General features: G+C 43.2%; 52 protein-coding genes, 1 tRNA gene and 2 pseudogenes. 25 read left to right on the top strand and 30 right to left on the bottom strand.

The window, feature by feature from the left end:
* Nucleotides 1-163 precede the first annotated feature (163 nt).
* A complete protein-coding gene (locus tag R7E29_RS03005; protein ID WP_213906546.1) occupies nucleotides 164-1,843 on the top strand; it encodes a mechanosensitive ion channel family protein in 1,680 nt (559 codons plus the stop codon).
* Between the two features lie 69 nt (nucleotides 1,844-1,912).
* On the opposite strand, the gene R7E29_RS03000 is transcribed toward R7E29_RS03005, so the two are convergent.
* From R7E29_RS03000 to gap, 10 genes are all read right to left on the bottom strand, one after another.
* A complete protein-coding gene (locus R7E29_RS03000; RefSeq protein WP_005384942.1) occupies nucleotides 1,913-2,197 on the bottom strand; it encodes a putative quinol monooxygenase in 285 nt (94 codons plus the stop codon).
* A gap of 17 nt (nucleotides 2,198-2,214) precedes the next feature.
* The gene (locus tag R7E29_RS02995; RefSeq protein ID WP_005380685.1) at nucleotides 2,215-2,610 is read right to left on the bottom strand and encodes a VOC family protein; all 396 of its coding nucleotides are present in this window, start codon (nucleotides 2,608-2,610) and stop codon (nucleotides 2,215-2,217) included.
* A gap of 140 nt (nucleotides 2,611-2,750) precedes the next feature.
* A complete protein-coding gene (locus tag R7E29_RS02990; RefSeq protein ID WP_005384938.1) occupies nucleotides 2,751-3,050 on the bottom strand; it encodes a ribbon-helix-helix domain-containing protein in 300 nt (99 codons plus the stop codon).
* Nucleotides 3,051-3,186: 136 nt separating this feature from the next.
* Nucleotides 3,187-4,764, bottom strand: coding sequence for an alkaline phosphatase (locus tag R7E29_RS02985; protein ID WP_054576264.1), 1,578 nt, complete (start codon nucleotides 4,762-4,764; stop codon nucleotides 3,187-3,189).
* Nucleotides 4,765-5,162: 398 nt separating this feature from the next.
* Entirely contained in the window at nucleotides 5,163-5,522 is a 360-nt protein-coding gene (locus R7E29_RS02980) for a hypothetical protein (protein ID WP_053349598.1), read from the bottom strand.
* Nucleotides 5,523-5,773: 251 nt separating this feature from the next.
* Nucleotides 5,774-6,721 (bottom strand): ChaN family lipoprotein, encoded by a 948-nt coding sequence (locus R7E29_RS02975; RefSeq protein ID WP_054576263.1) that lies wholly within the window; start codon nucleotides 6,719-6,721, stop codon nucleotides 5,774-5,776.
* A gap of 98 nt (nucleotides 6,722-6,819) precedes the next feature.
* Nucleotides 6,820-7,647, bottom strand: coding sequence for a 23S rRNA (guanine(745)-N(1))-methyltransferase (rlmA, locus tag R7E29_RS02970; RefSeq protein ID WP_005380691.1), 828 nt, complete (start codon nucleotides 7,645-7,647; stop codon nucleotides 6,820-6,822).
* A gap of 96 nt (nucleotides 7,648-7,743) precedes the next feature.
* A complete protein-coding gene (locus R7E29_RS02965) occupies nucleotides 7,744-9,780 on the bottom strand; it encodes a methyl-accepting chemotaxis protein (RefSeq protein WP_054576262.1) in 2,037 nt (678 codons plus the stop codon).
* Nucleotides 9,781-9,978: 198 nt separating this feature from the next.
* A complete protein-coding gene (locus R7E29_RS02960; RefSeq protein ID WP_054576261.1) occupies nucleotides 9,979-10,863 on the bottom strand; it encodes a D-hexose-6-phosphate mutarotase in 885 nt (294 codons plus the stop codon).
* A 156-nt stretch (nucleotides 10,864-11,019) separates the two neighbouring features.
* A complete protein-coding gene (gap, locus tag R7E29_RS02955) occupies nucleotides 11,020-12,015 on the bottom strand; it encodes a type I glyceraldehyde-3-phosphate dehydrogenase (protein ID WP_005380697.1) in 996 nt (331 codons plus the stop codon).
* 337 nt (nucleotides 12,016-12,352) lie between these two features.
* Between gap and msrB the strand changes: the two genes are divergently transcribed.
* Complete coding sequence (gene msrB / locus R7E29_RS02950; protein ID WP_005380698.1) at nucleotides 12,353-12,760, top strand: peptide-methionine (R)-S-oxide reductase MsrB; 408 nt, start codon at nucleotides 12,353-12,355, stop codon at nucleotides 12,758-12,760.
* 117 nt (nucleotides 12,761-12,877) lie between these two features.
* On the opposite strand, the gene R7E29_RS02945 is transcribed toward msrB, so the two are convergent.
* Nucleotides 12,878-13,699: a DUF2989 domain-containing protein gene (locus R7E29_RS02945; RefSeq protein WP_005384926.1), complete on the bottom strand. Its 822-nt coding sequence runs from the start codon at nucleotides 13,697-13,699 to the stop codon at nucleotides 12,878-12,880.
* Nucleotides 13,700-13,800: 101 nt separating this feature from the next.
* Between R7E29_RS02945 and R7E29_RS02940 the strand changes: the two genes are divergently transcribed.
* On the top strand, nucleotides 13,801-14,085 hold the full coding sequence (locus R7E29_RS02940) for a YeaC family protein (protein ID WP_005380700.1): 285 nt from the start codon (nucleotides 13,801-13,803) through the stop codon (nucleotides 14,083-14,085).
* 95 nt (nucleotides 14,086-14,180) lie between these two features.
* On the opposite strand, the gene ansA is transcribed toward R7E29_RS02940, so the two are convergent.
* Both ansA and sppA read right to left on the bottom strand, forming a co-directional pair.
* Nucleotides 14,181-15,194 (bottom strand): asparaginase, encoded by a 1,014-nt coding sequence (gene ansA, locus R7E29_RS02935; RefSeq protein ID WP_017635822.1) that lies wholly within the window; start codon nucleotides 15,192-15,194, stop codon nucleotides 14,181-14,183.
* A 164-nt stretch (nucleotides 15,195-15,358) separates the two neighbouring features.
* A complete protein-coding gene (gene sppA / locus R7E29_RS02930; protein ID WP_005380705.1) occupies nucleotides 15,359-17,209 on the bottom strand; it encodes a signal peptide peptidase SppA in 1,851 nt (616 codons plus the stop codon).
* Nucleotides 17,210-17,433: 224 nt separating this feature from the next.
* Here sppA and R7E29_RS02925 point away from each other — a divergent pair, with 224 nt between their 5' ends.
* Nucleotides 17,434-19,446, top strand: coding sequence for an NADPH-dependent 2,4-dienoyl-CoA reductase (locus R7E29_RS02925; protein WP_054576260.1), 2,013 nt, complete (start codon nucleotides 17,434-17,436; stop codon nucleotides 19,444-19,446).
* Nucleotides 19,447-19,505: 59 nt separating this feature from the next.
* On the opposite strand, the gene R7E29_RS02920 is transcribed toward R7E29_RS02925, so the two are convergent.
* Nucleotides 19,506-20,822: an MFS transporter gene (locus R7E29_RS02920; protein WP_054576259.1), complete on the bottom strand. Its 1,317-nt coding sequence runs from the start codon at nucleotides 20,820-20,822 to the stop codon at nucleotides 19,506-19,508.
* 173 nt (nucleotides 20,823-20,995) lie between these two features.
* Here R7E29_RS02920 and R7E29_RS02915 point away from each other — a divergent pair, with 173 nt between their 5' ends.
* Together R7E29_RS02915 and R7E29_RS02910 are read left to right on the top strand one after the other, a co-directional pair.
* Nucleotides 20,996-21,544, top strand: a complete 549-nt coding sequence (locus R7E29_RS02915) for an NAD(P)H nitroreductase (RefSeq protein ID WP_005380711.1) — start codon at nucleotides 20,996-20,998, stop codon at nucleotides 21,542-21,544.
* A 103-nt stretch (nucleotides 21,545-21,647) separates the two neighbouring features.
* Nucleotides 21,648-23,615 carry a DNA topoisomerase III gene (locus tag R7E29_RS02910; protein ID WP_017821143.1) on the top strand — a complete coding sequence of 656 codons (1,968 nt, stop codon included), beginning with the start codon at nucleotides 21,648-21,650 and terminating at the stop codon, nucleotides 23,613-23,615.
* Between the two features lie 44 nt (nucleotides 23,616-23,659).
* Here the strand turns inward: R7E29_RS02910 and R7E29_RS02905 are convergent, their stop codons facing one another.
* Complete coding sequence (locus R7E29_RS02905) at nucleotides 23,660-23,866, bottom strand: hypothetical protein (RefSeq protein ID WP_005380717.1); 207 nt, start codon at nucleotides 23,864-23,866, stop codon at nucleotides 23,660-23,662.
* A 183-nt stretch (nucleotides 23,867-24,049) separates the two neighbouring features.
* Nucleotides 24,050-24,739 carry an SDR family oxidoreductase gene (locus R7E29_RS02900; protein ID WP_005384911.1) on the bottom strand — a complete coding sequence of 230 codons (690 nt, stop codon included), beginning with the start codon at nucleotides 24,737-24,739 and terminating at the stop codon, nucleotides 24,050-24,052.
* A gap of 271 nt (nucleotides 24,740-25,010) precedes the next feature.
* On the opposite strand from R7E29_RS02900, the gene R7E29_RS02895 reads away from it, so the two are divergent.
* On the top strand, nucleotides 25,011-25,934 hold the full coding sequence (locus R7E29_RS02895) for a histone deacetylase (protein ID WP_104975508.1): 924 nt from the start codon (nucleotides 25,011-25,013) through the stop codon (nucleotides 25,932-25,934).
* 194 nt (nucleotides 25,935-26,128) lie between these two features.
* Here the strand turns inward: R7E29_RS02895 and R7E29_RS02890 are convergent.
* From R7E29_RS02890 to R7E29_RS02880, 3 genes are all read right to left on the bottom strand, one after another.
* Nucleotides 26,129-26,219, bottom strand: a tRNA-Ser gene (locus R7E29_RS02890).
* Nucleotides 26,220-26,373: 154 nt separating this feature from the next.
* Nucleotides 26,374-28,182: a DUF3413 domain-containing protein gene (locus tag R7E29_RS02885; protein ID WP_005380721.1), complete on the bottom strand. Its 1,809-nt coding sequence runs from the start codon at nucleotides 28,180-28,182 to the stop codon at nucleotides 26,374-26,376.
* A gap of 22 nt (nucleotides 28,183-28,204) precedes the next feature.
* Complete coding sequence (locus R7E29_RS02880; protein ID WP_005380722.1) at nucleotides 28,205-28,432, bottom strand: YejL family protein; 228 nt, start codon at nucleotides 28,430-28,432, stop codon at nucleotides 28,205-28,207.
* An 85-nt stretch (nucleotides 28,433-28,517) separates the two neighbouring features.
* Here R7E29_RS02880 and yejK point away from each other — a divergent pair, with 85 nt between their 5' ends.
* From yejK to R7E29_RS02865, 3 genes are all read left to right on the top strand, one after another.
* Nucleotides 28,518-29,516, top strand: coding sequence for a nucleoid-associated protein YejK (yejK, locus tag R7E29_RS02875; RefSeq protein WP_005380723.1), 999 nt, complete (start codon nucleotides 28,518-28,520; stop codon nucleotides 29,514-29,516).
* A gap of 82 nt (nucleotides 29,517-29,598) precedes the next feature.
* Nucleotides 29,599-30,927 (top strand): Hpt domain-containing protein, encoded by a 1,329-nt coding sequence (locus R7E29_RS02870; RefSeq protein WP_081008332.1) that lies wholly within the window; start codon nucleotides 29,599-29,601, stop codon nucleotides 30,925-30,927.
* 104 nt (nucleotides 30,928-31,031) lie between these two features.
* Nucleotides 31,032-32,195 (top strand): chemotaxis protein, encoded by a 1,164-nt coding sequence (locus R7E29_RS02865; RefSeq protein ID WP_137282279.1) that lies wholly within the window; start codon nucleotides 31,032-31,034, stop codon nucleotides 32,193-32,195.
* Between the two features lie 90 nt (nucleotides 32,196-32,285).
* Here R7E29_RS02865 and nhaC read toward each other — a convergent pair whose 3' ends face one another.
* On the bottom strand, nucleotides 32,286-33,719 hold the full coding sequence (gene nhaC, locus R7E29_RS02860; protein ID WP_005380726.1) for a Na+/H+ antiporter NhaC: 1,434 nt from the start codon (nucleotides 33,717-33,719) through the stop codon (nucleotides 32,286-32,288).
* Nucleotides 33,720-34,150: 431 nt separating this feature from the next.
* Between nhaC and asd the strand changes: the two genes are divergently transcribed.
* On the top strand, nucleotides 34,151-35,266 hold the full coding sequence (asd, locus tag R7E29_RS02855; protein WP_005380727.1) for an aspartate-semialdehyde dehydrogenase: 1,116 nt from the start codon (nucleotides 34,151-34,153) through the stop codon (nucleotides 35,264-35,266).
* 57 nt (nucleotides 35,267-35,323) lie between these two features.
* On the opposite strand, the gene R7E29_RS02850 is transcribed toward asd, so the two are convergent.
* Both R7E29_RS02850 and R7E29_RS02845 read right to left on the bottom strand, forming a co-directional pair.
* Nucleotides 35,324-36,187: an ion transporter gene (locus R7E29_RS02850; protein WP_005380728.1), complete on the bottom strand. Its 864-nt coding sequence runs from the start codon at nucleotides 36,185-36,187 to the stop codon at nucleotides 35,324-35,326.
* 35 nt (nucleotides 36,188-36,222) lie between these two features.
* The gene (locus R7E29_RS02845) at nucleotides 36,223-36,861 is read right to left on the bottom strand and encodes a YchE family NAAT transporter (RefSeq protein ID WP_005380729.1); all 639 of its coding nucleotides are present in this window, start codon (nucleotides 36,859-36,861) and stop codon (nucleotides 36,223-36,225) included.
* Between the two features lie 650 nt (nucleotides 36,862-37,511).
* On the opposite strand from R7E29_RS02845, the gene adhE reads away from it, so the two are divergent.
* Nucleotides 37,512-40,214, top strand: coding sequence for a bifunctional acetaldehyde-CoA/alcohol dehydrogenase (gene adhE / locus R7E29_RS02840; protein ID WP_005380731.1), 2,703 nt, complete (start codon nucleotides 37,512-37,514; stop codon nucleotides 40,212-40,214).
* Nucleotides 40,215-40,356: 142 nt separating this feature from the next.
* On the opposite strand, the gene R7E29_RS02835 is transcribed toward adhE, so the two are convergent.
* The 3 genes from R7E29_RS02835 to sodB form a co-directional block, all read right to left on the bottom strand.
* Nucleotides 40,357-41,100, bottom strand: coding sequence for an SDR family oxidoreductase (locus R7E29_RS02835; protein WP_053304187.1), 744 nt, complete (start codon nucleotides 41,098-41,100; stop codon nucleotides 40,357-40,359).
* A 134-nt stretch (nucleotides 41,101-41,234) separates the two neighbouring features.
* Entirely contained in the window at nucleotides 41,235-41,738 is a 504-nt protein-coding gene (locus R7E29_RS02830; protein ID WP_033907342.1) for a VC2046/SO_2500 family protein, read from the bottom strand.
* A 154-nt stretch (nucleotides 41,739-41,892) separates the two neighbouring features.
* A complete protein-coding gene (sodB, locus tag R7E29_RS02825; RefSeq protein ID WP_005396533.1) occupies nucleotides 41,893-42,477 on the bottom strand; it encodes a superoxide dismutase [Fe] in 585 nt (194 codons plus the stop codon).
* A 285-nt stretch (nucleotides 42,478-42,762) separates the two neighbouring features.
* Between sodB and R7E29_RS02820 the strand changes: the two genes are divergently transcribed.
* Nucleotides 42,763-43,098: a Grx4 family monothiol glutaredoxin gene (locus R7E29_RS02820; RefSeq protein WP_017635833.1), complete on the top strand. Its 336-nt coding sequence runs from the start codon at nucleotides 42,763-42,765 to the stop codon at nucleotides 43,096-43,098.
* Nucleotides 43,099-43,343: 245 nt separating this feature from the next.
* On the opposite strand, the gene R7E29_RS02815 is transcribed toward R7E29_RS02820, so the two are convergent.
* Nucleotides 43,344-44,366 (bottom strand): tyrosine-type recombinase/integrase, encoded by a 1,023-nt coding sequence (locus R7E29_RS02815; protein WP_318082394.1) that lies wholly within the window; start codon nucleotides 44,364-44,366, stop codon nucleotides 43,344-43,346.
* A 295-nt stretch (nucleotides 44,367-44,661) separates the two neighbouring features.
* On the opposite strand from R7E29_RS02815, the pseudogene R7E29_RS23055 reads away from it, so the two are divergent.
* From R7E29_RS23055 to R7E29_RS02795, 5 genes and pseudogenes are all read left to right on the top strand, one after another.
* Nucleotides 44,662-45,312: pseudogene (locus tag R7E29_RS23055) on the top strand (class I SAM-dependent DNA methyltransferase); the annotation flags it as partial.
* Between the two features lie 258 nt (nucleotides 45,313-45,570).
* Nucleotides 45,571-46,359 (top strand): hypothetical protein, encoded by a 789-nt coding sequence (locus R7E29_RS23050; protein ID WP_411054261.1) that lies wholly within the window; start codon nucleotides 45,571-45,573, stop codon nucleotides 46,357-46,359.
* The gene (locus R7E29_RS02805) at nucleotides 46,349-48,661 is read left to right on the top strand and encodes a sensor histidine kinase (RefSeq protein ID WP_318082392.1); all 2,313 of its coding nucleotides are present in this window, start codon (nucleotides 46,349-46,351) and stop codon (nucleotides 48,659-48,661) included. The genes R7E29_RS23050 and R7E29_RS02805 overlap by 11 nt, the downstream gene beginning before the upstream one ends.
* Nucleotides 48,648-49,814: a hypothetical protein gene (locus tag R7E29_RS02800; protein ID WP_267421242.1), complete on the top strand. Its 1,167-nt coding sequence runs from the start codon at nucleotides 48,648-48,650 to the stop codon at nucleotides 49,812-49,814. Before R7E29_RS02805 ends, R7E29_RS02800 begins: the two co-directional genes overlap by 14 nt.
* The gene (locus tag R7E29_RS02795) at nucleotides 49,804-50,547 is read left to right on the top strand and encodes a hypothetical protein (RefSeq protein WP_267421241.1); all 744 of its coding nucleotides are present in this window, start codon (nucleotides 49,804-49,806) and stop codon (nucleotides 50,545-50,547) included. The genes R7E29_RS02800 and R7E29_RS02795 overlap by 11 nt, the downstream gene beginning before the upstream one ends.
* 67 nt (nucleotides 50,548-50,614) lie before the next feature.
* Here R7E29_RS02795 and R7E29_RS02790 read toward each other — a convergent pair whose 3' ends face one another.
* Nucleotides 50,615-52,423: a DUF4365 domain-containing protein gene (locus R7E29_RS02790; protein WP_318082390.1), complete on the bottom strand. Its 1,809-nt coding sequence runs from the start codon at nucleotides 52,421-52,423 to the stop codon at nucleotides 50,615-50,617.
* The gene (locus tag R7E29_RS02785) at nucleotides 52,424-53,050 is read right to left on the bottom strand and encodes a phage repressor protein CI (protein ID WP_318082389.1); all 627 of its coding nucleotides are present in this window, start codon (nucleotides 53,048-53,050) and stop codon (nucleotides 52,424-52,426) included. It abuts the gene before it with no gap.
* 90 nt (nucleotides 53,051-53,140) lie between these two features.
* Between R7E29_RS02785 and R7E29_RS02780 the strand changes: the two genes are divergently transcribed.
* From R7E29_RS02780 to R7E29_RS02750, 7 genes are all read left to right on the top strand, one after another.
* The gene (locus R7E29_RS02780) at nucleotides 53,141-53,353 is read left to right on the top strand and encodes a hypothetical protein (protein WP_045607456.1); all 213 of its coding nucleotides are present in this window, start codon (nucleotides 53,141-53,143) and stop codon (nucleotides 53,351-53,353) included.
* A 114-nt stretch (nucleotides 53,354-53,467) separates the two neighbouring features.
* Entirely contained in the window at nucleotides 53,468-54,007 is a 540-nt protein-coding gene (locus R7E29_RS02775; RefSeq protein WP_318082387.1) for a phage regulatory CII family protein, read from the top strand.
* A gap of 28 nt (nucleotides 54,008-54,035) precedes the next feature.
* Nucleotides 54,036-54,236 carry a hypothetical protein gene (locus R7E29_RS02770; RefSeq protein ID WP_318082385.1) on the top strand — a complete coding sequence of 67 codons (201 nt, stop codon included), beginning with the start codon at nucleotides 54,036-54,038 and terminating at the stop codon, nucleotides 54,234-54,236.
* Nucleotides 54,236-54,463, top strand: coding sequence for a hypothetical protein (locus tag R7E29_RS02765; protein ID WP_193269371.1), 228 nt, complete (start codon nucleotides 54,236-54,238; stop codon nucleotides 54,461-54,463). Before R7E29_RS02770 ends, R7E29_RS02765 begins: the two co-directional genes overlap by 1 nt.
* Nucleotides 54,460-54,696: a hypothetical protein gene (locus R7E29_RS02760; protein ID WP_025517534.1), complete on the top strand. Its 237-nt coding sequence runs from the start codon at nucleotides 54,460-54,462 to the stop codon at nucleotides 54,694-54,696. The genes R7E29_RS02765 and R7E29_RS02760 overlap by 4 nt, the downstream gene beginning before the upstream one ends.
* 5 nt (nucleotides 54,697-54,701) lie before the next feature.
* The gene (locus R7E29_RS02755; protein WP_318082384.1) at nucleotides 54,702-56,582 is read left to right on the top strand and encodes a replication endonuclease; all 1,881 of its coding nucleotides are present in this window, start codon (nucleotides 54,702-54,704) and stop codon (nucleotides 56,580-56,582) included.
* 127 nt (nucleotides 56,583-56,709) lie between these two features.
* Nucleotides 56,710-56,928, top strand: a complete 219-nt coding sequence (locus R7E29_RS02750; RefSeq protein WP_025517538.1) for a hypothetical protein — start codon at nucleotides 56,710-56,712, stop codon at nucleotides 56,926-56,928.
* Here the strand turns inward: R7E29_RS02750 and R7E29_RS02745 are convergent.
* A complete protein-coding gene (locus R7E29_RS02745; protein WP_234499374.1) occupies nucleotides 56,923-57,174 on the bottom strand; it encodes an ogr/Delta-like zinc finger family protein in 252 nt (83 codons plus the stop codon). The genes R7E29_RS02750 and R7E29_RS02745 overlap by 6 nt on opposite strands.
* Nucleotides 57,175-57,239: 65 nt before the next feature.
* Nucleotides 57,240-57,671, bottom strand: a pseudogene (locus tag R7E29_RS02740) (phage portal protein); the annotation flags it as partial.

The following is a 57,671-nucleotide window of genomic DNA, read 5'->3' as shown; positions in this document are numbered from 1 at the left end:
AAATGAAAGGCTTGTTTGCTATTGGGGCTCCCAACTTTGACGTCTCGCTAACGAAATGCTGCTCAGTTTATTATTTAGTGTTGTAAACTTAGGAGTATGATTTCAACGCTTTACACTTCTATTCCTGATTGTTTTGATCAGGATTGTTCCCTATGAGGTAAACATGACGTTTCATTTCCCCCAGAAACTGCGCCTGACATCTTGGGTGACATTATTCGCACTTGCCGTCATTATGTTCTCCCCAATGGCTGTTCATGCGACTGCTACTGACGATATCCAAGAGCCTTCTGCTGCCGAAATCTCGATTGACAACTTGAACCGAGAGATTGTGGATTTATCCCAAAGCCTCTCGCAAGCGAGTGGCGACGAGCGTGATGCCCTTCAACTGCAACTATTCCAAAAGAATGAAGAATTAAGAAGCCAGTTAGCGTCAGCGATTGAACGTGAAACTATCTCTCGCGACAAGCTGATCTTGCTAGTTAAAAAACAAGAACAATACTCTGAGGATGCGACGAACTATCTATCGGAAAAAATAAAGAAAGTCGTCGAGGATTTAAATAAGGCTAAGGATGAAGAGAAGCTTGCTCTTGTTAATGATTATCGAGAGCTACAGCGTTATCTTGATGTTAGCTTCGATTCGAGCTGGCAAAATCTCGCTTGGTTGAAGGAGCTAGGGGCCCAAAACGAGCGCGCAGAAGCGGAACTAAAAGATAAAATTGATAAACGTATGCGCTTACTGTCTGCTTCAATTGAGTACTTGAGTCAGCAAAGTGAGATCATTGGCTCCCAACTTTCGTCTAGCCCAGAGTCGGAAAAAGCGTCGTTGCAACTTAGTCAGCTCATTACTAAACAAAGGCTAAATATTGCGACAGAAAGCTTACGCAACCTGATTTCAATTGGTGATAAAGTCGGTTTAGAAACGTCTGAATACAAACGCCAAATTTTTGAAGTGACGGGTAATATCACCCATGATTTACTGAATACCAAAGTTGTGTGGTCAATACTGAGTCACTGGTCCAACTCGGCACTGGATTGGTTGGCCGAGAATGCACCGCAGCATATCTTCCAGTTGTTTGTTTTTGCGCTGATTTTATTGATCGCTCGCGGACTGGCTAAGTTAACGCGCAAAGTCGTCCGTAAGGCAGTTGCATCGAAAAACTTAAAACTTTCCCACTTGATGCAGGACTTCTTTATCTCGATGTCCGGCAAATTCGTGTGGGTGATCGGTATCATGGTGGGCTTATCTCAGCTTGGCTTGAACCTAGCGCCAATCCTAACCGGTTTCGGTATTGCTGGTGTGATTATTGGTTTCGCGTTGCAAGACACGTTATCCAACTTTGCGGCGGGTATGATGCTGCTTATTTATCGCCCATTTGATGTTGGTGATTTTGTGTATGCTGGCGGCGTGGATGGCAAGGTAAGCCATATGAGTTTGGTGAACACTACAATCCGTACGTTTGATAACCAAATTATTATTGTTCCTAACAGTAAAATCTGGGGAGATGTTATTAAGAACGTCACGCATGAACGCATTCGCCGCGTGGATATGATGTTTGGCATTGGCTATGCGGATGACCTCTTAAAAGCGGAGTCAGTATTGTCTGATATCATTACCTCTCACCCTTCGGTACTTCGCACTCCAGAGCCAATGATCAAAGTTCATACATTAAATACGTCTTCTGTAGATTTTATTGTGCGCCCTTGGGTAAAAACGGATGATTACTGGGATGTATACTGGGATGTGACAAAAGAAGTGAAACTACGCTTCGACCGAGAAGGTATTTCGATTCCTTTCCCACAACAAGATGTGCATTTGCATATGGTGGAGAAGCAAGACGCTTAATCACAGATCCCAACTAGTGAAAGGCACTCTAGATAGAGTGCCTTTTTTGATCTTCGGTTAGCGCTATAGTTACAGTTCGTTAAAGAACACCAGTTTCGGCTCGCATTCTAACAAGTTGTCGATCTGGCTAATCAAAAGAGCAAAGTGTTCTGTTTTACCATGAAGCTCAAATGCTTGTTGGTTTTTAAATTGCTCCTGAAAAACGAAGTGGCATGTATTGTCTTTATCTTGGAACAATTGATAACGAACGCAACCTTCTTCATTGCGAGTAGGTTCAAGCGCTCGGGTAAGTACCTCTTTCAACTCTTGTTCTTTTCCCGGTTGTGCATGAAAGGTAGCCGTCAAGTGAATCATAATGTTTACTCTTTTTGTTATAGGTAACGCCCTTGGCGTTGCAGGAACTCAATTTTGTAACCATCAGGATCGGTTACAAAAAAGAACGTTGCTAAATGCTTTTGTTGATGGTCAAAGGCTTTGATGTCACCAGTTTCAATGCCGAGAGATTTAATGCGTTTGTGGGCTTGTTCAATGTCCTCCACGCTGACGGCAAGGTGGCCGTAACCTGAGCCGTGAGTGTAGGGCTCACTTTGGTCGTGATTGTGCGTCAGTTCCAATTCAAAGCCAGTTTCTTGGTTGGCTAGATAGGTTAGAGAAAAGCCATCAAAGATGTATTGATCAGCGACTTCTAGTTCAAGTACGTCACAGTAAAATTGTAGAGAGCGGTCCAGATCACTTACTCGGATCATGGTGTGAATCATTTTTGTCATAGGTACTCCTTGATAGTCCGCACAGGTTAGCGATTTCAAAAGGAGTCTGGGTAGTACTCTAGTACGACAAATTAGAAGATGCTCAAGGGTTTATAATACGGATGCATAGCCTAGGATGGTTATTGCTCGGTTGGTTGCTATTAACTGTTAAGTTGCGCAAGTGCTTGACGAGTGGTCTCTTGAGGTTGGCGGGCGTAAGTGAGGCAAGCGCATCGAAGTAAGGAGGCAAAGTTGTTCACTTCACCATTGTATTCGAGTGCTTCTTGATAAACAGTGCTTATGAATTTAGGAACCGTCATGTTTTGAGCACTAGCGATTTCCTCAAGAATTGTCCAAAAGCTCGCTTCAAGTTTTACACTGGTCGCGTGACCATCAATACGGATAGAGCGGGTGATGAACTGATAGTTGTCTTGGGGTTGCTTAGCAAAGATTTCGCACATTTTCTTTATTCATATAGTTAAAGACCCATAATTATTGTGGTGTACGATTTAAAACGTCAACTGTTTTCATGCATAAAAAAACGCTCCCTTGCGAGAGCGTTGAAACATCACGAGTTGTGAAGTAAGTGCAAGTTGATTATTTAATTTGTTGCTTCAAGTACTCGCCTAGTTGCGAGTGGTGCATGATTTTTGATACCGGAAGGATAGTTTCTGCAGGTCCCCAAGCAAATACGTTGACAGGAGTATGCGTATGAGTACCCGTCCCCCATACTGTGTTTTGCTTTGTTGCATGCTCACGCGCTAGCAAGTTGCCACGGTCGTTGTAAGGAAAGAAAGCATCAAAGTCATTGATTGTCGGTACGTTCTCTTCGCTTAAGTATTTGTGTCCAGCGAGTCGGTATGGATTTGGTTTACTTGCTAATACGCGTTCTGCTTGCTCAGGCGTAATCGAAAAGTCGCTATTTGCGTTCACGACTTCCGCAAACTTCTCTGGAGTTTGCTCTTTCTTATCAAGCGCTTGGAATTCACTGATCATGCCGTAGTAACTTTTCTTTTGGTTGTATAAACCATCGAGGATCTCGAACTGACCAAAGTTGAAGTTTGGCGCGTAATCCTGATTTTTGAATGCTTCGCCGTCGCGTTTTTGTGGTTTAGGCAAGTTTGCTGATGAGTAGCTAAAGCCAAAAGAGCCGGTTTCGTGGTCAGCAGTAACAATGATCAGGGTGTCATCACGGCCTTTTGCCCACTCATAAACTGAGTTTACCGCTTCATCGAATTTAAGCATTTCATGCAGCATCGTACCTGCATCGTTACTGTGGCCAGCCCAGTCAATTTGGCCGCCTTCAACCATCAAGAAAAAACCGTCTTTGTCTTTTGAAAGAATGTCGATTGCTTTGGTGGTCATTTCTTTCAGCGATGGCTGCGTGCGCTTTGGATCGTTTTTGCTTTGACTGTAGGCAATACCATCGTTCATGCCTGAGTAAGCAAAAAGTCCAAGTAATTTGTCACCTTTAGCTTGTGTGAGCATATCGCGGCTGAAAGCCAGGTTGTAACCTTGGTCTTGCGCCTCAGTAAGCAAGTTGCGTTCGTCTTTGCGTTTCGATTTTAGGTAGACATTTCCTTGAGTGAGCGCTTCAAGCTGCTCGTATGTCTCTCCCTTGTCGTTTGTCGACTTTGGAATCCAATGACGAAGTCCACCAGACATCATCACGTCTACGCCTGTTTCGAGCATATCCGCCGCAATATTGTTTTCTAGGGAGCGATGTGGTTGATGAGCGGCAAATGCTGCTGGCGTTGCGTGGGTCATACGCGTATCAGAGACGAGCCCTGTCGCTTTACCTTTACTTTTGGCTTTTTCCAAAATAGTTTCGACATGGTTGCCTTGGCTATCAATGCCAATGACTTCAGAAGCGGTAGGGATTCCTGTCGCTAGCATCGTAGCTGAGCACGCAGAGTCGACGACAATTGCGTCTTCTGGATTGGTTAGTGATGATCCAATCACACCTTCTTGAGCGAGTTTGTATAACGCTGTGCTTTCGCCTTTGTAAACCGAGTTAGGTGCGTGTTTTGCGTAGGTCTCGAGTAAACCAACTTGTTGAGGACCCATGCCGTCGCCGATCATCAAAATGACGTTTTTGATTTCAGCTGAGAGTGCGTTGAAAGAGAGGGTAGATGCAGCCACTGCCGTAACGATTGGAGATACTAAGCGCTTCATTATATTTTCCTTGTTTATTGAAAGCGCAGGCATTAAAGCAATGATTTATGAAGGTTTTGTGTCGGTAATAAAAGTTTAACCAAATTGTCGTTTTTGTTTGGTTTTGCAGAAAAAATGAGTCGCTCTCTAACGTTCGTTAGTTTGGAAAGAAGAAAGCCCACAAACGTGGGCTTGGATTACGCTTAGGAGTTGAAAGCATGGACTAAAGTTATCCATTCAGTGCCTTCACAAGAAACCTAGTTTATGGAGCAATAAACGAGCATGTATTATCGGGCCACAAGAGCGGTCGAATTCACTTACGTTTGCATCATATCGTTCTTTGGCTTATTAAATTATGGGCTGCAGTAAGTGTTTGGTTCAAATAGGATTTGTTGTCGTGACGATTATCAGACTGGTTATCAGACTAATGCCAATATAATGCCACCAACGGTAAGTGCCGCAGAAAGGTATTGACCCGCAGAATATGAGCCATCCTCTTCTTTCTCGATTTTATCGGGGTGATCCATGCCAAGCGCACCATGTGTGAAAGATTCGACCTTTTCACCAACAGATTTATCTTCTGCTTCTATTTTCTTGCTGTCGTGCTCGATTTGTTGCAGAGCGGCAAGTAGCGCTTTGCCCTCGGTCGAAAGCGTCACCTTATTGTGTTCGACTTTCAGCGGCGAAGCACTAGTTTCTTCTTGTGCAATACTTGCTTGTTTAGAGGCGACAGGTTGTTTGGCATAGCTATTAACAGAAGTGCTTCCTACTGGATTCATCGAATACTCCTTGGAACATCGACACTCGGTCACTGAGTGCGGGTAAAAAGCAGTTATATTTTTATCGGCGGCAAAGTTTATTTCTGAAGCTATTTGGATAAAAACAGGTCTGCTTTTGCCGCTTCTAGTTTCTATTGGTGATCATTAGCAAAAAATAGACCAGCAGGAAGCAGACCCTTGTCACTCGATGAACTCGGAGCGGTGTGATGATGCAACGCAACGGCAAGGTAGTAACTTAAATTGAAGAGCAGCTACTTACATTGAAGATCGTTATTGCGTTTAGTTAGATGTTTATATGCCGCCATGCGGTGAGCATCTTGTACATACCGTACTGGTGGTGCGAGAACCTCTAACTGATAGTCCGTATTATCAGAAAGCACGTTATCTGTTGGGCTAATTACAACCACTTTTAAGCTCGGGCTGCGGCTTAAGATTGATGCTGCCGTACCCAACCCTTGCTCGGTGTGAAACTTGCCTGCAACATGGACAACCTGAGCGCCTGGGTTGTCGTCTAGGTAGCTAACGATAGATTCCGCCATAGTTTCATCCCAGGTAACTTGAGCTGCAAACTGTTTTTCCGTCTGCTCTGGCTTACCGTGATGCATGGATGCCATGAACTTTTCTTTGTACGGACTACTACCAGTGTTGATGGCTTGTGCAATGAACATCCGCTGATCATCATCGAGCTTGTTAATGTAATCTAACCCTTGTCGACCAATGCATCGGACAATGCTCTTTGGTGCATTTGCTGCAATGACCGGGAGATTTTTCTGCTTAGCAAACTCCACGAGAGGGCGATAGTCGCTTTCATAATTGGGCCAAGCGTTGGCTTGTTTCATTAAGTACTGTTCGCCGATCTCCCCACGTAGGTAAGCGTCAACAACAGGTTGTTTGTCGCGGGTAAATTGTTCCATAGATAACGCGAGTGAGCGGTCGTAGGACGTAAGTTGTTTGAGCATATCGGTTTGAAAGCGATGAACGCCGGCGTGTGTGTGCCATTCACCAATAAGAATGACATCTGCTTGTTGCAGCTCAATTGGCAGTTTGCTTAGAGCGATGTGCTCGCCAGAAGGGGTGTATAGTTGATAGTCGTAAAAACTAGTGACTTCCGCTGAGGTTGCGTGAGAGTTGGTGTGCGTATATGAAGAGCAACCAGTAAGTAAGCCTGCAAAGAGCAAGCTCAAAGTAGAAAAGCGCATTGAAAAGCCTCCAAAAATGTCCGGATGATATTAATGGAGGCTGAGCAATGAATCAATATAAATGATAACTATTTGCGTTTGTTGTTTTTTTTGACTTATTAATTGAGTGTTTTTTTGCGATATACACGCAACATAAAATCAGCCTCACATTGGAAAAGTGTAGCGGATTTCAACTCTTCACGAAGAGCATCGGTTGCTTTCCATGCGAATGGCGTCATTTGCAATAAATCGATTGCGGCTCCGTTTTTCAAGTCCATAACATAGTTAAGATGCTGCTGGTGCTCTAATTCAAACCCTTCAATATGTTCTGGTTCTTCATTGTGAAGACGAACTTCTTGATAAATGCGCTCACGCAGTTGGTATAAGTGGCGGCTAGCAGGAGTAACCGTGACAACAACGCCGTCGTTTTTTACAACGCGCTGCAGCTCCTCAGCTTTACACGGGGCATAAATGCGCAAAATGGCATCTAAGGATTCATTTGCGAAGGGAAGTCGGTGACTAGAAGCCACACTAAAGTTGCAGTGCGTGTAACGCTTCGCCGCGTAACGAATGGCAACTTTGGAAATGTCTAAGCCATAAATCGTGGCATGGTTCGCTTGTGTTTCTATCGTCTTTTGTACTTGATCTGTGTAGTAACCTTCACCACAACCAATATCTAATAATTGATGGGTGCTCCCCTCAGTGTATGTTGCACACAGCTGCGCCACTTCTTGGCGCATTGGGTTGTAGTAATCTCCTTCAAGGAATCGACGACGAGCTTGCATCATCTCTTTGTTGTCACCAGGATCTTTAGAACGTTTGTGGTGCGCTGGCATCAAGTTAACGTAGCCTTCTTTTGCTAAGTCAAACTGATGATTGTTTTCGCACTTAAACGTTTTTTCATTTAACGCTAGAGCTTGGTGGCATAGAGGGCATTGATAGTTCATGACGATCTCGAACAGAAAGTAGGGCGGCAAATTCTATCAAAAAGCATGGTCTCAAGTGAAACAAAAAGAGCCGACTGGGTCGGCTCTTATTAAGTATTAGTGGAAGAAGTCGACTTGCTCTTTCAAGTTTCGTGCTTGTTGTTGAAGTTCAATGGCACTTTGCGAGGTTTTTGCGCTCGTGTTGCGGCTTTCTCGGTTAAGTTCACTGATAGAATGGGCATTTGCTGCAATTTCTTGTGAAACTTGAGCTTGTTCTTCTGAAGTCGCTGCAATGGCGTCGGCTTGAGAGGCTATCGACTGCACTTGTACTGCGATGGCTTCTAATGCTGTGCCCGCGTCTTGTGCTTTGTCCAAGACCTGGTTTGCACTGCGTTGGCTGTCTGTCATCATATTAACTGCATTATGAGTCGACCCTTTTAGTTTCTCGATAATTTCCACGACATCCTGAACTGAGCTTTGGGTTCGGTGCGCAAGTGTGCGCACTTCATCTGCTACAACTGCGAAGCCACGGCCTTGCTCACCTGCTCGTGCTGCTTCAATGGCGGCATTCAAGGCAAGTAAATTGGTTTGCTCAGCAATGTCATCAATCATTTTAGTGACGGTTTGAATACTCTCGCTATCGCGATTTACTTGCTCGATAGCCGTTGCTGATTGATCCAATTGATCGTTAAGTTGAGCAACGTCGATACATACGCCTTCAACAATCGCGAGACCAGATTGACTATCAGTATTTGCTGAGCGTACGTTTTCCGCAATGCTTTCGACTTGTTGTGCGACAGATTGAGCGGAAGAGGCCATTTCTTCAATCGCTGTCACAACTTGCTCGACTTCTTGTTGTTGTCGGTCGGCTTGGGTCAAATTGCTATGTGCATCGTTGGCAACGCTGGTGGAGTTGCTCTCCACTAAGTCGCTTGTTGAACGGATCTTACCAACGAGTTCATTGAGCTGACTTGCCATACTGGCGACACCCGAGCTCAGGTTCGTAATTTCATTCTTTGATGCTTTACGAGACGCTGGAATGTTCAAGCTGACTTCGCCGCCCGCTAAGCGAGTCATGTATGAGTTTAGAGTCGTGAGAGGTTGTAAGCTGCGATTCAAGAAAAGCGTCAGTACAACAAAAGTAATGATTGCCGCTACCGAAGAAATGATGGCAATGAGTGTGAGAAGCGTGTCGCTACCTTTTGTAACTTCTTTGATAAACGTACCGCCTAGCAGTTTCCAATTCCAACCTGGAACCTCTGTGTAGACAAGATACTTTTCGCCTACGTTACCTTGGTACTCGAAAGGGTAGCGAATTAATCCACTAGATTGTTCGAAAATCTGACCAAAAGGCTTGTGACCATTGTAGTCGGCGACTTCTAGTATTGACGAATCTGAGCCGCTTTTTGCTGGATGAAGTAGGTATTTACCAAGATTGTTGTCGTCGTTATCAACGATAATGGTGTAACCAGTGTCGCCCCATTTTATCTCTTCGAGTGCATCGAACAAGGTTTGTGTCGCTTGGTCTACTGGTAAGCCAATAAACGATAGGCCTGCTACCTTTCCTGTCGCATCTTTGATTGGGGCATAGTAGGTAATGTAGCGCTCGCCATACAATTTAATTTGAGCGTAATACGGTTGTCCTGCTTTAAGTTGCTGATAACCAGGATGATTGATGCCTAGCGTGGTTCCGACCGCTCGTTGACCTTGTGGATCTTTTAGGGAGGTGGACACCCGAATAAAGTCGTCACCCAATGGTGCGAATAGCGTTGCTATAGCGCCGGTATCACGTGTGAAACTGTCGACCAACTTGGTGTCATTAATTAAGCTTTCACTGTATTGAGTGATGTTTGGTACTTCATGTCCCATGAAGTCAACCGTGTAATTTTCGACATAGACACCGGCAAGGTAGCCATTGCGAAAAGTAGATTCGAGGACTTTAGCGGTGTGCAGGTAAGCATCGAATTGGCCAGCAATGGTTTTTGCCATTGATTCTACTTTAGATTGGTGTTCTTTCAGTGTGCTTTCCAATAGAACATCGGAAGCGTTGCGGTAAACAAGCGCTGCAATACTGCTGAAAGCAATGAATAGACACAAAGTGATCACCAGTTTCAACTGGAATCCGACACTTTGATTTCGGTATCTCTCTAACATAGACTAATTCCTGATATTTTTATTATTTATGAGTTTTGTATCGGTATGCTATCGGTTTATATGATCAATTTTTTTGATATTTATTAATGAAACCGTCAAAAGTGACCAGTAACCAATAAGTTAGTAAAGATAGGACCATCTAGGCAGAGCTTTTATTACAAAAAAAGCCGGGTATCCCCGGCCTTTATATGGTGATTCTTACTGCGCTGAAATGACAGTGACAAGTTCATGTGTCTCACCTGGTTGGAGCGTTTGACCTTGCTCAATACTTGGTGCATGAACAGCAGACTCCACACACAACATGGTTTGATAACCATCGTCAGCCATGTCACCCATGCTTTGCGCACCTTCTGCCCAAGGGTTCCATAATACTGCAGAGTTGTGGCCTTGGTTGTGTACGTTTAGCGTACGATCCAATACCGGGTCTTTTACCAAAATTTTCGCTTCTGGTTGCGTGTAAACGCGATCAATGGTGTCTGTTAGTTGTAGAACATTACCACCTTGGCATACCGCATCAGCTTTCAAGCTATCAATGTACTCGGCACCCATGCCTGTCGTTTGTGCTTGCTTAATGTCTCCAACGTTTAGGTAAGTATGTAATGCGCCAGAGAAGGTCCAAGCCTCGTCATCGATGTTCATGACTTTGAGCGTCACTTTTAACTCATCGCCCACTTCAATCACCAAACGAGCGTCAAACATATGGGGCCAAATATCGTGGATTTCTTCTGTCGGGAACAGAGCAAGTTCAACAATCACACCGTTATGGTTCTCACGATGTTCAACCAACTCCCATTCTGCGGTGCGGGCAAAGCCGTGAGCTGGAGCAGCAATACGCCCAAACCAAGGCCAACAAATCGGAATACCACCGCGAAGAGCAGCTTTACCATCGAAGACAGCTTTTTCGCTCATCCAGATCAGATCTTCTTGACCTTCAGGCGTGAACGACACGACATGACCACCGTGTAGCGAGATGCCTGCCGTTGCTTTGTCATGAATCACGCGGACGATTTTTATCTGATCAACTTCAACGATAGTGACGTTATCAGATAGCACCGTTAGGGCTGGGAGAGTTTTTAAATCCATGTGTAGTTTCCTATCGCTGGGGGAGAGCTTTTAGACGCGCTTCGCACATTAAATGCAACATCGAGCCTGCATTCTCTCAAATTCCAGATACAAAAAAGGCGACTCTAGAGCCGCCTTTTCTTTAACGAAGTTATTCGCTAATTGCTAACTTTCTAATTACTTAGAGATGTGAGCGATTAGGTCTAGAACTTTGTTTGAGTAACCGATTTCGTTGTCGTACCAAGATACAACTTTAACGAATTTGTCAGTTAGCGCGATACCAGCTTTAGCATCGAATACTGAAGTGCAAACTTCGCCGATGAAGTCTTGAGATACAACTGCATCTTCAGTGTAGCCTAGAACGCCTTTTAGTTCGCCTTCAGAAGCTTCTTTCATCGCTTTACAGATGTCTTCGTAAGAAGCACCGTTAACTAGGTTAACAGTTAGGTCAACTACAGAAACGTTAGCAGTTGGTACGCGGAAAGCCATACCAGTTAGTTTGCCGTTTACTTCTGGAAGTACAACGCCTACAGCTTTAGCAGCACCAGTTGAAGATGGGATGATGTTTTGAGAAGCACCACGACCACCGCGCCAGTCTTTAGCAGAAGGACCATCTACAGTTTTTTGAGTTGCTGTAGTTGCGTGAACTGTAGTCATAAGACCAGATTCGATACCGAACTTGTCGTTAAGAACTTTAGCGATAGGCGCTAGACAGTTAGTAGTACAAGAAGCGTTAGAAACGATGTCTTGACCAGCGTAAGTGTCGAAGTTTACGCCGTTAACGAACATTGGAGTAGCGTCTTTAGAAGGACCAGTTAGTACAACTTTTTTCGCGCCAGCAGTGATGTGCTTACGTGCAGTCTCGTCAGTTAGGAAAAGACCAGTTGCTTCAGCTACAACGTCAACACCGATTTCGTCCCATTTTAGGTCTTCAGGGTTGCGCTCTGCAGTAACACGTACAGTTTTACCGTTAACGATTAGGTTACCGCCTTCAACTTCAACAGTACCGTTGAAACGGCCGTGAGTTGAGTCATACTTAAGCATGTATGCCATGTAATCTACATCGATAAGGTCGTTAATACCTACTACTTCGATGTCGTTGCGCTCTTGCGCTGCACGGAATACGAAACGACCGATACGGCCAAAACCGTTAATACCTACTTTGATAGTCATTATAGTTGCTCCACAACTTAATTTCTGATTAAAGATAACTGGTAGTAAAATTACAGAATCCAGTAAACATCTGCAAGTGATAATCGGACTTAACTTGTTTAAAGTCAAAAAAAAGCGACGCTTTTTTTAACAATTCTTTGCAAATGTACGTTTTTTAAACTTTTCACTGATTCTTCTGTAGCCCAGTTGGCGTAATATAACTGGTGAGATAAGTGCTCTTATCAAATTAATTACGCATGGTGTCCTGGTGAGAAAGTATGTGCTACAACTGTTAAGAGAAGCAAGTTTTTTGCTAAAAAAGTCAATACCAAGAACAGTAAATAAGGAGCCGAAAGTCGTGGAACAAAGCGGGAAAAAAGTGACGAAGTCAGATGAACAGTGGCGTGAGCAACTGTCTGATGAAGAGTTCCGTGTTTGCCGAGAGCAAGGTACAGAGCCTCCTTTCAGCGGTAAGCTACTGCATAATAAGGAAACTGGTGTTTATGCTTGTACTTGTTGTAATGCCCCTCTCTTTGTCTCTGATAACAAGTATGACTCTGGCTGCGGATGGCCAAGTTTTGATGCGCCTATCAACGACCAAGCGGTGCGTTATTTAGAAGATCTAAGTCACGGAATGGTACGTACAGAGATTCGTTGTGCAACGTGTGATAGCCATCTAGGGCACGTTTTTGAAGATGGCCCACAGACCACAGGAGAGCGTTTTTGTGTTAATTCTGTGTCGTTAATTTTCAACAAATCAGAATAATAACGACAAAATTGTGCTCGAGATTGTTTTATCCTTTCAGGATGATTCATGCTCAACAGTGATCTGAGTGTCGCTCGACTTAAATAAAAACTCCCGCTCATTGCGGGAGTTTTTCGTTTATATCTCACTGGGTATCATTGCTGGGGAATAGATACCTTTCTCTATGGCTTTCGCCACCGATTCGGCTAATTCATCCAACTGCTTATATCGCTCTGGATGACTGAAATTGAACATACGTTGGAGCTGCTTTTCATCAGCAAGCGGTACGTCGAATCTCTTCGCGACCATTGCCCATAGATACGCTTGCTCTTTGTCTCCAAGCCCCTGATGAATACTTGCCATTGACTTGAGAATGACCGGATTGATGTTGTCTTCATCAGATAAAGACAACGCGTTATTAAGAAGCTCCAGGGTTTTCTTGGTATCTCGGTTGGTATAAAAAGTGGCTAATGCATATTGCATCTCAGCATTATTTAATTGGGGAGACCCTTCCATTTGTAAAAATGCGCGCCGAGCTTGAGTATCTCCCGTTTGAGACCATAAGAAATACAAAGTAGCCGGGTCTTCTGAGCCTTTTAACTCGTTTACGATGCGCTCTAGCTCATCAATACTGTGTACCAATGCATTAAAGCGTTGTCTTTTGAGAGCACTTTGATCAATAGGGGTGATCTGGGAGGCGAGTTCTAAGCATTTCCTATATTCAGCGACCAGACCGTATTCGATGATTTGGTTGGCCTCTGATGGGTTTTTCAATTGCTCAAACCGATGCCAAACCAAATTTGTTCTTGGAATTCGACATTGGCCGTCATCCATATTGAGCTGCTCGCAACGCAGCTCTGGTGTTTTTTGGCACAACTCTTCGGTTGTCACGTTACCTTCAAAACAGCCCGATAGCACAAAACATGCGAGGCTGAGAAGTAACCAGTTTGTTCTTTTCATGGCTTTGCTTGTGATCCGTTACACCAATTCATTTTCGTATTCTTGACTCAGTTTCTTAACCCGTTATGTTCTGTAAATAGAATGTAATAAGAAGGTACACTATGGACGCAGAACAACTATTACAAGCGATGACTCCAGAAGTTTATGATCGCTTAGTCTATGCAGTAGAAACGGGAAGATGGCCTGAGGGTACAACACTTTCTAAAGAGCAGCGAGATTCGTGTATGCAAGCTGTGATGTTGTATCAATCAAAACATAATACTGATGCGCAGCATATGACGGTTGCAGCCGGTGGTGAAATCAGTTTTAAATCAAAACAAGAGCTTAAAAAACAATTCAGCGGAGAAGAGAGCGATATTGTTCGTGTGAATCCGAACATTGATTAATCCTTACGCCTTATTTCTCAAAATTTTATTATTTTGATTTTGAAAGAAAAAAGCCCAAATTGTATTGGGCTTTTTAGATCGTAGAAAGCTTGAACTTACAGGCTCATTTCACCACGCAGTACTTGTTGCATTCTCTCTTTTACTTCTTCGTAAGAAAGGTTTTGGCTTAGAAGGTAGTGTAGTTTTGCCAGCGCCGCTTCGGGCGTCATGTCAAAGCCACTGATAACACCAGAGTCTGCGAGCGCACAACCTGTGGCATATCCGCCCATATTCACTTTACCCGCCAAACACTGAGTCAGGTTGACAACAATAACGCCGCGCTCAGAGGCTTCTTTCAGGTGACCAAGCAGCTCAGGGTTCTGAGGAGCATTGCCGACACCAAAAGTCAGAAGAATCATCGCATTCACGGGCTGACGAAGCGTGTTGCGGATAACTTCGTGTGAAATACCAGGGTACATGGTGATCACACCGATTGGTTGTGGCGTGATGTTGTGAACCTTAAACTCACCTTCTGGTTGTGCACCAACGGTTACGCTGTTGCTAACTTGAATATTGATCCCAGCTTCCAATAGTGGAGGAAGGTTTGGTGAAGTAAAGGCATTAAAACCGTCTGCATGAGATTTTGTGCTGCGGTTACCACGCATCAATTGATTATTGAAGAACAAAGTTACTTCGTTGATCGGGTAGTTTGCCGCAATATGTAGCGCGTTTAATAGGTTTGCTTGGCCGTCAGAACGCAGCTCTGCGAGAGGGATTTGTGAACCCGTTACAATCACTGGCTTACCAAGGTTTTCAAGCATGAAAGACAATGCGGACGCAGTGTACGCCATGGTGTCAGTACCATGTAGAATAACGAAACCATCGTATTTGTCATAGTTGTCACGAATATCATTCGCAATCTGCTGCCAGTCAGCAGGTGTCATATCTGATGAGTCAATCAGAGGGTCGTATTCGTGGATGGTGTAATCCGGCATTTCAGGACGATGGAATTCGGGCATGCTTGCTAATTGCTTTTCCATAAAGCCAGCAACAGGCACATAGCCGTGGTCGGATTTTTGCATTCCGATGGTACCACCGGTGTAAGCGATGTAGATGTGTTTTCTAGTCATCGTTTTTTCTTTCGTGTAGGGGAACAGAGGCGGGGATTATATACCTAAATAACCTTGAGATGCGAGGCTATACGCACAGCATCAGAAAGTCATCTGAGGAGATGCAAAGCCTAATAAAAAGGGCACTTCAAGTAGAAGTGCCCTTTGTAATATTGATGGAAAAACTACTGCACTTGGCAGTTCAAACAAAATGCGTATTGACCTTTAGGATCGTTGAAGCTTTGGAGCAAGCTTGCGTCTTGTTCGAATTGTTGAGCTACGGGTTGAAGACTTTTTGGTAGCAAGCTTGTTGCATCAATACCTAGAGAGACTTTCACCTGTTTCATAAACTCTTGCAGAAATAGTTCAGTAGGTGAAAGAGGCTCTTCTACCCAGTAAATGCCGTAATCGGTCACGTTCGCTAGTTTCGCCGCTAGCTCTACAGCATCATCAAAGTCACCCATTTGATCGACAAGACCAAAGGATAGTGCATCTTGGCCAGTCCAAACTCGACCTTGAGCAACCTTGTCAACTTCCTCTAGAGACATATCGCGATTCTCGCCAACTAGAGAAATAAAGCGCTTGTAACCGTGCTCGATACCTAATTGGAACACTTGAGACGCGCCCTCAGAAAGGCCAGTGGTAATACCGTCACCTGAGAACGGCGATGTGCCAACGCCATCAGTATTAATACCTAACTTGCTAAAGCCTTTTTCAAACGTGGTGATGACACTAAATATACCAATGGAGCCCGTCAGGGTTGTTGGCTGAGCAACGATTTTGTCTGCGCTCATTGAAATCCAATAACCACCAGAAGCGGCCAAACTCGACATGGATACAACAACCGGCTTACCTGCTTGCTTCAGAGCTTCTACTTCGTTACGAATCACTTCAGAAGCAAAGGCACTGCCTCCTGGACTATCTACTCGTAACACGACCGCTTTCACTTTTTCATCATTGCGTGCTTGACGCAGCAAGCTTGCGACCGTGTCACCACCAACAGTTCCGCGAGGTTGTTGACCGTCCATAATCGCGCCACTGGCTAGAACAACGGCGATGTCGTGTTGAGGTAGTGTGTAATCGGGACGAATCGTTGCAAGGTAGTCGTAGTAACCAATCGCGTTGTAGCTGTCTTTGCCGTCGCTACCAAACTGTTTTGCAAATAGAGTGCGAATGTCTTGGCGTGTCGCGAGTTCATCCACTAGCCCCAATTTGACTGCGAGCTGAGCAATATCGCCATTTACAGACTTCATCTCGTTAATCAGCTCATCCATGGTTGGATTAAGCACTTTCGCATCAATGTTTCGGTTTGTTGTTACGTCATCAACAAAAGCACTCCACAATTGAGTAACCCAGCGTGTTGCTGACTCTTTCGCCGCATCGGACATGTCATCACGAATAAACGGTTCGATAGCGGATTTATAAGTACCTACGCGAAAAACATGAGTGGAAACGTCAAGCTTTTCAAGTAACGTTTTGTAGTACATTGAGTAAGCGCTGTAACCTTTAATCAATACACCACCATCAGGTGCCAGATAAACTTTGTCAGCGTAACTTGCCAAGTAATATTGGCTTTGGTTGTAGAAATCACCTACGGCGTAAACGGGTTTGCCTGATGCTTTAAATTCGTTCAACGCTTTCGCGATGTAACGTAGTTTCGTGAGATTTGTTTCTGGCATGTCTCGCAGTGCTAGCACTAATCCAGACACTTTAGGATCGTCTTTCGCGTAGCGAATAGTATCAACGATATCGAAAAGGACGTTTTCTTTCGGTAGCTCATTACCCAAAAGGGAACCAGCAAAAGAGTCCATTGGGTTTACATAACGTCTTTGTTCGACAATTGGGCCTGAAAGGTTCATCACCAATGCCGATTCTTTTTCGACGACAGGTTGACCGTCTCCGGTATAAGTAAAGGCAAAGTAGAAAACGGCAATCATCAGCAAGAAAATTAGGTTTGCCAGTGCGAGTCTGATGAAAGTGATACTTTTCCATATCCCTTTAAATATCAAACCAATAAATTTGAAGAGTTTTTTCATCTTGTCTCCATAACGAGATAGTTACGCCGAGTCTAACAAAGTATGGGTTCTTATCTCTAAGATCTCAAAAGATAACATTTTTTTAGCTTATCACGACCACTCAACAATTGGCATATTTTCACACGAGATTGATCGGTGTTACAAAAATGTAAACGCTTGTTTGATTTTTTGGTTGAGCAGGCTTAATCTGGTCAGACCATGATAATAACAATGGATGTTAAGTGATGTCTGCCATGTACCCAAACCTATTAAAGCCACTGGACCTCGGTTTCACACAATTACGAAACCGAGTTCTGATGGGATCAATGCACACGGGCTTAGAAGAGCACAAAGAAGGATTACACAAGCTCGCTGCTTTTTATGAAGAACGCACGAAAGGCGGTGTCGGACTGATTGTAACCGGAGGTTTTTCTCCTAACTTACGCGGTCGTTTACACCCGTTGAGTGCTGAATTCAGCAAGCCAAAACATGCTAAAGCCCATAAAGTTGTGACAGAAGCGGTGCACAAGCACGGTGGTAAAATTGCGTTGCAAATTCTCCATGCTGGGCGTTATGCAATGCATCCATTCTCGCAAAGTGCATCTGGCATTAAAGCGCCAATTGCAAAGTTTGCTCCGAGTGAAATGAGCGACCGCCAGATAAAGAAAACCATCGACGCGTTTGCTAATAGTGCGGAGTTAGCACAGCTTGCTGGTTATGATGGCGTCGAGTTAATGGGCTCGGAAGGTTACTTGATAAACCAATTCTTATGTAAACGTACTAATATGCGTTACGACGAATGGGGTGGCAGCTATAAAAAACGTATGCGTTTTCCGCTAGAAATTGTTAAAGCGGTACGCAAGACGGTAGGTGACAAGTTCATCATCATCTTCCGTCTTTCTATGCTGGATCTTGTCGAGCAGGGCAGCACTTTTGAAGACGTTATCGAATTGGCGAAAGCACTTGAAGAGGCTGGCGTCACGATTATTAATACGGGTATCGGTTGGCATGAGGCTCGAATTCCGACAATTGCGACTCAAGTACCACGCGGTGCGTTTACATGGGTTACGGAAAAAGTTAAACCTCACGTTTCGGTTCCTATTATCACTTGCAACCGTATAAATACGCCAGATGAAGCAGAACGCATTTTATCTTCAGGTCATGCCGACATGGTTTCGATGGCGCGCCCATTCTTGGCCGATCCTTACTTTGTTGCTAAAGCCGAACAGGAAAAAGCGCAGCTTATTAATACGTGTATTGGTTGTAATCAGGCGTGTCTAGATAACGTGTTTAAAGGTAAGCGCGCCAGTTGCTTAGTGAACCCTCTAGCGTGCTATGAAACCGAAATTGTTGTTGAACCAGCCTTTAAAAAGAAAAACATTGCAGTTGTTGGTGCTGGCCCTGCGGGCTTGGCTTGTGCGACCACACTGGCTGAACGTGGCCATAAGGTTGATTTGTTCGAAAAGAACGACCGCATCGGTGGTCAGTTCCGCCTTGCGATGCAGATCCCTGGTAAGGAAGAGTTTCGAGAGACGATACGATATTTCGCTAACCGTATTGATGAAACAGGCGTGAATCTGCACTTATCGACGGAAGCGAACTATGACTTACTCACAGAATACGATGAGATAGTGATGGCATCGGGTGTTGAGCCACGTAAAGTCAATATTGATGGAATTGATAATCCAGAGAAAGTCGTCGACTATCAAACTCTCATTCGAGACAAAACGCCAGTCGGTGAGAAAGTGGCTATCGTTGGTGCTGGTGGCATTGGCGTAGATGTCGCGACCATGCTCACAGAGCCAGTTGGACAAACGTTGGATGACTGGTTGCATGAATGGGGAATCGACAAGGAGATGTCCCAACCGGGTGGTTTATACCCTTATCCTGATGCGGTCAGCGATAAAGAAGTCTGGGTGCTTCAGCGTCGTAAAGGTCGTGTAGGTAAAGGTCCGGGTAAAACAACAGGTTGGATCCATAAACGTACCCTTGAAAAACGTGGCGTACATTTAGTCGGTGGCGTGTCTTACGATAAAATTGATGATCAAGGTTTGCACATTCATGTAGATGGAAAAGAACAATTATTGAACGCGGACAAAGTCGTCATTTGTGCGGGGCAAGAGTCTGTTCGTCCATTTGAAGATAAATGGTCTGAACTTGGAGAGAAAATTCATATCATTGGCGGAGCTGACCATGCGGGTGAACTTGATGCTGTGCGTGCGATTCGTCAAGGCGTTAAATTGGCGGTAAAACTCTAGTCTTTCAAGGTGTGTTTACTATGAAAGCTGCGCTTTGAGCGCAGCTTTTTTGTATAGAATTAGTCACTAATATCTGGCAGTTGTTTGGCCATTACCACGCCAGAAAGAGTAATAAAAGAGAACACTAACACCACAGCTGAAAGGCTCAAAAAGTTCGACATGACACCAAGAGAACTCATTAGAAGCAGCATTATCCCAACCACCGTGTTACTCACGGCTACATAGCTTGTCCGTTTGTCACCTTCTGCGATATCAACTAAGTAGGTTTTTCGTCCGACTCGTATTCCGTCGTGGGCAATGCACACACAAAAGTAGAGCAGAGGAATCACGAATAGGAAGCTTTGGCTAGCGGTGACCCACGTATCGTAAACAAATAAAACAACGCCAAGTAGCGCGCTCATCGTTGCGCCGATGACCATAACACTGCGGCTAGAGCGATCGGACATTCTTCCCCAGAAAGGACCTGACACAAAGGAGGCCAAGCCACTCGCAAACATAAAGAGAGCTAGCACCCAGAGTTGTCCACCCAGAGATTGCTGTGCCAGCACAACGTAGTACGGTGCACTCAACGCAGAACATAAAAATAGTGTCCGCGTGATAACGAATCGACGAAAGGTCACGTCGGTTTTAAGTAACGCGAGTTGTTTAAATGCCTCAAGGACGCCATTTCGACCACCATCTACCTCACCGGCATACTCATTAATTCGCGCATAGACGAATGCCGCGATGAGCCATATGACGCCCGCTAAGCCTAAACTCAGACCGTAAAAGCGCTCTGTCGGCTCTACGTCCCATAACCAGGCTAGTGCCAGAAGGCTAGCGAAAAGCAGCGTAACCAGGCCAGCAGCGCTTGAAGACCAGCCGTTGACTTGACCTCGTTGGTTTTTAGGGATGGTTTTGCCCAATACATCTTTTGATGCGACGGAATTTAAACCGCGTGAGAGGCTGAAGATCACAAGACATGCAATCACACCATAACCCGCAGCTGCTCCTGTTAGAGTTAATGCGACCAATCCGATTGCAAATATGGAAAGAGCCTGCAAGATGCTGCCAATTACCCAGACCCATTTTCTTACTGGAATGCGTCGGATGTAGTGCGCGATGCTAAGTTGTGGGATAAGGGAACCTGATTCACGAATAGGAACCAGCCAACCAATTAAGTAAACCGGTGCCCCGAGACTTTGTAGTATCCACGGCAACGTGACTTTAGGATTGATTAACGCATCGCCGACTTTCGTTAAAAACTGAGCGAGAATTATTTTAAGAAAGTTGCCGGGAACTTGATGACAAGCTGATTCAGGAATCGCCTTACAGGCACGGGCATCTTCGTCATTAACGATCTTTTCGTAAATGCTGTTTTGTTTGTCCTTGTTCATCAACCTGCCTATGTTCAACTTATTCATTTCGCGAATAAATTAACATTAAACCCAGATTGATGTTAAGTGAAGCACGTTATCAAGCCCACAGAAAACCGGTTGTTATTCGCAGGAGCAGATTGTGCTAAAGTGGCGTAAACAAAATAACAACGATATTCAATAAGGATTCTTTCATGGACGCTCTCGATCTTTTGCTCAATCGCCGATCTATCGCGAAGTTATCCGCGCCTGCTCCAGAAGGTAAAGCACTTGAGAACATCATTCGTGCTGGCCTTCGTGCGCCTGACCATGCGGGATTAACCCCTTGGCGTTTCGTTATCGCACAGGGCGATGGTTTGAAAAAACTGTCAGATATATTGGTAAAAGCGGCAGAAGCTGAAAATAGTGATGAAGCGGTGGTCGAAAAGGTAAAGAATGCCCCATTTCGCGCACCAATGGTGATCACGGTGATTGCTAAAGTAACAGAACATGAGAAAGTACCAGCACTAGAGCAACACTTATCTGCGGGATGCGCTGTACAAGCGATGCAAATGGCAGCTGTAGCGCAAGGCTTTCAAGGGTTTTGGCGCTCAGGTAAGTGGATGTTCCATCCAGAAGTTCATCAAGCATTTGGTTTAGAGGGTGACGATGAGATTGTTGGTTTCTTGTACTTAGGCACGCCTGGTTGTACACCGATGAAAGTTCCTGAGCGTGACCTTTCTCAGTTTGTTGAATTCCTATAACTAAAAACTTAAATAAACTGACTGTTTATTTATACAGTTTTTCTTGATTTATTAGGGCTACATTCGATAATGTGGCCCTAATTATATTTATTTCCAAAACGTTATGTCTCGTCTGTTTATTGCTGAAAAACCAAGTTTAGGCCGTGCGATTGCCGCTGCACTGCCAAACCCTCAAAAGAAAGATCAAGGATTCATCCGCTGTGGGAACGGGGATATCGTTACTTGGTGTATCGGCCACTTACTCGAACAAGTCGAACCCGACGCTTACGATGAGCGTTATAAAAAGTGGAATATGGCAGATTTACCAATTGTTCCGCAGCAATGGCAGCTCAGACCGAGGAAAAGTGCAAGTAAGCAATTAACAGTGATTCGTAAATTGCTCAAAGAGGCTAACGAAGTCATTCATGCAGGAGACCCAGATCGAGAGGGTCAGCTGTTAGTTGATGAAGTTCTCGACTATTGCAAGTTATCTAAAACCAAGAAGGAATCTACACAGCGTTTGTTGATTTCCGACTTAAACTTACCTGCGGTTAAACGTGCTCTCAGTTCTATGCGCAGTAATCGCGAGTTTATCCCACTTTCAGTTTCTGCATTGGCCCGCTCTCGGGCTGATTGGCTGTATGGTATGAACATGTCTCGTGCTTATACCTTGCTTGGTCAAAAAGCAGGGTATCAAGGTGTTCTCTCGGTAGGGCGAGTGCAAACGCCAGTTCTTGGCTTAGTGGTGCGTCGTGATGAAGAAATCGAAAACTTTGTCCCGAAGGACTATTTTACCCTACATGCTCTGATCCCATATCAAGATGCCAATGGTACTTTTGATATTCGTGCTCGTTGGAAGCCAAGTGAGGCATGCAAGCCTTGGCAGGACGAAGAAGGTCGAGTATTAAACCGTAAGTTGGTAGAAAATGTTGCAAACCGTATTGCAAATCAACCCGCAAAAGTGACAGAGTCGGAACAAAAGCAAACCAAGCAATCAGCACCATTACCTTATTCGTTATCTGCTTTACAGATCGATGCCGCGAAGCGCTATGGTATGAGTGCGCAACAAGTACTAGATACTTGTCAGGCATTGTATGAAAAGCACAAGCTGATCACTTACCCGCGTTCAGATTGTCGCTATTTGCCGATGGAACACTACTCACAAGCAGGGACGGTGACAACTGCTATTGCGAATAACGCAAAAGAGTTGCAAGTTGCCGTTCAGGGAGCAGACTTAACATTAAAGTCCAAAGCCTGGAACGATAAAAAAGTGGATGCACACCATGCGATTATCCCTACACCGAAGCAAGCTAATGTGAATGCGCTTTCCGGCAATGAGATGAAAGTGTATCAATTGATTGCGCGCCAGTACCTCATGCAGTTCTATCCGGCGGCGGTTTACGCAGAAGCGAAATTGGTTTTCGATATCGCTGGTGGTACGTTTGTCGCGAAAGGTCGTCAGTTAGTTTCGCCGGGTTGGAAAGCGCTAATGGGCAAAACTGACAAGGAAGATGAAGGTATTGATGCCGTGCCACCGCTACCCGAAGGCACCGTGTTAACTTGTCGTGAAGGGGAAATAAAAGACCGAAAAACCGAGCCACCAAAGCATTTTACCGAGGCATCGCTGTTGCAAGCGATGACCGGGATCGCCCGTTATGTTGCGGATAAAGAACTGAAAAAAATCCTTCGTGACACTGATGGGCTAGGCACGGAAGCGACTCGCGCTGGTATTTTGGACACGCTGTTCAAACGCCAACTGCTTACGCGTCAAGGTAAGTCAATTCTCAGTTCTCCTGCGGGAAGAGGTCTCATTCATGCCTTGCCAGAAGATTCAACATACCCTGATATGACGGCTCATTGGGAGCACCAGTTACAAGGTATGGCAGAGAGAAATCAAGCATATCAGCCGTTCATGCAAGCACTGGAACAACGCATTGATAGCTTGATGGCACAAGTAAAAGCAGGCCCTATCCCTGATTCATTACGTCATTTACCCAAGGTGGAACGTCCTGCGTTTAAACGTAAAAAGCGCAGTTATTCAAAGAATGGTGGCGCGACTAAATCTCGTGCAACCAAAGGTAAGCAGGCATAGGACAAGCGCGGTGTAATTAAACACCGCGCATGCTTGAAAATAGATTACTCGAACAGGTCACCGTGGTTTTGGATCGCGCCTCTTACTTCACCTTGAGTTAACACGCGTTTGTCCAGTACCTCTTTCACCTGGTTGCCCAAGTCAACTAATGTATCTCGATTCGCTTGAGTTTGGCGTTTACCAGCACTTCTCAAGCAGTAATTTAGTTCGTGCTCTTCGCTAAAATTAACCAAATCCCTATCTGCTGCCATCGAGCTTTCTCCTTATTTGTTCTACTTTTTCCTAAGTCTGGATTGGATGTAGATAAATTCAAGTTAGATTGCGCGAATTATGCTGGTGGATCACTGATGAACATTATGTTTGCCAACCAAGTCACGATTATGAAGCCTGGCTTTGATGGTATTTGGTTTAGTGATGGTTGTGTCTTAATGCTGCTACCAAGGTAACTCAGTACCATCGTAGTTAATAAATCGACCTGAAAGCTGCGGTGTGCTCAGTTCTATCACGTTCGCTAGGCCTTGCGCGGAGGTTTGCGTATCTATCAAAGCATTTGGCCCGCCCATCGCCGTTTTTACCCAACCAGGGTGAAGCGCCAAAACAGTAAACCCTTCAGGTGTTAAATCATTACTTAAGCTTTTAACAACCGAGTTAAGCGCCGCTTTCGATGAGCGATAAATATAGCCGCCGCCGGACGTATTTTCGGTCATACTGCCGACTTTTGATGAGATACAAGCAATCTTTTTCATCTTGCCTTGTTGTAAGCGAGGGTAACAGTACTCAACCAGTTTTAACGGAGCAATGGTGTTTACTTCGAAGACTTTACGCCATGCTTCTACGTCAGTATTTCCAAAGCCATATCCCTTGGGGCCGTAATATCCTGCGTTATTGATGAGTAAGTCGATGGCAGGGAGTTTATCGGCAAGCTTAGCGACTTGTTCGTAGTGCGTGACATCCAGTTCGTGCAAAACTAGATTGCTGAATTGTGAGGCTAGAGTTTGTAGTTCTGAACTGTTCTCTAAGGAACGGCTAGTAGCATGTACTTGGTGGCCTTGCTTCAGGTACAGCTCAGTTAAGCTAAGGCCAATGCCGCGATTTGCTCCGGTAATAAAGACGGTTTGACTCATACAAACACCTATGTTTTTTTGATTTCAGTTGAAAGTCATTGTGTTAGCTAAGCACAATAAAATCAACCAACCACCACGCACCAACAACGAGAGATGAAAATAGGGACAGAGCACAAAGAGAGCCAAACAGTGCGCCGAGAATAGCAAAGAAAGTAGAATTCATATGTATATTAAATTTAATTGATATTGAAAATCATTATCAATTAAATTGCGTTTTATTCAACCCTTTAAGTTGATACTATTTCGTTACCATTGTTATTAAGAATTTCTCATGCTGCCATTTATCTACCACCCGATTTATTCTCAACTTGAGTTGCCAGAGGGGCATCGTTACCCAATTATGAAATACCAGTACCTCTATGAATCGGTATTGGTGCATATAGAGAAAGATAACTGGAAAGAGCACACGCAGTTTTTCCAGCCCGAAGCATTAACTGTTGGGGAAGTAAAACGTGTTCATGACGAGGAATACGTCGAGTTACTTGTTAGTGGAAACATACCAGCTGCGAAGATGCGCCGAATAGGTTTTCCTTGGAGTGAGTCTCTCATTACCAGAACGCTAACGTCAGCAGCGGGCACGGCTCTGACCGCAAAAAAGGCACTTGAGTACGGTGTGGCCATTCATTTGAGTGGTGGGTATCACCACGCACACAAAGAGTTTGGCAGTGGTTTTTGTTTATTTAATGACTTAGTGATCGCGGCCAGGCAAGCGCTCGAAGTCGAGCATGTCGATAAAGTATTGATCATTGATAGTGATGTTCACCATGGGGATGGAACAGCAACTTTATGTGACGATGAGCCAGATATCATCACGCTTTCTTTCCACTGTGATAAAAACTTCCCAGCGAGGAAGCCTCAGTCTGATCTCGATGTGCCTTTGGTGCGAGGAACAGGTGATGAGGACTTTTTAATGGCGTTTAAAGAAGTGGTCGATATGGCACTTAATCTTCATCGCCCTGATTTAGTTATCTACGATGCTGGTGTCGATATACATCAAGACGATGAGCTTGGATATTTTGATGTGTCGACGCAAGGGATCTTAGAACGTGATAGATTTTTAATGCAAACAGTGAAATCTCGAGGTATCCCTGTCGCAGCTGTCGTTGGAGGTGGATATCGAACGAATCATGCTGACCTCGTCCCAATCCATTTGCAGCTTATCAATGCCGCTAAAGAAGTCTTTATTGATGAGTAGATACAACTAGACGTAAATATCAAATTGATTCAACACTGGAACGAACGAAAAGGGCATTAATTTTTTGTGGGTTCTTTCTGAGTGTGGTGGAGTGCTTAGTTGCGTTCAAGAAGTGATAAGTGATTTGTACAAATCTTTTTAAGTCTGGAGATGCGAAAAAGCCCGCTAATTTCTTAGCGGGCTTTTTCTAAATGTGGCGGAGAGATAGGGATTTGAACCCTAGATACGCTATTAACGTATGCCGGTTTTCAAGACCGGTGCTTTCAACCACTCAGCCATCTCTCCGTTGTTGAGGCGCATAATATAAGGCTTTGAAAATGTTGTAAACCCCTAGTTGAACTGATTGGATGTTTACTGCGCAAATTTGTGGTTTGTGTTGTTGAAATAAACAAAAACTCCCCAAAAAGGGGAGTTTGAATAGTATATGGATTGCTAGGTATTAATCGTTTTTAGAATAAAAACGCTGTAACTCAGTTAAACCTTGCATCAAAACTGGCAACTTCGGTGCATCATCTCGAAGTCGTTTGTAGTTTTTGTCATACAGCTTGTAGTTGCCAAACTTATCGATCACTGTGGTTTGTGAGCTAGTAATTAAGGCAAGCTCGCGAGTATCGCCCGCCAAGATCCAGCGACGACGACTTTCATCGAATAGGTTGCGACCACTACTGTAATCATATGGGTTGGAAGATACGCCGAGCATATCTTGCAACAGTGTAACTGAGAGGTCCAAGTGACTTGTGCTGTGATTAAATTCGCCAGCCAGCATTCCAGGCCAATGGATCACCATCGGAACTTGTAATTGATAACGGCTGTAGTTGCTGTTTGCTCCCCAGCTGTTCGTATTGGTTTCGTTAAATTCACTACCGTGATTAGAAGTAATGATTACGATGGTGTTTGTCAGTTGTCCCGTCGTTTCCAGTTCATCAATAATACCGGCGATAGTTCTATCCGCCGACTTCACTGCATATTCATAAGCTTTTTTGAATCGCTCACTTGCAGGCATTTCTTCGTCATTATTTGAAGGAATCGATTCAAAATTATCAACGGTGGTGACTTCGATGTAACTAAACCATGGCTGACTTGCTTTCTCTGCTAACCATGTATTCCAGTTTGCGATAGATTGTTTATCGGTATGAGCTTGCGTGCCATCTAGGTCTTCCGCTAAGTTCAAGTCGCGGAAAATAATTTCTGAGTAGAGATCATCTTCAAACCCACTGCCACTGAATAAACCAAAGTTGTAGCCCTGATCTTTCAGTACATCGAGCAATACTGGGGAAGCACCTTGCGCCTTGATGCTTGATGCATAACTGGTCGGTAAGCCATAGAACAAACCAAAGGCCCCGTATGTATCATTACTTGAGCTGTAATGATTACGGAAGTTCTGATTGTTTTCAGCAAACTCATAGAGGTTAGGCATCTCTTCTTGGTTCAGCGCATCCGCTCGTAAATTGTTTATGCTGATCATCAACACATTGAGCTTATTAACTCGGCGGTTAAACTCAAGCTTTTCAAGAGGGTAGTTGACTAACTCTACGTTGCCTTCGTTTTCTGCCAAACGTTTTAGGTATTCCTCACGGTCAAGTAGACCATGTTTTTCCATAAAACTCTTCGCCGTCATCGGGTAAGACAAAGGGAAGTTTGAACGCTGGCTAGTAATTGGGTTGTAAAAATACGCATCTGCCCAAATGTAAACCAAATGGCTGGTCATAAAGCTGAGGAAAAAGACGGCCGCGAGAGGGCGTCCTACGTGCTTATGAGATAGTTTGCGCTGTTTTCGCCATACCCATTCGGATAGTGCGAGTTGAATAAGGAAGATCAGCGGCATCACAACAAATAAATGTTGTAGGTCAGTGCTGAGCGCACTTTTGTCTTCGCTGAATAGTAACTCCCAGACAACGGGAGTTAAGTGCAAATTGATCGACTGATACGCTTGGGTATCAATTAATAATATGGTTTGCCCAACGGTTGCGAAAATCACTGCCACCAAACGGAACAATTTCCGCGATGGCAGGATAAACGTCAACGGGAATAGAACAAGCAAGTAAAGTGCGAAAACTAGAAAGCCAAAGTGACCAACCCAAGAAACCGCCAGATAAAACTGACCAAGTAACGTCTCGGGCCAAGGAGACTGAACAATGTAGCGTGTGCCTATCAACATCGACGCAACGATATTGAAGAATGCAAACCAGTGACCCCAACCAACTAGTCGAGATACACGTTCGCCGTATGAGTTTCCGCTGTCTACCATGTATGTGTTCTATTGTCCGTGATTAGTGTGTTTTTGGTGTTTCTAAAGAAGACATCAGCGCCTGAGCAAATTTTTCAGCAATCGCTTTGCGTTGTGAAGCAGCAACACGTTGATTTAAGACATTGGTTGCGATATTTCCGGCAATCATTAGCGTCAACTCAGGAGAAGCAGCATGTTTTTCAAGAACTGTTGCTACTTCAGCAAGAATTTTTTCTACTTGCTCGTCAGTATATTTAGATGTAATCGGCATAAAGACTCTAATAATGATAGTAAAAGCGGCTTATGATAACCTACAATGCCCATCAACTAAAACCTTGTAGCAAGATAAAATCACTATGAGTCTTCATCTTTCAAACGTTATTCTGCATCAACTGTGCAAAAACGATCAGGACGAGCTGGTTGTAAACTTTCGTCCAGCATCATTAGAGAACGATGCATCTACAGAAAACTTAGTCGCTGAGCTTCACCGAGTATTCCATTCTAAAGCTGGTAAAGGTTTTGGCGCTTTCCAGTCAGACAGCGAATTTCAATTTTGGCTTCAAGAAATGCGCAAAGGAGAGCGAGATTTTTACGACTTCTCACAAATTAGTGCAAATCGCTTGAAAGAAGAGTTGATTAAGTACCCATTTGCGGATGAAGGTATCTTGGTTTTCGCAGAGTATCAGAGTTTAGCAACGGACTACTTGTTCATCGGTATCTTACCAATGAATCAGAGTTTAAAAGTGACCGAAGGTTTGGACATCAGTGCGACAGATTACTTAGATATCACCAAAATGGATATTGCCGCACGCATCGACCTGTCGAGCTACGAGACCGACAAGGAATCCAATCGTTATCTGCAATACATTAAAGGACGCGTTGGCCGTAAAGTGGCGGACTTCTTCCTAGATTTTCTGCAAGCGGATATTGGCTTAGATACTAAACAACAAAACTTAGTGTTGATGCAGGCGGTGGATGATTTTTGTGCTGACTCGAAGCTAGAAAAGCAAGAAGTGAACGAGTACAAGAAACAAGTTTACGACTACTGCAATGAGCAAATTAAATCCGGTGATGAAGTTCAAATCTCAGAGCTTTCCGGAGAGCTTCCTCAAAGCCAAGATGGCACGAGCTTTATGGATTTCACCAAAGAGCAAGGGTACGAACTTGAAGAGTCTTTCCCAGGTGATCGTGCGACGGTTCGCAAACTGACTAAATTTGTTGGAGCTGGTGGTGGTTTGAATATTAGCTTCGATAGTCTCTTACTTGGCGAGCGTATTTTTTATGATCCAGAGACGGATACCTTAACGATTAAAGGGACGCCTCCAAATCTAAAAGATCAGTTAAGTCGCAACTAAAATCATATCGTTAAATAAAGAGAGCAAACGGCTCTCTTTTTTTATGTGAATAAGAAACATCCATAGTATATGCTTGTAATTAATGGAGATATGCGAGGGGCAAGTGTTGCTGAAGCTAAAAGAAGGAATACGGCGGTTTGTTTGGTTCTGGTTCGTTTTGTGGTGTGTTTTAGCACTTGGCATTTGGCTGCAAGCCAAACAAACGATTCAAACGATTTCGACTGTAAATGAGTTAGGAAGTAAAGTTGAAGAAGTCAGGCACTTTTTTAACTTCGATCTGCCTTACCGTGTTAAACACGTCGACCAAATTTCACTGAAACTTCAGTTGGCTTATGCAGTTCGCTTACAGCTTGAAAGTGAGTTTTCTGAAGGGAAAATCACACCAGATATCACTCAATTGCTTTATACGACCGACCGATTTTTAGAAAGTGCTCGAGCTTTTGTGAGAAGTGACAGTGAATTGGTTTCGTTAGCAGAACAGTTACGAAGCAGCCGTGCTCGAACAGAAAACTCTGAGCAAATTCAGGCAATGTACTATCGCTTAGGTGCGCTTGTTTTTGAGTCTGTCTTTAGTGACTCTGCAACGAATAGCGATACTTACCGTGACTTAGACCGACTTTTTATTGAATCAGAGACGCTCTCTCCCGAAGAGCGAAGCGCTCTTCAGCGCCAGCTTGCTCAAACCTCAAGCGCACTATCTGCTCAGGCACAGGGCAGTTATTTATCCAATCACCTGCTTAATCCAGATTTCCCGAACCAGTTAACTTCGATAAATGATCAGTTGGAACAGAAGCTAATGACTTTTATTGTTTGGTTGTCTGTAATCAGTGGTTTGCTCCTTTTCCTCATTTCATGGGGAGCCTTCTCCCCAAAAACGATTCAACCGATACCACTACCCAGAACCGATGATAAAAAGTCAGAGCAAGTTGGCGATGATAAAAATGGAGCTAACGCTGTTCCCTCAGCTCAGTCAGAAAATTTTCAAAACGTCCAAATGAACGAAGAAAGTTGTAATGAGGTGAATTCATCACAAGTGGAAGTAGTGGAACGTGAGCCGTACATAGATATCAATAAAATGTTAGATTCTCTGTCTGGTGACGAGGGCGCTGTGCGGATGTTACTGGAGGTCTTTATTCAGGATCACTCTGGCGATGGCACTAAAATGTATCAGCTGTTAGAAGAGGATAAAGAGCAAGCTCAAAGAGCCGCACACAGTCTTAAAGGGGTCTCAGGGAGTTTAGGTGCAATGCCATTGCACTGTATTTCGGGTGATATTGAACTGTTGATTAAACAAGGGCAAAAAGTGCCGGAAGAGAAGTTGGCATGTTTAGATGATGTCCTAAAACAAACCATACTTTTTGCTAATAATGTACTCAATAGTGAAAAGATAACAGAAGCGCTAACAGATTGATATTGCTCTGACTTAATGTCATAAGAGTTGAGGTAATAAAGGCTCGAACTATATGACTTAGTTCGCTTTATTCCTGTTCTATACAATTTGTTAAAGGTGTTTTCATGTCCGTTCGCCGAATGTCTTCAATTATGTTGATAGGGCTGGTTATGATGCTTTCAGGGTGCTCCCTGCTCGAAGTCAAGATCGAGAGTCAAACCGTCCCTCTTACCAAACAAGAGCTCAATATGCGTCTTTTGACTCGTGAGTATGCACAGCAGTTTTTTGCTCAGGTTGAGCAAGCAGCAGATGCACTACACGAACAATATGATCCTCATGATAAAGTTCATCAATCTTATATTTTACTTTGGAAGATAAATGCTGAAGAAGGCATCCAAGCTTCTGCGTATCAAGTGTCCCCAATGGCTGCACTGATTGATACATGGACTTTCACGCTACAAATGGAACAGTTCTTTACTACCGCTTCTGGTAATGAGCTCTTTGCGTCTGATGAGGCCAAGTTAGTTTCCGTTTATTTAGCGAAAGAGGTCGATAAACTGGCTCAATCTTTATTGAAGAAAGAAGCATACATCAAGACACAAACGTTTGTTGCAGAGTTCGCCAAGCAGCATCCCTTCGCTGATTTAAGCATGATTAGGACTCCGGCTTACCGTGGGTGGTTAGATGCAAACCAAATTAGCGAAGAGGAAGCCGTTACAACGCTAGGCACGATGCCAGAAGCACTTGGGGATGTCTCTGATCGTCTAAGTCTGGTATCAGAACAGACACCAAAAATTATGACGTGGAAAGCGCAGTTGTTGGCCTTGAATAGCTCTGCCAGTATCGAAAAAGTCAATGCGGCGTTTAATAGTTTGCAAGTTACCGCTGATTCGATGAGGGATTTTATCGATAACAACCCAGAGTACATGCGTTATTTGGCAGAACAAATGGCGCTGGAGTTACAACCTTTGGTTGACGATATCGATCAAAGGACGGAGGCGCGTTTATCTCAGTTGGGTGAAGAACGCCAAGCTATAGAGCTGATGGTTGCCAGAGAACGTCAAGAAATCGCACAGATCATTACCCATGAGCGCGAGAAGTTTGCTCAAGATATGGATCGAGTGTCGCAAGAGGTTGTGAATCTCGCAATGACTAAGCTGATTGAACTTGTCAAAAGTACCATCATCTACTTTATTCTGTTCATTGCCGTTATATTCTTTGCACCGCTTGGCTTGGGCTATTGGTTTGGGAAGCGTGCAGCCGTGAAAACGCCAGTCAAACAAAGCTAACGATTTGTTTTGGAAATAAAAAAAGAGCGCTTTAAAGCGCTCTTTTTTAGTATTGAATTCGAAAGGGAGGTTCTTCCTATCTCTGCGAAGTTAAGCGGTTTGCTGCTTTAATTCGCCTTCAGCTTCTTCAACTGCTTCTGCTGTTGGTTCGCACTTATCAACAAACCAACCCATGTAAGAAGTGAAGATCGTTACGATGATACATACAAAACTCAGCCACATGAACGGGGCATAAGACAGTGTAGCAACACCCAAAATACTGGCCATGTAGATACCGTTGTCACTCCAAGGGACCATACCTGAGGTTAGCGTGCCGCCAAATTCTGCGTTACGAGACAAATTCTTACGTTTGTAGCCTAGACGGTCATAGTTCTTCGCACAGATTTTTGGGGTCAGGATAAGTGAAACGTACATCGCTGAACCAAATACGTTGCCCATAAAGGCCGTACCAATTGTGCTTGTTGCCAATGAACCTGCACTTTGAACGCGTTTTTCAAACAGCTTCGCGATAGTCTCTAGCACGCCTACTTTATCTAGTAGACCACCAAAACCAAGGCCGAATACGATAACCGCTACCGACCCAAGCATTGAAGACATGCCGCCACGGTTAAGGATTGAGTCAATGAAATCTACGCCAGATGAGATTGCAAACGGAGCCCAAGCCGTGTTGAACGCGGTTAGGAAATCGACATCTTGGATCATCACTGCCCAAATAATACCTAACAGAGAACCAAAACTGATCACTGGGAATGAAGGCATACGCATCGCTAGAAGTGACAATACGATGATCACAGGAACAAATGAGTAAGGGGTGATGTAGAACTGCTGTTCCATCGCTTTAATGACAGAGTCTACCTGGCTCATGTCAACTTGACCTGCGTAGTGGAAGCCAAATGCAGTAAACATAATGCCTGTAATAATGTAGCTAATGAGTGCTATCGGCAACATGCCTTTAATATGTTCCATCACTTCAACGTTAGACATAGATGAAGCAAGGATTACTGAATCCGATAGAGGCGACATTTTGTCACCAAAGTAACAGCCTGAAAGTACGGCACCTGCAGTGATTGGCGCAGGAACACCAAGACCTTGACCGATACCCATCATTGCAATACCTGCCGTGCCAGCCGCACCCCAAGACGTGCCAGTCGCTAGCGCAGTCAATGAACAGATGATCATGGTCGCGAGCAAAAAGATGGAAGGGTGGATTGCTTTAAGGCCGTAGTAAATAATGGTTGGAACAATACCACCAGAGATCCAAGTACCTACAAGCGCGCCAACGGCCAAAAGGATTAAAACGGCTCCAAGTCCATTGGAAATGCCATTTAGTGCTGCTTTTTCCAGATCTTTATACTGATGGCCAAGCTTTATGCCCAATATCATGACAATGAACCAACCGATGTATAGCGCTAGCTGAATCGGTAGATCTAGCTTGGCTGTGAACGAAAATGCCAGCAGGAGAAATAAACCGAGCGAGATAAATACCTGTATCAAGCTTGGTAGGCGTGGTGTAACTTGCTTCATATGTGCCTCTGTCAATCTTGGAGCAATAGAGGAAGGCGCTCCTTGTTGTAATCGCGCATAACATACATTAACAAAAATTATATTTCGAACATTTGGTGTTTTATCTTGATGTTCGTCGGTAAAAACGTTTGCTTGTGAAATTAACTGTTAGTTTGTTTTAACTTTTTTGGTTTTAAATGTTGTGTAATGTGAAATTATTGTGCTTCATGTGTTATTTTCTCATTGAGTGGTAAGACCAATTAGGGGACTAAAGTGCTTTCCCTACTTGAAAAATGGTTAAAACCGCAAACCAAACACTAAAAAATCTCGTGTAACCCGGTTTTTCAGAGGAAAAGGTTAAAAAACGCGCTTATTTACAAAATAGGGGTTGAGATTTTGCTGTGAAAAATTAACTATGGGGTAGGTTTTTTAATACATGGAGAGTTAATACGATGAGAGTTGGTTTAGTTGGTTGGCGCGGTATGGTTGGTTCAGTCCTTATGCAGCGTATGGTTGAAGAGAAAGACTTCGACCTAATCGAACCAGTATTCTACAGTACTTCTCAAGTTGGTATTCCTGCTCCTAACTTAGGAAAAGACGCAGGCTTACTGCAAGACGCGTATGATATTGAAAGCTTAAAACAGCTTGATGCGGTAATCACCTGTCAAGGTGGTAGCTACACAGAAAAAGTTTTCCCTGCACTTCGTCAGGCTGGTTGGAAAGGCTACTGGATTGACGCGGCCTCTACGCTACGTATGGCTGAAGATTCGATCATCACACTTGATCCAGTGAACTTAAAGCAAATCCAACAAGGCATCCACGGTGGCACGAACACATTTGTCGGTGGTAACTGTACGGTTAGTTTAATGCTAATGGGGCTAGGTGGTCTATTTGAGAAAGGCCTTGTTGAGTGGACAAGCGCAATGACTTACCAAGCCGCATCTGGTGCTGGTGCGCAAAATATGCGTGAATTGATCTCGCAAATGGGCGTTATCAATGACTCTGTGAGCTCTGAACTTGCAAACCCATCAAGCTCTATCCTAGATATTGATAAGAAAGTTGCGGATACAATGCGCAGCGGCTCTTTCCCTACCGATAAATTCGGTGTGCCACTAGCTGGTTCGTTGATCCCATGGATCGATGTGAAGCGCGATAATGGTCAGAGTAAAGAAGAGTGGAAAGCGGGCGCCGAGGCGAATAAAATTTTGGGTTCTCAAAGTTCACCTGTCCCAATTGACGGTACTTGTGTGCGTATTGGCGCGATGCGTTGTCACTCTCAAGCACTTACTATCAAGCTTAAACAAAATGTACCAATGGACGAAATCGAAGAAATCATCGCCACTCATAACGATTGGGTGAAAGTGATTCCTAACGACCGTGACATCACTGCTCAAGAGCTAACACCGGCAAAAGTTACGGGCACAATGTCTGTACCAGTGGGTCGTCTACGTAAGATGGCAATGGGTGATGATTTCCTAAATGCTTTCACTGTTGGTGACCAACTGCTTTGGGGTGCTGCGGAGCCGTTGCGTCGTACTCTGCGAATTATTCTGTCTGAGAAAGCATAATCACATCAATCCTTTATTTGATGACAAAATAAAAGAGCTCCTTAGGGAGCTCTTTTTTCATGCGTCGTCTTCCGTTCGAACGACTCTTTTGTCTGGATCGGCCAGTTCACTACCACAATGTTTACAGTAAATTGCGTCAGAGTCGTGCCCTGCGTGGGAGCAGTTTGGGCATTTCACCAATACTTTGTGCGATTGCATCTCTTGGTGCAGTTCGGCAGTGAAAATACCTGTAGGTACCGCCAAAATGGAATAACCCAGTAACATGGTGAGTGATGCAAGCCCTTTACCTAGGTCTGTTTGGGGGACCAAGTCACCATACCCAACCGTTGTGATGGTCACGATCGCCCAATAAATACTTTTAGGAATGCTAGTAAATCCGTTTTCAGGTCCTTCAATGATAAAAATCAACGAGCCGAAAATCGTTACCATAATGGCGACGGAACTAAAGAAGATAAAAATCTTTCTGCGCGCCATAAGCAGTGAACGTAAGAGGATATTGGACTCTTGGAGGTATCGGACTAACTTGAGTATGCGGAATATTCGCATCACTCGCAGCGCCCTGATCACACCCATAAACGAAGCGGATGGGAAGAAGAGTGCTAAATAAGTGGGCAAAATCGCAAGTAAATCGACGACACCATAAAAACTCTTTGCGTAGGCGGCAGGTTTGGGGGAGCAATAAAGCCTTAGAAGGTATTCAATCGTGAATAGGCCAGTAAATGTGTATTCAATAAACTTCAGCTCTTTTTCCCACTCGGCCCGAACGGAGGGTATCGAATCTAACACCAGTACGATTAACGAACTGATGATCGCGATAATGAGAGCAATATCGAACGTTTTACCAGCTTTGGTATGAGTACCAAAAATGGTGACATATAGAGTATGTTTAAGAGAGTCAGTCGTCATGACAAAGCGATCCATTGTTGAATCGCTCTATCATACAATTTTATAGAAACTCAGGCTAATCCTGGAAATAAGTTGCGTAAGCCATTCGCAATGAACTCTATGCCAAGCGCGCCCAATATCAAACCCATGATACGAGTAATGACGTTGATTCCAGTTTGACCTAAAAATCGTACGATCAATGGGGCAGAACGGAATAATAGCCATGAACAAAGGCAGAACAAACCAATCGTAATACTAATGCCCACGGTATCGAACATGCTTGGGTAGCGTGCACCATAAACAATAGTCGAACTGATTGCACCAGGACCTGCCATTAAAGGCATTGCAAGAGGGACCACACCAATCTGTTCACGACTGACGTATTCCGTTTTCTCTTGTTTGTTCTGCTTATCTTCCCCCAGTTTACCGCTCATCATCGAGAATGCGATGCTAAGTAATAGCAACCCGCCAGCGACACGAAACGAATCCAGAGAAATACTGAACATGTCTAACAGTAACTGACCAGCAAAAAGCGAAATGATCAGGATGATCGCAACAGCCACATTTGCTGTTGTTGCCGTATTGCGCTTTTCGTCGGGTGTCATATGCCCGGTTAGTGACACAAACACAGGCATGATACCAACAGGGTTTACTGCGGCGACCAAACCGAGAAAAAACTGCAAGAAGATAGCAAGTTCAAAAGTTTGCATGTTGCTTACTCATCAAAGTTCACATTAGTGAAAAGGAGAAGGGGTAATTTGGGCGTAATGTAAGGCAAAAGTTAGGTTGTAAGAAATGAAAAAAACTAACGCATTCCCTGCCATTTAAGTGAGAAAAACTAATTCTTTAATAAACTGTATCTAATCTGGAAAGGAAATGTTACCTATAAAGTTGCTGATAAATTGCACTGTTTTACATAAACGTTAACATTCGCACATTTTTGATAAAAACCAAGGTGGTTTGTAGAGAGATGTATTCGGTTCGATATACTCTCAGTAGCACAAAGAATTGGGCCTACATGTAATTTTGTTGGTCAAAAATGAAACTTTTTTACAGGTTGTTGTAGTTTCTTTTATTTATTTGTCCATTTGCTTCTTTTTTACTCAATAAAAAATGAAAGTTAATTTATTTGTTTATCAGTGATTTATGTCATTTTGGTGTGATGAGGCACCACTTTGGTAGTATTTAGGTGGTGAGAACTGATCCAAGTCAATTTTTTTCACACTCTGAAATATTATACTCAGTCCTGAAAGCAATTTACTAAGACGTTTGTTTTCTAAGTGACTGATAAACAGTAAAAACGATAAGTAATAGCCTTAGTAAAAAGTTTTTAATATTTGTTAATTTTAGGAGATTCCCTATGCCTGTAACTAATATGGCTGAACTAGATGCAATGGTTGCTCGCGTTAAGAAAGCGCAAGAAGAGTTCGCTACTTACTCTCAAGAGCAAGTAGATAAAATCTTTCGTGCAGCATCGCTTGCAGCTAACCAGGCCCGTATCCCGCTAGCTCAACAAGCGGTAGAAGAATCTGGTATGGGTATTGTTGAAGATAAAGTAATCAAGAACCACTTCGCTTCTGAGTTTATCTACAACAAATACAAAGACGAACAAACGTGTGGCATCTTAGAAGAGGATGACAACCTAGGTACTATGACTATCGCTGAGCCTGTAGGCATCATCTGCGGTATCGTACCAACGACTAACCCAACTTCTACAGCGATCTTCAAATCTCTAATCTCTTTGAAGACTCGTAACGGTATCATCTTCTCACCACACCCACGTGCGAAAAACTCAACTAACGATGCAGCTAAACTCGTTCTAGATGCAGCAGTAGCAGCAGGCGCACCAAAAGACATCATCGGTTGGATCGACCAGCCTTCTGTTGAGCTTTCAAACGCTCTAATGAAACACGATGACATCGCGCTTATCCTTGCAACTGGTGGTCCTGGCATGGTTAAAGCCGCTTACTCTTCTGGTAAGCCAGCAATCGGTGTAGGTGCAGGTAACGTTCCGGTTGTTATCGATGAAACAGCAGACATCAAACGTGCTGTTGCTTCTATCCTTATGTCTAAGACTTTCGACAACGGTGTAGTATGTGCTTCTGAGCAAGCTGCAATCGTAGTTGATGAAGTATACGACGAAGTGAAAGAGCGTTTTGCTTCTCACAAAGCTTATGTCCTAAGCAAAGCAGAAGCTGATAAAGTTCGTAAAGTGCTTCTTATCGATGGCGCGCTAAACGCGAAAATCGTAGGTCAGCCAGCAGCAGCAATCGCTGAAATGGCAGGCGTTAAAGTTCCAGCAGACACTAAAGTTCTTGTTGGTGAAGGTCTGGGCAAAGTATCTCACGATGACGCATTCGCTCACGAGAAACTATCTCCAACTCTAGGTCTATTCCGTGCTGACAACTTCGAAGATGCGGTTGCTCAAGCGGTAACTATGGTTGAGATTGGTGGTATCGGCCACACATCTGGTCTTTACACTAACCAAGATACTAACGCTGATCGTATCCGTTACTTCGGTGACAAGATGAAGACAGCTCGTATCCTAATCAACATCCCGACTACTCACGGCGGTATCGGTGACTTGTACAACTTCAACGTTGCGCCATCTCTAACGCTAGGTTGTGGTTCTTGGGGTGGTAACTCTATCTCTGAGAACGTAGGTCCTAAACACCTAATCAACAAGAAAACTGTAGCGAAGCGAGCTGAAAACATGTTGTGGCATAAACTACCTAAGTCAATCTACTTCCGTCGTGGTAGCCTTCCAATCGCGCTTGGCGACCTAGAAGGTAAGAAACGTGCATTCCTAGTAACTGACCGTTTCCTATTCAACAACGGTTACGCAGATGACGTAGTAAGCCTACTGAAAGCTCAAGGCATGGAAGTTCAAACATTCTTCGATGTTGAAGCTGACCCAACACTGTCTGTAGTAGAAAAAGGTGCGGCTCAAATGGCTAGCTACCAACCTGACGTTATCCTAGCGCTAGGCGGTGGTTCACCAATGGATGCAGCGAAAATCATGTGGGTAATGTACGAACACCCAGAAACTCACTTTGAAGAACTAGCAATGCGCTTTATGGACATCCGTAAACGTATCTACAAGTTCCCTAAAATGGGTAAAAAAGCTGAGCTTGTATGTATCACTACAACTTCAGGTACTGGCTCAGAAGTTACGCCATTCGCGGTTGTTACTGACGACAAGACTGGTGCGAAATACCCACTAGCTGACTACGAAATCACGCCAAACATGGCAATCGTTGATGCGAACCTAGTAATGAACATGCCTAAGTCTCTAACAGCATTTGGTGGTTACGATGCAGTAACTCACGCTCTAGAAGCTTACGTATCAGTTCTTGCTAACGAATACTCAGATGGCCAAGCTCTTCAAGCACTTAAGATGCTAAAAGAGTACCTACCATCAAGCTATGCGAACGGTGCAAATGACCCAATCGCTCGTGAGAAAGTACACAACGCAGCTACTATCGCTGGTGTTGCATTTGCGAACGCATTCCTAGGTGTTTGTCACTCAATGGCTCACAAACTGGGTGCTGAGTTCCACTTGCCACACGGCCTAGCTAACGCACTACTTATCTCTAACGTGGTACGTTACAACGCGAACGACAATCCAACTAAACAAACTGCGTTCTCTCAATACGACCGTCCACAAGCACGTCGTCGTTACGCTGAAGTTGCTGACCACCTAGGCCTAAGCCAAGAAGGTGACCGTACTGCTCAGAAGATTGAACGTCTACTAGCATGGTTGGATGAACTAAAAGTTAACCTAGACATCCCAATGTCTATCCAAGCGGCAGGTGTTGCTGAATCAGATTTCGTAGCGAAACTGGATGAGCTAGCGGTAGAAGCGTTCGATGACCAATGTACTGGTGCGAACCCACGTTACCCTCTAATCAGCGAACTTAAAGATGTGTTGATGGCTTCTTACTACGGTAAAGCATTTGTTGAAGGCGAAACTTTCGAAGGTACAACTGTTATCAAGAAGAAAGCAGACCAAGAAGCAGCAAAAGCAGCACCTAAAGCAAAGAAAGAAAAAGCTGACGCGTAATTAAAAAATCGAGTGAGCAAGGTTTTCGCTAGCACGGAACCTTAATCGGGAAAAGGTTAAAGCCCCAGTCAAATGACTGGGGCTTTTTTATTTTGGTGCAGGAGTTACATCTGGCTTGGGAAAACAGAGTTGCTGTGTATGCTTACACTTCGGTCGCAACTACTCGGCCACTGAAGTATTCATTCGCGACGATGTATGCTGTGTTGCGGACTAGTTCGTCTTGGATCTCAGCCCAGTGCCTCTCGTTGAGATCTTCTTTTGTATGATTTACCGAGGGAATAACGCCGCCCACTCGAATGTTGAATGGTGTGAGTTCTTTTGCCCAGCTGTGAGTAAAACCTGACACCAACGCCGCCATGCTTTCAACTCCCGTAAAGTCTTCATGGTTGTCATGAGAAATGACGTTAACAATGACGCCTTTCTTGTTTCTGGCTCGAAAGCGCTCTGCTCCTACTTGGCCGTAGGTATAAAGGAAGCGTGCCGCAGACGACAAGTGATCAATGTAAGTACTCATTGGTTCTGGCGCCATTAAGCCAGGCATAGGGGAGCTGGTCCAGCAATTAACAATCACATCTGGTGTCGCACGTAGCTGTGATTCTATCTGGTCAAACAATAAGTTAATGGACGTTGTGTTATCACTACACACATTCATCGCATACACTTTGTCAGTGAAAGCGCTGATTTGCTCATAGCTCGCTCTCAAAGCGCTAGAATTTTGGTCACAAAGAATCAACGTTGCTCCAAGATGAGCAAAGTGATTTGCACAGGTTCTTCCTATAACCGAACCTGCAGACGTGACGAGAATAATTGATTCTTTGATATCCATAGCACCTTCACTGTATCCATATGTGAAAAACAATACACCAGTGGTTTGTGCTAATAGCATGGTTGAAATTCGTTGGGTTCAGTGTGAAAGGCTTCAAACTAACGCTTTCGAGTGAGGACTATTGTGCGGTAATTTGTAAGACGTCACATTTCTGACGTGTAGGTATTGCAAGCTATTGGATAAAAAGCGGATCTCTATGCTTTAGCTTGAATTTGATGCTGACGTTGAGCCGTCACTAGCTGATTATATAGCCCAGCATCTGGGATCAGTTGTTTGTTGCGTTCGCCCAATCTGCGTCGCTCATGACCAGATAGGTTGTGATAAACCTCCTCTGGTAGGTTGAATGTGTCTTCTGGCAGGTAAGTCAGCGCATCTGGTTTTAGGTAATGGCTCAGCTTTGCGGAAGGCAATCCTGCATCGTGAAACTGTTTCGCTTGTTCAGCTGCGAGTTCATAGCTGCTGCTATCAGAACGAAGAGCTTGAGGTTGCGATAAACCCAATTGTTGGCGAAGAATACTGTCACTGGTGATGACTTCCTGGACCTCTTCAACTGGGACCACATCGCGAACATCATTAGAGAACATAGACAGAATCAGCGAGAAATCCGCACGACGACCTTCGTGTACGGCATGGTTAATACCATTACCGAACTGAAGTTCGTTGATAATTGCAGCTTTGTCTAACGTATGAATTTGCATGATGTTCCTCGCTCGATGCTCTTTTAACGGCGTGGATAAGAAAAACTTTAGTAAAAGAGGGAATTATTTAAAGGTGCTAGGGAAGGCGAAACAAAAAAGCCCGCTAAATAGCGAGCTTTTGAATAAGACTAAATTGAACTTAGGGGGAAGTATATTACTTCGCTAGGTTCTCAGCTACGAAGTCCCAGTTTACTAGAGCCCAGAAGCCGTTCATGTAATCAGGACGTACGTTGCGGTAATCGATGTAGTACGCGTGTTCCCATAGGTCAACAGTTAGAAGTGGTGTTGTACCTTCTTCTGTTAGAGGAGTAGCAGCGTTAGAAGTGTTAACGATCTCTAGAGAGCCGTCAGCTTTCTTAACCAGCCAAGTCCATGAAGAACCGAAGTTGTTGATTGCTGAATCAGTAAACTTCGCTTTGAATTCTTCAAAAGAACCGAATGCTGCGTTGATTGCGTCTGCAACTGCGCCAGTTGGCTCGCCGCCCGCATTTGGAGCAAGACAGTGCCAGTAGAACGTGTGGTTCCAGATTTGCGCTGCGTTGTTGAATACGCCACCAGTAGAAGTCTTGATGATCTCTTCTAGAGTTTTGCCTTCGAACTCAGTACCAGGGATAAGACCGTTAAGCTTAACAACGTAAGTGTTGTGGTGCTTACCGTGGTGGTAGTCTAAAGTCTCTGCTGAGATGTGTGGTTCTAGTGCGTCTTTCGCGTAAGGAAGAGCTGGTAGTTCAAATGCCATTACTCGATTCTCCATTGATTTGAAAGGATGACCTTTCGATTGCTTCCAGTGTTTTTTTATAGCTATGTCGCCTTTAAGGCTGACTTGGTAAGTATTTTAGCAAGTTTTTACTTTATTAAAACCCCGATATGAAAATATTTTAAGAGGTTAGCAGTGGTGAAGTGCTGCATTGCTCGCCAATGAGCAACCTAAAATTAAGCCTTATTAATTATATGGTTTTTATTCTGTCGTTATTGAGTAGAATGTGGCAAATAAATAAAGTTCAAACCCATGAATGAGGAAGCGATGGAAACTATCGACAAAATCAAACAGCAGATCTCTGAAAACTCAATCCTGCTGTACATGAAAGGATCACCGAAACTACCTAGCTGTGGTTTCTCTTCTCAAGCGTCACAGGCACTAATGGCATGTGGTGAGAAGTTCGCTTACGTAGACATTCTGCAAAACCCAGATATCCGTGCTGAGTTACCAAAGTACGCGCAATGGCCAACTTTCCCTCAACTATGGGTTGAAGGTGAGCTTATCGGCGGTTGTGACATTATTCTAGAAATGTTCCAAAAAGGTGAACTGCAGCCTCTAATCAAAGAAGCAGCAGCGCGCGCTGAAGATCAAGCTGAGTAATTCGTAAATACTCACATTTAGCGATAGAATACGAAGGAGCCGTACTGGCTCCTTTTTCTTTTTAGGTTAGTGGAATGAACATAAAGCTTTATTATGTCCGGTAATGTCTCTAACCCTCGTGAACCCTCGTGAAGCCTTGTAAACCCTTGTCCTACCTAGTGTATTCAAAATGTATTGTCCGAAATTTAACGCAGAATAACGCTTAATTACGATGTGTGTCGCCATTTTGTCGCCACTTATGTCGGCTAGATATCTAGTGCTGTAAGAGGGTTAAACCTCACCGCATCACTCAAATGGTTTGGGGAAAAGTGCGCATAAATCATCGTGTGATCGATGTGTTGATGGCCGAGGATTTCCTTCAATACAAGAATGTTGCCGCCATTCGTCATAAAGTGGCTTGCGAAGGTATGGCGAAGAACGTGAGTGGCTTGACCCTCGGGCAGATGGGGAAGGGCGATCGTTAGCCACTTATACACCACGTTGTAACTACAGGTGAACAGGCGATCATTGGTCGGCTTATATATCTGGTGATATAACTCTTCAGAAATAGGCACCGTCCGGTTGCGTTTGCCTTTGGTATTACTGTAAGTGATCCGGTACTTCGCCAAGTTAGAACCTTTTAAAAATATTGCTTCCCGTACGCGTGCACCGGTCGCCAAACAAACCTTGTACACCTTAATCAGTTCGTCACCAATTGGGCTTTGTCTCGCTACTTTAAACAAGTGGTGAATTTCTTGCTCGGTTAGGAACGCCAGCTCGGATTGAGGCTTTTTAATTGCCTCGATACCATCAGCCGGATTCGGCAATTTCCACTCACCAAGTTTAATCAGCCTATTGAACATGGCTTTGAGCAAACCGAAATCCACATTGTTAGAAGCGATAGACAGGTCTTTGTGTTGTTTCCCTCGGCCTTTGTTTGAGCGAGTCGCTCTGTAGACCGCGAGTTGCTGTGCATTGAGATGTGAAGCGATAGGGTTGTTTAAATCTGAAACCATACTTTCTAGGCGAAGGCGCGTATGGTCACCGGATTTTAGATTCTTGCCATGCAACCTAAACCACAATGCAACTAGCTCAGACAAACGGCGATGATCAGGTTTAGCACCGAGCCAGGGCTTATCTTCTACTTCTCGCATGGTGAACCTTTCGAAAGTAGCAGCTTCACCTTTAGTAGCGAACCTCTTACGAACGCGCTTACCTACTCGACCGTTTGGGTAGCATTCACAAAGCCAAGGTTTCTTTGAACCGTCTTTTAAGTTGCGGATAGACATGGATAAACTACAATTAACTGTGATTATATACAGTATAAACGTAAGTGAACGCTGAACAATGTTTAATATCGCAATTAAAGCACATGCCGCTAGTTTGGGATTTTTGATTATATTTGACAGGATTTGGATAATTACATTGAGTGAGGTGTTATGTATCTATATGATTTTTATAAGTATGTATACGTGATGCTCTCGATGGGAGTTAGATAAATCTATTCATTTGATGCACGACATAGGTTAATATCCTATATAAGAAATCTTATAAGTTGACCACTTAGATGAGCGAGTACATGAACTAATGCTTAACCCACATTCTTTAACTAAAAAAAGAGAGCTGGGTGCTTACTACACACCACCTGAACTTAGCCAAGTTTTAACGGACTGGGCTATTGTGCGTTCTGACGAGGATATTTTAGAACCTAGCTTTGGGGGGTGTGGGTTCTTTGACAGCAGTATAAAAACACTAAGACGTCTTGGTTGCCCGTCTCCAGAGAAACAATTGTATGGTGTGGATATCGACCAGCATGCATTTGGCATCTTAAGTGAAAAATTTGGACATATGGTTGAAACTGTAAATCGATTTATTAAGAAAGATTTCATTACAGTTCATCCAACAGACTTTTTAGTTCAACAATTCGATGTTGTATTAGGAAATCCTCCATATGTTTCAATGCACAATATGACAGAGAAACAAAGAGAAACGTGTGAGACGGTTCTACGTGATTCTCCATTCTCTAGCGTAACTATGGGACGCAACGCGAGTCTTTGGGCATTTTTCCTACTGCACTCATTGAGTTTTCTGAAGGAAGGTGGGCGAGTTGCGTGGGTTCTACCAAGTAGCTTGCTACATGCTGACTACGCTAAAAGGTTATTGGAAATTCATCAGCTACATTTTCAGAATGTAAAAGTATTAAAACTTGCCGAGCGCTTTTTCAAAGAAGAAGGTGCCAAAGAAACATCAGTTATTCTAATTGCAGACAGCTTTAGTACAGAGCCATTGGTAGATACGAATTTTTCAGTAGCCGCAGTAGAGAACGTTGAAGATCTTAAGCGGGCAATTGAAGGTGATTTGCAAACTACAGAAGCAGGAATTGATGGCTATAAGTTAGACCTGGTCAGCCAAGATGCTAAAAATGCTTATTTGCAGCTATTGGAATCTGAGCATTCTAAGCCAATTGGCTATTATGCTGATATCAAAATAGGCATGGTAACTGGTGCAAATAAATACTTTGTTGTTAATCAGGCAACGGTAAATGAACATAACTTGCCAGAGGATGTGCTACAGCCAGTTATTGGACGCTTTTCATCTCTGACTGGCGTGACGCACGACATCAGAAAACAAAGACGTATTCAGCGAGAAGGGCACAGAGCCTATTTAGTTTGTCCTTCAGAAGAGCAAATGCAAGATCCAAATAATCCTGTTAGTGCTTATTTAAACCAAATTACGTTAGAAGAAAGGAACAAAAATAGAACTTTCGAAAAACGTCCAAATTGGTTTGCGCCGGGGTATGGCATCGATGGGATAGTAGCTGATTGCTTTCTATCTTATATGATTCATTTGGGACCAAGAATGGTAGTCAACAAGGCTAAGGTGAATTGTACTAACTCCATTCATAAAGTTATTTTCCGAGAAAATACGCCAGCAAAAGTAAAGCAGGCATTTGCTTTAACGTTGCTTTCTACTTATTCGCAGTTTTCGGCAGAGGTTGAAGGTAGAGCTTATAGCTCTGGTGTACTTAAGATTGAACCGTCAGCTGGTAGAAATATAAAGGTATTATTTACTCCTGACTGTGTTGAAGATTTGTTAGGCATTAAAGCTGATGTTGAAAAAGAAATTCAATGTGAAAACCCTATTAAGGTCGCTGAATTAGTAGATGGTGTTCTTATCCAGCATGGATTGATTACAATTAAACAACGTGCTTGCTTATTAGATGGTGTTAATGTCTTAAGAAGAGAGCGTTATAAAGGTGTTAGGAGTTTTAATGACCAATAAATCTCAACTAAGAAAAGAACTTCTTGATTTAATAAGTAATAACGATGATGAGAAATTAGAATATGGAAAAATTCTAGAAGTTGCTGCAGAACTATCAACATATGATGAAGAAAATGCAAGATTTTCTGTTGATGGTAATTTAGTTAAACGCTTAGGGGAACAATTAGTAGCCAAGAAAACAACTGCTTTAAGCGAGCTGATTAAAAACTGCTATGATGCAGAGGCTAGTAAAGTTGAAGTAATATTTGAAAATACTGATCAACCAGGTGGAACCATTACAATTGCAGATAATGGCCATGGTATGACAAGAGAAGCATTAATCAATGGCTTTATGAAGATTAGTACTTCAGACAAAGAAGATAACCCTGTTTCTCCAAATTACGAAAGAGCAAGAGCTGGACGAAAGGGCATTGGTAGATTCGCGGCTCAGAAAATTGGGAACTACCTAACAATAATTACTCGCACGAGTGCAGATGAACCTTACTTAGTCGTAGATTTTGATTGGCAGGAGTACAAGTCAAAATCTAATTTATTGTCTATCGGAAATAAAATAAGAACGAGTGAAGATGATTATGGGTTCGAGAATGGAACTAAATTAATTATTTCAGGAACTAAAGAAGTGTGGAGTGAAACTAACCAGTCCACTGCATTTAAATATATTAGTTCTGTAATAAAAAATACGCCTACTACCTTAGGATCTGGCTTAGTAGACCCTGGCTTTTCACCAACTTTCTACGCGAAGTTACCAATATCTGACGAATTATTACCTATAGTTTCTGATGATGTTGAGTTCTTAAATGAAGCCACAGCTTATATTCAAGCCTCTATTACTAATGAAGGGTATGTAGAAGTCAAAATTAAAGGATTGAAAGATTTTGAATTAAATGAAACATATATATTAAAGCAAATAAAATCAGATGTTCTAAAGTCAGCGAAGTTCACTTTTGGCGCGCATTATTTCACTATGGGTATCGGAGCCTCAAAATATCTATTTACTTACTTGAATGAAAATGGAGGTGTAAAACTATACAGGAATGGTTTCTATGTCGCGCCATATGGTAGTAGGTTTGATGACTGGCTAGGTTTAGATGATTCAAGTAGGAGAAGGAGAATATTACCCCCACATGCAAACACCAACTTTGTAGGTGGTATAGATATAACAGATATAAACGGTACTCTATTTGATGAAACATCTGCGCGTGAAGGTTTAATTGAAAATAAGTATTTTGAAGAGTTGCGAAGAACAGCTTACGATATTATAGCAAATGCTGTAAGTCGTATAGCATCTGCTCAGGGGAAAAAAGTTACCGCAAGTCAGAAAACTGGTTTCAAAAAGAAAGAACCGACCATCGAAGAGAAGCTTGAAGAGTCTCGGGAAAAACTCAAAGCGACTGCCGAACAAATTTCTAATAATGTAAAAGAAGATGCACTGACAAGTTTATTTGAAGATGAGAATACAAATAGCTTTGTAACTCCAGAGTTAAAAGTAGCTCTCGAAGAAGGGTTGGCAGAACAAGAAGTATATATAAAGGAACTTATAGATGAAAAAAACATGTATAGAGTACTTTCATCTTCCGGTCTAGCGATCGGTGAGTTTACACATGAAATACAATTATATCTAAACGCGTTAACCTTGAATGGTAAACAGCTTCGAAGAGCGGTATCTGATAATGACATTGCATTGAAATCGGCAAGAAAAATAGAGTCTAATATAGAAATGCTTGTATCGTATACAGATTTTTTTACCGATACCATAAGGAATAACTCTCAGAGAGCTAAAGAAGTATTGGAAATACGAGAAGTATCTAAAACTTTTTTCGATGCTATGCAACCAACTTTAAACCGTCGAGCCTATGAACTAATAACGAACTTTGATGGGGATGATTTTTGGACAATTCCTATGCATATTTCAGAGTTGTCTTCAGTTTTTATTAATTTATTCACAAATGCTTGTAAGGCTATTGTCCGAGCCAATCAACCGAAAGGTAAAATAAAAGTTACAGTGAGAACTGCGGATGACGCACATATTCTTCACTTTGAAGATAATGGTGATGGCATACCTAAAGAAAATTGGGGTAAAGTATTTGGTGCTTTATTTACGACAGAGCTTTCAAAAGGCGCATATGTCAAAGATGGACACCAACTAAGAGGAATGGGATTAGGGTTGACTATTACCCAAAGTATAGTTGACGGTTTTGATGGTGATATTTCTGTGATAGAACCATCTGAAGGTTATAGCACCTGTATTCAAGTAATTATTCCTAAAGCAAAAGAAGATGAGATTCCAGATGATGCCTATTAAATATTTATATGTCGATGATGATGAAACTGAGAAGTTGGAAGAGTTAATAACTGAACTAGAATTTCATGCAGGCGGCCAGCTAGAAATCACTCATACACAAACTCGCCCAATGAAGGACATTCAAAAAATGTTTTCTGAAGGCGGTTTTGATGGCTTAATGATTGATCAGAAGCTGGACGCTGCTAATGAAAATGGAGTTGTTGCAGGTTACTGGGGAACATCATTAGCGCAAGACTGCAGAACGGAAATGATTGGAAACCAAATGGTAGTAGCTCCCATCGTATTGTTCTCAAATGAAGACGTATATGTAAAATATTTTGATAAAGACCAAAGTGCTCATAATTTATTTGATTTTACGGTTGGGAAAACAAAAGTATCGAAGAGCGAAAGCTATGCACATCAAGCTAGTCATATACTGATTGGGCTAGCCACTTCTTATAAGATAGCTAAAGAGAATGTGAATCCTAAAATAGGTTCAAATGCAAAAATTCAAGAAATACTAGAACCTCTTTTGAACTGGAATGACAGTGTATACAAATATTGCGATAAACGATTTGTAGAGTACGCTGAATCCAAGTTGGAAGATATTCATACGCTCATTTCTTTAATCTTACACAACTTAGTAAGAAGTGCTGGAATGTTGGTTACTGAGTCAATGTTAGCAACACGACTTGGTGTAGATATTAATCGCTCAGAAGGGTGGGAAGAATTTAAAACTCTACTAGAAGATTGTAAATATAAAGGTGTATTTTCGTCTTTAAAAGATCGTTGGTGGTTCTCTTCGATAGAGGATTGGTGGTATGACAATGAAATTAACGATCTACCATTAAGAGGTTTAACAGCCACTCAACGAGTTGAATCAATCATAGAAGCCACTGGATGTAGTGGTTTAACTCCTCTGGTACCAAAATACACCAATGGAACTCAAAGTGAGAAGTATTGGGTAAATTGCATTGTTTCTGATACGCCGTTAGACATATGTGATGCCATCCTGGTGAGTAAACCTGATCTTATGTCATGGGAACAACCTATTTACTTGGATCCGCAGGTTACTCATGACAGGGAATATGATAGGGATAAATACCCAGTTCACAAAGATTACCAAGATAAAGTGATCCCTCTATACGAAAGGTTGACTAAAGATGGCGACTAAAGCAGAAACAATCGAAGGTGTTAGAAAATTAATATCAATTATTGATTCATCTAGCAGTCAAATTGTTGAAAGCACAGCACCTCTATATCAATTAATTAATGTTCTTGAACGAACAAATTCAAGCCGAGGGCTTCGCTACACTCTTGATAGCTTGAAGTTTGTGAATGTTTCTGAACAACAGTTTATATGCCGTGATACTTGGAAAGCGGGTTCTTTAGACGTGAGGCTTCATGTAAGCGTTAGTTTAATGCCGAATTTAGATTTTGAGTTTGGAAATGTAAATGAGTCGGTCATAGAGATCACTTATGAAGCGATCAATAATTCAGACAAAATTGCTCGAGGAGCGTGGCATTTAGATTGTCATGGACATCATAGTGGTGTACCTGACTTTATTCATCCGAGTAACCATATTCATCACGGTGGTCGTAAGGTCAAAGACAATACGCAAGATTACGGCGAATTAGTGTTATTGGATGCTCCAAGGCTGATGCATCCACCTTTGGATATATTTCTTGCCTTTGATTTTCTTCTGACTAACTTTATTGAACGTAGAATATGGCAAAGTTTTCGGGAAGACACTCGATATAAGGAACTAATCAAGTTAGCTCAGGTGAAATGGTGGCAAAAATACTATCAGCAAATTGCCGATTATTGGAATCACCAAACTAGCGGGAAAGATGATGTTGAAAAGCGACAAACAGCGCAACTGGCTATCCCTTATTTATACATTTAGTTATCATGGGGAGGTTAGCGATTCCAAATCTCCCGATCCCTACTCGGAGGACTTCAAACGTTGTTTATCATTTCCAAGGTGAATTCCCTTCAAAGTAAATCTCTCCGTTGATTGTTAGGTATTCTTGAGGGGCCAACACAACACAATCGATCTTTATCAGATAGTCATATACCGATTCCGTAATCCTATTCTCATTTCTCATAAGAACCTCTTCGGTTGAAACATCGAATCTAGGTTTTAAACAAATGCATAACTCTAAGACATCTGAGTTTAGTTCTGATTCTTGTAAAAACACCTCAACAGGCATTGAATCTATTAGGTTGTTTCGAACTAGTTCAGTTATGCCCGATGTAATATCTTTGTCAGATAATAAACTACAGCTATTAAAGTAAAAGTGGATAAGCAATTGCCTCTCCGCCTGAAGAAGTGGAAGCCCCACATCATGGTCAGTTGGCATGCACAGTAAAGGCTGTGTTGACTCATTTTGGTTTAGGTGGAAGCTTGACATGATTGATTCTTCGATAGCGTGTTCGCCAGGCTTTCCGATTAAAGGGCCTGTATATGATGAGAGTTGTTCCTTTACACTTGCTACGTCATATTCAGCCCAGCTTGTCGGTAAGAACATACCACCACTTTCTGGGTTAAAGAGAGGATTACAAATAATGCCACTCATCAAATTGTCATCCTTCTCTAAGATATTGAACACCAAATTCAACTCTTTTAGCATGATTTTAATTGAAGGAATTTCACTCTCTAAACACTGCCATGGAGTAAAGCTTTTCTCGACCTGTGCCCTAAAGTTCTTACTATGTTGAGAAACTAAATATGGTGGGTTGCACAGTGCGTATGTTTGTATCGCCGACTTTTTAGATGGCGATATAGAAAAATAGCCTTGAACGCTTCTGGATCTTCTTGCTACTTGGCGACAAAAGTTACTGGGTATGGAAAATGCGAAATCATAGTCATTATAGGTTTTCCCGTGAAAAAGGCTGTAACATGACCAGCCTGTGAGTGTCTTACTCCAAATGTTATGGTCAACAAAATCATCAGCATTAGCATCAGTTAGCAATACTGGGGAAATGATGAAAGATACCCATTGTTCGGGTTCATGAGATATTCTTGACGACTCAATTAGTTGCTCCAACTCATTAAAAAAGCAATCTAAGCTTTGAGTGCTGGATTTTACTTTACAAACCTCAATCGAGTCTGGGTGTAGTGATGAAATAGCGCTAAACCAACCTGGTAAATCCTGAAATAACCTCTGGCCAAAAGGGATTACGGACATGTTTTCAGGGGGGGATAGTTCGGTAATTCCATTTATTCCAGCCGTTTTTAAAGCTCTATACTCTGGCATTAAAACAGGAATTACATCGCATCTAAACTCAGGCTGATTTAACATTAACATTTTTGAATAAAATGCAGCAATGGAAGATTCTAGCCTAGCTTTGCTGTCTTTGAGTATATTGGGTTGAACCCTAAGAGAAACGGTTTCTCCTTTTAATTGTAATGATTTAGCTCTTACCGCTTGTGTTACATCAGACCAATAGAGTTGATCGTTATTATTGTCATATACAATCAAAATAACAGGGAAAAAACTTTGAGCCCACGATAGACAGGTAGACGATTTTATTGGGACACTAAACTCTCCCGAGCTTAATTGGGCCACTTGCCCCTTTTCTGAGTAAAAAGATTTTACTTGTGCCCGGAAATAGAGAGGAGTCTTTTTCTTGTTCGTAAATATGCTACAGGATAAGTCTTCGCCATAGTCAGAGGAGATTTTTTCAGAGGTCCATCCCCACTTAGTAAATTGTAAAGCTGCGCTTTGTTCACCAACTTCCCCCGCTACATGATTGTCATTTCTTTCCGGTGTATCCAACTACTTCCTCTCCATCACCAACGCAACTCTACCCACAACCCTTACTTCATCTTCCTCTACTGTCAGAGTGGAACCATTAAAGCTGATCGCTAGTTTCTTGCCTGGTAAGCGTTGGATTTCGTTCAGGGAGAATAGGCCATCCATATCTACTAGATATGTGCCACTTACTGCTTGATGAACTTCTTTATCGATAATGTATGTTGAGCCATCTTGCTCGACGCCCATCACATTAAGAACACCAAGTTTATCTAAGTACGCTTTGTCGAAAGGCAGTGTTTCATTGCCTTGGAGTTTGCCATTTACCAGTTTGAATACATCGATATCAAATAAAGTTCTCGATTCGTTCTTTTTGGTCAGATGATCTTGGGAGCTTTGTAAAGGGAACGGTTCACCTTCGCCCAGAGCTAAGTACTTTATAGATGCGCCAGTCCTCAAATGAAGTCTGATAATCACTTCGTAAGGTGTTAGACCTCTTTGGTGCCAAGTGGATATTGTTCCTTTTGACACACCGAGACACTCACCAAGCGACTTGAAGTCGTTGGTTTTTGTGACGAGCTTCATCCTTTCTGTTACATCTCGACCGCCGATGTACTCAAAAGAGGGTATTTGTTCTTGATATTCACTCATAAAAAGTCTACATTTTCACTCAACGGTTAACCGCGAGGTGCAACTCGCTTATCCGGTACAACACATTCAATAACCTACAAGGATAGCATTATGCTTTCATATCAAGTAGTCCTAAATACACCTTTCATGACATACGACCAATATTCCCAGTTCTCTGGTATGCCAAAACGTACCATCATGGATTGGGTGGCTGATGGTCGCTTACCTATTAAAACTAAAGCAAAAGGTAAAGAAACACCGCTTATCAACATGGTGGCGTTACTTGAAATTGCTACACGAGAAGCAATGGAAAACTTGGGGTAGGTGATCATGCGCTTATCTTCCTTAACTCCAACCAAAGAGCATTGTCCTTGGTGGCTAAACATCCTTGGTTGGGGTTTCGTTTTCGTACCGTATTTCTTCAATTGAGTATTCGCTATGAACGAAATTGACTCAATGTGCGAATTCCGTGGCTCTAAACAAAAGGCATTTAACGAAGCGTGTTGTGCATTTGCGAACTCGGAGAATATGACCAAGTTAGCAAAAGCCATAGGAATGAATGCCACTATGCTGCGCAATAAGCTCAACCCAGAGCAGCCGCACATTCTAACCAACGTAGAACTTGTGCTGATAACCAAAGCGAGTGGCAACTACACCATTCTTAATAGCCTTTTGCTTGGCCTTGGTGTGGTGATGGCGCATATCCCAAGTGAAGCGAGTGAAGAAACCTTCATCAAGCGGGCGCTCGAAAACGCGGTGCACTCTGGCGATCTATCTCGCATGGCGCTGGAACATAGCGGAAGCAGCCGCATTAGCCGTTCACACAAGCAAACCATCATCGACAAGGCGCATTGCAGTATCAGCAATCTGGTCGCGCTTATTTCTGATCTTGAAAGTCGCACAACGGGCATCACGCCATTACTAAGTATGAGCGTGGATTTCATCGCCAGTGGTGCACCGGTTCCTGGACTGAGTTAACTCCAGAGAATAGTAAGGATATTTCCACATGATAACGATTGAACTAAACACCCTAGAAGAAGCTTTACACATACAGAACGTTGCTGCGCTGAACATTAGCAAGTACCAACAGAACCCAGTCGAAGGGCAAGAGTGCCAGCAAAACTCAAACATTCGTCTTTGGCAAGATATTCGGCGACAAGCGGGTTTAGAAATGAAGGCCATCTCCGAGCGAGGGGATCGTGCCTAATGCAATACGTAGCTATTCGACTTTTTGGTGATGGTGCGATGAAGCGCCACAAACACACTCAAGAGCCAGAAACAACGGCGCTTGGAGATTTCGATTCGTTAGACGATGCCGTTAATCAAGCTTGCGAGCTACTTAACTGTAACCACATTCGCCACGGAGTTTTAAGCGAAGGTGAAGGGCTAGGCGGGTTTATCGTTGTAGATGCACAGGAGTTTGCTGAGATATGAGCATTCAAACCTTTACTGAACCCTGCCATTTACCTTGTCCGGATTTGCCGCATTACTCTTTGACAAAGGAAGACAAAGAACGTGGCCTTGTTTGGCTAGAGAAGGTACGAGCTGAGCTTGAAGCAAAACGAGCAACAACAGAAACAGAGCGTGAGCGACGCAAAAGAGTTTGGCTCACGAAACAAAAGCAAAAGTCTTTGCGTTTACCTAATCGTGTGGTGGCACGTTCTTAACTTTCATGAAGAAGAACAACATTAACCTAAACAATCCACTAAATCGACTCCCAAGCAATCTGCATCGGGAGTTGATTTCTTATCTGGATAATCAAAAAGGCACTTCCCAACTTTCTTTCGTGAATGGTGTATGGGTTCATGATGGAGAGCTAACACCTCGCGAACGAGTGTTTGAGTTTGCGTCTATGACCGCTAACAAGCTCAAGCTACCTTTCGATATCCGAAACTATATTGATAAAGCGGCCGCGAGCCGATTAAAAAAGTATGGCTTTAAGCGTGCAATCGAGTTTATTGAAAAGCGGAGCAGTGCGGTTGCATCTGCGTTTTCCGTGTTACCTGAAGCTTGGTGGAAAGTTGATAACGAAATCAAAAGAGCGAAATTGGCGGTTGAAATGGCTGGGCGCTGCGGAAACCGAGTCAGGCTCGCGTCAGAGCATGGGCTCTCACCAATTGAGACAATCTCATTTATCAATGAATTTACAGGCGCTTCTCTGTGGCTACCTCATTTCGCACATGTTGAGGATACCAACCAAGCATATTCAATGATTGTTAGGCTAATGGATGAAGCTTTTTGGCGCAGAGCTATTGGCCGTATTGTTGTTGCGGTATTTGAGAATGCTCGTCGTGCTGCTGGTATGGTTTCCCCACATAGCTCACCTTATGCTTCTAACTCTGCTTGTGAATGGTTAACTATTCGTCAAGACCGTCAACGAGAGTGGATTGAGTTGATGGCGATAGAGTCCGAAAGCGGGGACGTAGTTGACCTAAAAACAGTCATTGATTCGTCTCAAAGCAATCCTGCAAATCGTAGACATGAGCTAATGACGCGTATTGCTGGTTGCCAGGAATATGCAGAGAGCAATAATCATGTCGCAATCTTTGTCACCATGACCTCACCGAGCCGATTTCACAGGCTTAAACAACACGGTAAATACTGGATAGAAAACCCCAAGTTTGACGGTGCTAACCCTAAAGACGCACATTCTTGGCTAAGCCATGGCTGGAATTTGTTTAGAGCCTGGGCCGATTACCGTGAGCTGGTGTATTACGGTATGAGAGTAGTCGAGCCTCACCAAGATGGCACACCTCACTGGCATGGCGTATTTTTCATGCCGTTAGAGCACGTAAAGACGTTCATCGCAGGGCTTGAAGCGTATCAGTTTAGAGAGCCCAAAGACCTATATTTTGAAGACGGCACACCAAGAACCAAAGCGATGAAAGCGCGCTTTGATGCAAAGCTGATCGATAAATCTGCCGGAGGTGCCGTTGCTTATCTAGCCAAGTACATTTCTAAAAACGTTGATGGTTATGCCCTTGAAGGTGAAGTCGACCGAGACAATAAAAAAGCCAAGCTTCAAGAAACAGTAAAGAACGTCACCGCTTGGTCACGTACATTCTGCTTTCGTCAGTTCCAATTCCAGAAAACGCCGCCAGTGACCATTTGGCGAGAGCTTCGTCGTATCGATGAAGAGCAAGAATACTGCTTGTTCGAAAAGGCCAGAAGAGCGGCCGACTGCGGCTTCTTTTCTGCTTACATGGATTATATGGGCGGCCATCGTCTTAGATCGTCTGAGCGTCCAATCCGCTTAGTTACAAAAGAACGCGAAAACAAATACGGTGAAATTGTTACTGTCACTGATGGGGTGGAAGGTTCAGGTTTACTTGTTTATACACGAGAAACAGAATGGAAACTCATCAAGAAAGACTCCGACTTGTCGGAGGCTTCTGAAGGGAGCGGGAGCGACCGCCCTTGGTCCAGTGGCAATAACTGTAGAATTCCACCTAAAAGCCAAAAAATACTCGATAAGTACCTCCTGGAAATGGAGTTAGACCGGTCTGATCCCGCTTGGGAAAGCTTCATGAAAGAAGAAGGTGTACCAACTTAGATAAAAGAGCTCGGACGGTGAGCTTCTCCATATCAACTTTCGATACAGTGACATTGGCTGCAAAGAATGGGTAGAAAACTGTATGTATATACAGTATATTGGCGATGTAGTTGTTAAGGGTATTGATATGTCTAATAAAAACCAGTTATTCCAGAAAGCACTGGAGCTCATCATCGATGGAGTAGCATTAAGCACTGAAGCCGAAAGCCGTGCGCAGGTCGGTGCGTATTTGATGGGGTTAGTGGTCGCAGACAATCAAGGTAAACTCGATAACGACAAAGTAGAAGCCATTCAGATGATCATCCAAATGGCTGATGAAGTGGATAGTCCAGAGTTCAAGTTATAGCATTGAAAGTTGCTGCTTCAGCTCTTTTCTCTGATCTGGTGCTAGAGCTTTAACCAAGTTAAATGCCATCTGTGAAGTTGTCCTCGCAGAAGGGCTAAGCGTGTGGCTGTAAGACAAGTTCATCACAAATGTGTGCCCACACTCTGCATCACTACAAGAACAATATAAGTCTGTATAACCCGCAGATATACGGTTGGATTTTTGGATGCGGCTTTTACAACCACACTCCGGACACAATACTCTCATACAAGAACCTAACTTATTGACTGACCAAATAATGATACGTCAAAGGGCTGTGTTTTTGTACAGGTTTATGAGCTTTCTCCAAACGTAGTATCAAATTTAAAATGTAGATTTTTGATATTTTTTATCTCGGGATCGTTGTTAACTTCATCCATAATTAATTCGCATACGGGGATGATTTCGTCTTTCGCATATTCACTGCCAATTTTTACGGGATCACCTAGATTAGTCGTTCCCTGGGGAATGATTCCTGCTTTTCCTATAGGGAAGCGATGGCCTACGAGAATGTCTTGCGCAGTGATGTTTTTGATTCGCTCAAATTCATCTTTTGTCGCTATATCGCCCACTGGGATTAGCTGAATACCTTTTTCTGCACCGCCTGGAATATTAACAAACATACTTCTAAAGTTACCCACCCCTTTAGAGCTCGCGATTTTTTCCTTCAGCATTTGTTCGTCGTCATCACTAAGGTTTGGATCCGTGGCGTAAAAAATGAATCC

This window comes from Vibrio sp. Vb1729, from assembly GCF_033338655.1.
Lineage (GTDB): Bacteria > Pseudomonadota > Gammaproteobacteria > Enterobacterales > Vibrionaceae > Vibrio > Vibrio alginolyticus.
This window is presented reverse-complemented; position numbering and strand designations above follow the sequence as displayed.

What these genes read in the sequence shown, in the direction of transcription:
- R7E29_RS02785 (WP_318082389.1), bottom strand. Translation starts at nt 53,050, where the DNA reads ATGAGTGAATATCAAGAACAAATACCCTCTTTTGAGTACATCGGCGGT.
- sodB (WP_005396533.1), bottom strand. Translation starts at nt 42,477, where the DNA reads ATGGCATTTGAACTACCAGCTCTTCCTTACGCGAAAGACGCACTAGAA.
- R7E29_RS02985 (WP_054576264.1), bottom strand. Translation starts at nt 4,764, where the DNA reads ATGAAGCGCTTAGTATCTCCAATCGTTACGGCAGTGGCTGCATCTACC.
- R7E29_RS03000 (WP_005384942.1), bottom strand. Translation starts at nt 2,197, where the DNA reads ATGATTCACTTGACGGCTACCTTTCATGCACAACCGGGAAAAGAACAA.
- R7E29_RS02865 (WP_137282279.1), top strand. Translation starts at nt 31,032, where the DNA reads ATGTCCGTTCGCCGAATGTCTTCAATTATGTTGATAGGGCTGGTTATG.
- R7E29_RS02895 (WP_104975508.1), top strand. Translation starts at nt 25,011, where the DNA reads ATGCTGCCATTTATCTACCACCCGATTTATTCTCAACTTGAGTTGCCA.
- R7E29_RS02815 (WP_318082394.1), bottom strand. Translation starts at nt 44,366, where the DNA reads ATGTCTATCCGCAACTTAAAAGACGGTTCAAAGAAACCTTGGCTTTGT.
- nhaC (WP_005380726.1), bottom strand. Translation starts at nt 33,719, where the DNA reads ATGAAGCAAGTTACACCACGCCTACCAAGCTTGATACAGGTATTTATC.
- R7E29_RS02995 (WP_005380685.1), bottom strand. Translation starts at nt 2,610, where the DNA reads ATGACAAAAATGATTCACACCATGATCCGAGTAAGTGATCTGGACCGC.
- yejK (WP_005380723.1), top strand. Translation starts at nt 28,518, where the DNA reads ATGAGTCTTCATCTTTCAAACGTTATTCTGCATCAACTGTGCAAAAAC.
- R7E29_RS02850 (WP_005380728.1), bottom strand. Translation starts at nt 36,187, where the DNA reads ATGGATCGCTTTGTCATGACGACTGACTCTCTTAAACATACTCTATAT.
- R7E29_RS02800 (WP_267421242.1), top strand. Translation starts at nt 48,648, where the DNA reads ATGATGCCTATTAAATATTTATATGTCGATGATGATGAAACTGAGAAG.
- R7E29_RS02830 (WP_033907342.1), bottom strand. Translation starts at nt 41,738, where the DNA reads ATGCAAATTCATACGTTAGACAAAGCTGCAATTATCAACGAACTTCAG.
- R7E29_RS02745 (WP_234499374.1), bottom strand. Translation starts at nt 57,174, where the DNA reads ATGAGAGTATTGTGTCCGGAGTGTGGTTGTAAAAGCCGCATCCAAAAA.
- R7E29_RS02835 (WP_053304187.1), bottom strand. Translation starts at nt 41,100, where the DNA reads ATGCTATTAGCACAAACCACTGGTGTATTGTTTTTCACATATGGATAC.
- R7E29_RS02755 (WP_318082384.1), top strand. Translation starts at nt 54,702, where the DNA reads ATGAAGAAGAACAACATTAACCTAAACAATCCACTAAATCGACTCCCA.
- R7E29_RS02845 (WP_005380729.1), bottom strand. Translation starts at nt 36,861, where the DNA reads ATGCAAACTTTTGAACTTGCTATCTTCTTGCAGTTTTTTCTCGGTTTG.
- R7E29_RS02965 (WP_054576262.1), bottom strand. Translation starts at nt 9,780, where the DNA reads ATGTTAGAGAGATACCGAAATCAAAGTGTCGGATTCCAGTTGAAACTG.
- R7E29_RS02920 (WP_054576259.1), bottom strand. Translation starts at nt 20,822, where the DNA reads ATGAACAAGGACAAACAAAACAGCATTTACGAAAAGATCGTTAATGAC.
- R7E29_RS02900 (WP_005384911.1), bottom strand. Translation starts at nt 24,739, where the DNA reads ATGAGTCAAACCGTCTTTATTACCGGAGCAAATCGCGGCATTGGCCTT.
- R7E29_RS02960 (WP_054576261.1), bottom strand. Translation starts at nt 10,863, where the DNA reads ATGGATTTAAAAACTCTCCCAGCCCTAACGGTGCTATCTGATAACGTC.
- sppA (WP_005380705.1), bottom strand. Translation starts at nt 17,209, where the DNA reads ATGAAAAAACTCTTCAAATTTATTGGTTTGATATTTAAAGGGATATGG.
- R7E29_RS02945 (WP_005384926.1), bottom strand. Translation starts at nt 13,699, where the DNA reads ATGAAAAGAACAAACTGGTTACTTCTCAGCCTCGCATGTTTTGTGCTA.
- R7E29_RS02880 (WP_005380722.1), bottom strand. Translation starts at nt 28,432, where the DNA reads ATGCCGATTACATCTAAATATACTGACGAGCAAGTAGAAAAAATTCTT.
- R7E29_RS02760 (WP_025517534.1), top strand. Translation starts at nt 54,460, where the DNA reads ATGAGCATTCAAACCTTTACTGAACCCTGCCATTTACCTTGTCCGGAT.
- R7E29_RS02765 (WP_193269371.1), top strand. Translation starts at nt 54,236, where the DNA reads ATGCAATACGTAGCTATTCGACTTTTTGGTGATGGTGCGATGAAGCGC.
- R7E29_RS02775 (WP_318082387.1), top strand. Translation starts at nt 53,468, where the DNA reads ATGAACGAAATTGACTCAATGTGCGAATTCCGTGGCTCTAAACAAAAG.
- R7E29_RS02910 (WP_017821143.1), top strand. Translation starts at nt 21,648, where the DNA reads ATGTCTCGTCTGTTTATTGCTGAAAAACCAAGTTTAGGCCGTGCGATT.
- R7E29_RS02885 (WP_005380721.1), bottom strand. Translation starts at nt 28,182, where the DNA reads ATGGTAGACAGCGGAAACTCATACGGCGAACGTGTATCTCGACTAGTT.
- R7E29_RS23050 (WP_411054261.1), top strand. Translation starts at nt 45,571, where the DNA reads ATGGTAACTGGTGCAAATAAATACTTTGTTGTTAATCAGGCAACGGTA.
- R7E29_RS02770 (WP_318082385.1), top strand. Translation starts at nt 54,036, where the DNA reads ATGATAACGATTGAACTAAACACCCTAGAAGAAGCTTTACACATACAG.
- R7E29_RS02870 (WP_081008332.1), top strand. Translation starts at nt 29,599, where the DNA reads ATGGAGATATGCGAGGGGCAAGTGTTGCTGAAGCTAAAAGAAGGAATA.
- R7E29_RS02750 (WP_025517538.1), top strand. Translation starts at nt 56,710, where the DNA reads ATGTCTAATAAAAACCAGTTATTCCAGAAAGCACTGGAGCTCATCATC.
- R7E29_RS03005 (WP_213906546.1), top strand. Translation starts at nt 164, where the DNA reads ATGACGTTTCATTTCCCCCAGAAACTGCGCCTGACATCTTGGGTGACA.
- R7E29_RS02915 (WP_005380711.1), top strand. Translation starts at nt 20,996, where the DNA reads ATGGACGCTCTCGATCTTTTGCTCAATCGCCGATCTATCGCGAAGTTA.
- gap (WP_005380697.1), bottom strand. Translation starts at nt 12,015, where the DNA reads ATGACTATCAAAGTAGGTATTAACGGTTTTGGCCGTATCGGTCGTTTC.
- R7E29_RS02780 (WP_045607456.1), top strand. Translation starts at nt 53,141, where the DNA reads ATGCTTTCATATCAAGTAGTCCTAAATACACCTTTCATGACATACGAC.
- R7E29_RS02795 (WP_267421241.1), top strand. Translation starts at nt 49,804, where the DNA reads ATGGCGACTAAAGCAGAAACAATCGAAGGTGTTAGAAAATTAATATCA.
- R7E29_RS02975 (WP_054576263.1), bottom strand. Translation starts at nt 6,721, where the DNA reads ATGCGCTTTTCTACTTTGAGCTTGCTCTTTGCAGGCTTACTTACTGGT.
- R7E29_RS02805 (WP_318082392.1), top strand. Translation starts at nt 46,349, where the DNA reads ATGACCAATAAATCTCAACTAAGAAAAGAACTTCTTGATTTAATAAGT.
- R7E29_RS02990 (WP_005384938.1), bottom strand. Translation starts at nt 3,050, where the DNA reads ATGTGCGAAATCTTTGCTAAGCAACCCCAAGACAACTATCAGTTCATC.
- ansA (WP_017635822.1), bottom strand. Translation starts at nt 15,194, where the DNA reads ATGACTAGAAAACACATCTACATCGCTTACACCGGTGGTACCATCGGA.
- R7E29_RS02820 (WP_017635833.1), top strand. Translation starts at nt 42,763, where the DNA reads ATGGAAACTATCGACAAAATCAAACAGCAGATCTCTGAAAACTCAATC.
- R7E29_RS02925 (WP_054576260.1), top strand. Translation starts at nt 17,434, where the DNA reads ATGTCTGCCATGTACCCAAACCTATTAAAGCCACTGGACCTCGGTTTC.
- R7E29_RS02905 (WP_005380717.1), bottom strand. Translation starts at nt 23,866, where the DNA reads ATGGCAGCAGATAGGGATTTGGTTAATTTTAGCGAAGAGCACGAACTA.
- R7E29_RS02940 (WP_005380700.1), top strand. Translation starts at nt 13,801, where the DNA reads ATGGACGCAGAACAACTATTACAAGCGATGACTCCAGAAGTTTATGAT.
- rlmA (WP_005380691.1), bottom strand. Translation starts at nt 7,647, where the DNA reads ATGAACTATCAATGCCCTCTATGCCACCAAGCTCTAGCGTTAAATGAA.
- asd (WP_005380727.1), top strand. Translation starts at nt 34,151, where the DNA reads ATGAGAGTTGGTTTAGTTGGTTGGCGCGGTATGGTTGGTTCAGTCCTT.
- R7E29_RS02980 (WP_053349598.1), bottom strand. Translation starts at nt 5,522, where the DNA reads ATGAATCCAGTAGGAAGCACTTCTGTTAATAGCTATGCCAAACAACCT.
- adhE (WP_005380731.1), top strand. Translation starts at nt 37,512, where the DNA reads ATGCCTGTAACTAATATGGCTGAACTAGATGCAATGGTTGCTCGCGTT.